We start from the raw sequence: 55,866 nt of genomic DNA, 5'->3' as shown, positions 1-55,866 counted from the left end.
GCTCCCTGCCGGAAATCTATCGGTTCCTGTATCGCGACCCACCTTCGCCTGAAGTGATGAGAGAGCGTTTCGATCTCAATCTGAACTCTCCTTTCGCCGAGGACGGAGATACGCTGCTATGTGCTGCCATTCGGCGGGAGGATGGTGCTTTGGTCGGTGATGTCAGCCTGACATTCGCAAACAAGGCGGCGCTTCAAGCCGAGCTTGGCTATACCTCCAACCCCGCCTATGCCAGGAAGGGATATGCCACCGAGGCGGCACAAGCCATGATTACCCTCGGCTTCGAAAAATTCGGCTTTCACCGGATCTTTGCACGGCTGGATGCGAAAAATGCCGGATCCATTGGCGTCGTCGAACGGCTGGGTCTTCGCCGTGAGGCACTCCTAATCGAAAACGATCGTTTCAACGGCATATGGGGCGATGAATGTGTCTATGCCGTACTGCGCCGGGAATGGGCCGCAAGGGTGTCGAATTGGACGCGTTAACCTCCATTCGACAAGATTTTACGAAAATTTTAGGTTAATTCTATCTTGCCGGGGATGGCTCGTTACGGCTGGCGGGAATTCCGATACAAGGCAGGCAATCAACAGTATCTCCTGCATGTCCATCGGTATTCACCAGCCATTTACGGGAACCCCAGCCGTGAACACCATAACTGTTGCCAGCTCCAAGCTGCTAGATCCGCTGGGCGAGGCGGTACCGCTCGAATCCGCCGCCACTCCAAGGACATTGGGGCCGGATCTGTTGCGGGCGCTTGCCATCCTCCTCGTCATGCTGGTGCATCTGCCGGTGGAGGCGACGCCGCTGCCGCTCGCCGGCATTAGGCCCTATGGCTGGATCGGCGTCGACATCTTCTTCGTGCTCAGCGGCTATCTCATTGGAACTCAGTTGATGACGGAAGCCGCGCGGCGCCGCGCCGTCGACTTCAAGGCTTTCTATCTGCGCCGGGCGTTCCGCATATTGCCGGCCTTTCTGCTCGTGCTTGCCGTCTATACGTTCTTCCCCTCCCTGCGCGATGCGCCGGCGATGCAATCCGCCTGGCGGTTCCTGACCTTCACGGTCAATTTCGGCCTTGATCCTCGCCTGGGCAGCGCATTCACCGAGGCCTGGTCGCTGAGTGTCGAGGAGCATTTCTATCTCGTTCTTCCGGTTCTTGTGGTCCTGCTCAAGCGGCGAGCGACGGTGGGCTTTGTGACGCTTCTGGTGATGGCGATCGTGATCGCCGGCATAGGCCTGCGGTTTGCGCTCTGGCAGAGCCATGTCGGTCCGATTGTCGAAATGCAGGCCTACAGGGAAGCCTTCGCCGTCTATCTCAGGGATGTCTATTATCCGACATATAACCGGCTTGACGGCTTGACCTTCGGCGTCGTTCTGGCGGCGATCCGGCTGTTCAAGCCGCTGCTATGGGAACGGTACATGCCGCCTCACATCGCGCTCGGCATCGGCGGTATGCTCGTGACGGCGGCGCTCGTGATCTTCTCCGTTCGCGGGCCGCTCGCCGAAGCCAATGTGCCGCTCGTGTTTCAGCCTCTTCCGGGCGCGGCCGTCGGTTTCCCGATGTTTTCGGCGGGGGTGGCAATCATTCTCGGCGCATTGCTGGACCTGCAGCCGAGGATCGGTCGCTGGCATCTTCCAGCCATATCAGGCGTCGCGACGCTCTCCTACAGCCTCTACCTCACCCACAAGGGCGTCTACCATCTCGACCAGATGGTGTTCGGCAAGGACAATCTTCTGGGGCTGTCAGGCTTCGTCATCTATCTCGCCACCTGCTTCATCGTGTCGGCGACGCTCTGGTTTCTCGTCGAAAGGAACTTCCTGATCCTGCGGGATCATCTGATGCCTCGTGCACGTCGTGCCGACGAAGCCTGATCCATGAAAGAAAGGCGGCCCTTGGTCGCCTTCCTCTCTTATTTTTTTGCCCAGAGCACCTTGTAGCGGGCATTGCGGCAGGTCTCGCCGAATTCCCTGAAATTCTCGGCCAGCACCGGCTCGTAGGGCAGGCCGCGATTGGCGACCAGCATCAGCCGGCCGCCGCCACGCAGCGCCGAGGCGGCCGTCTTGATCATCGCCTGGCCAAGCGAAGGCTCGGCGGCATGGCCCTCATGGAAGGGCGGGTTCATGATGATCAGGTCGTATTTGTCCTTGACCGGCTCGCTCGCCAGATCGTGCCAGAAGAAGCGCTGGGCGACCTTCGGGCAGTGCGACAGCAGATTGGCGCGTGCGGCCTCCAGAGCGCCGTAATGGGCCTCGTAGAGGTCGATGCGTTCGATCCGCGGCGATTTCGTTGCGAGCTCTACGGAAAGATAGCCCCAGCCGGCGCCGAAATCGGCGGCATCGCCGGCAAAGTCGGTCGGCAGGCGCGAGGCGAGCAGCTCGGAACCGGCATCGACACGGTCATGGGAGAACATGCCGGGCGCCGTGGTGAAGCTGTCGTCGACGAGAGTCGCCGGCTTTGCGAGCTGCGCTGTCAGTATCTTGATGTCGGCAGGACGCGCAAACCAGAAGGCAACGCCGTGATATTTCGGCATATGCTCGATCGCAAGACCGAAGGCTTCGATGCGCTTGCGTAGCGGCTGGATACCATCTTCCTTGCCGCCGGCAACGAGGATGAGACCGCCTTCCTTTACGCGCGCCAGCGCTTCAGCGATATGGTCCTCGTTCTCGCCCTTGTGCTTGCCGCAAAGCACGAGCGCTCCGTCATAACCTTCGCCTTCGATCTCCGGCGTCACGTTGATGCGCTGCGCCTGCAGCTGGCGATAGAAGGGACGGAAGCCCTGAACGGCCGAAAGCTCGGCAGCAAATCCCTCCGGCAGCGCAAAGCCCGCTTCGGCGCCGAGAAACAGGATCCGCTGCCCCTCGCCGGGCGCGTCGATGGTGCCGGAGGCAAAGGGATGGAACAGGGTCTTCAGGGCATCGCGGCTCATGGGCGTGGTCTCGTTATCGTTTCGTTGGTCGGGCCTGCGGGCGGGTTTCTGTCTGTGTGCTTGTCCCTCACCCTAGCCCTCTCCCCGTTGGGACGGGGAGAGGGGACGACGGAGCAAGACAACATTCCCGACTTGGGAGCGGGCGATCATCGAGCACCGTCAAATCCCCTCTCCCCGCAATGCGGGGAGAGGGCTAGGGCAAGGGGCCGGGCACAGAACTTCGGAAAAACCGAGATCGCCAGCCTCTTCAATATAAAAAGGGCGCGGAAAAGATCCCGCGCCCCGGAACTTGGATGAAGGCGCAGCTTATTCGGCCGCGTCGTCCTTCTTCTTGTCGGCAGCGATTTCCTGGCCGGTCGCCTGGTCGACGACCTTCATGGACAGGCGAACCTTGCCACGCTCGTCGAAGCCGAGCAGCTTGACCCAGACCTTGTCGCCTTCCTTGACGACGTCCTGCGTCTTGGCAACGCGCTCGGAAGCGAGCTGCGAGATGTGGACGAGACCGTCACGGGCGCCGAAGAAGTTGACGAAAGCGCCGAAGTCGGCGGTCTTTACGACCGTGCCTTCGTAGATCTGGCCGACTTCCGGTTCAGCGACGATCGAGTGGATCCACTTGCGGGCCGCTTCGATTTCCTTGCCGGAGGAGGAGGCGATCTTGACGGTGCCGTCGTCCTCGATGTTGATCTTCGCACCGGTCTTTTCGACGATTTCGCGGATGACCTTGCCGCCGGAGCCGATGACTTCGCGGATCTTGTCGACCGGGATGTTCATCACTTCGATGCGCGGTGCGAATTCGCCGAGCTGGCCGCGGCTCTCGGAAATGGCCTTGGCCATTTCGCCGAGGATGTGTAGACGACCGCCCTTCGCCTGATTCAGGGCGACATTCATGATCTCTTCGGTGATGCCTTCGATCTTGATGTCCATCTGCAGTGCGGTGATACCGGATTCGGTGCCGGCGACCTTGAAGTCCATGTCGCCGAGGTGGTCTTCGTCACCCAGGATGTCGGAGAGAACGGCGAAACGCTCTTCTTCCTTGATCAGGCCCATGGCGATACCGGCAACCGGCTTTGCCAGCGGCACGCCGGCATCCATCAGCGCCAGCGAGGTACCGCAAACGGTCGCCATTGAGGACGAGCCGTTGGACTCGGTGATCTCAGAGACGACGCGCAGCGTATAGGGGAACTGTTCCGCCGTCGGCAGCATCGGGTGGACAGCGCGCCAGGCGAGCTTGCCATGGCCAATTTCACGGCGGCCCGGAGAACCCATGCGGCCGGTTTCACCGACCGAGTAGGGCGGGAAGTTGTAGTGCAGCATGAAGTTTTCTTTGTACATGCCGGTCAGGCTGTCGACATACTGCTCGTCTTCGCCGGTGCCGAGCGTGGCAACCACGATCGCCTGCGTCTCGCCGCGGGTGAAGAGGGCGGAGCCGTGCGTGCGCGGCAGCAGGCCGACTTCGGCGAGAATCGGGCGGACCGTCTGCAGGTCACGGCCGTCGATGCGGCTGGAGGTATCGAGGATGTTCCAGCGAACGATCTTCGCCTGCAGGTGCTTGAAGATGGCGCCGACTTCCTCGGCCGTGTACTTGGCTTCGCCTTCTTCGGGCAGGAAGTGTGCCTTGACCTTCGCCTTGACGGCGTCGACGGCGGCATAGCGATCAGCCTTCTGCGTGATCTTGTAGGCGTCGCGCAGTTCGGCTTCGGCAAGGCCGAGCATTTCCTTCTCGAGCTCGGAGTAGTCTTCCGGCTGGAAGTCACGGGGCTCCTTGGCGGCGACTTCGGCGAGCTTGATGATTGCGTCGATGACAGGCTGGAAGCCGCGGTGACCGAACATGACGGCTCCGAGCATGACGTCTTCAGGCAGTTCCTTGGCTTCGGATTCGACCATCAGCACGGCTTCCTGCGTGCCGGCGACGACGAGGTCGAGGCTCGATTCGTCCATCTCGTCGAGATGCGGGTTGAGCACGTATTCGCCGTTGATGTAGCCGACGCGAGCGCCGCCGATCGGGCCCATGAAGGGGACGCCGGAGAGCGTCAGGGCAGCCGAAGTTGCGACCATCGACAGGATATCGGGATTGTTTTCCAAGTCATGCTGGATAACGGTGACGACGACCTGCGTGTCGTTCTTGTAGCCTTCCGGGAAAAGCGGGCGGATCGGGCGATCGATCAGGCGCGAAACGAGCGTTTCGTTTTCGCTCGGACGGCCCTCGCGCTTGAAGTAGCCGCCGGGGATCTTGCCGGCTGCGTAGGTCTTTTCCTGGTAGTTGACGGTGAGCGGGAAGAAGTCCTGACCCGGCTTCGGCGCCTTGGCGGAAACGACGGTCGCAAGCACCACGGTCTCGCCGTAGGTGGCGACGACGGCGCCATCGGCTTGGCGGGCGATCTTGCCGGTTTCGAGCTTCAGCGGGCGGCCTGCCCACTCGATTTCGACGGTATGGATATCGAACATATCTTGTCCTTGCATGATGCGGGAAAAGGCGCCGTGGCCGACGATTTCGGCAGGGCGCATCTTCAACCGCACGAAATGTGACGCATCACGGGCAAGACAACGAGAGGCTTTCGAAGATCGGCCGAAGCGCGAAGCTTCGGCTGAAAGCATCCGGCAATCCTGCCCCATGACAGGTCAACGGTTGTTGTTGGCAGCACCGGCCCATCCGGCCTGCCGGCAGTTTCGCGGCGCGCCATTGCAAGGCGCAAGCGAAACAGTCTTAGGGGTTCATACCCCTCATAAGCAACCGGCGGGCGTTCAGGTGAACGCCCGCCGGAAATTCCGTTAGCGGCGGATACCGAGGCTGGTGATCAGCTTGGTATAACGGCCTTCGTCCTTCTTCTTGAGGTAGTCAAGAAGCGAGCGCCGGCTGGAAACCATCGTCAGGAGACCACGACGGGAGTGGTTGTCCTTTTTGTGGTCCTTGAAGTGTTCCGTGAGGTTGTTGATGCGCTCGGTCAGGATCGCAACCTGGACTTCCGGAGAACCGGTGTCGCCTTCGGCGGTCGCATATTCCTTGATCAGCGCAGCCTTGCGCTCAGCAGTGATCGACATCGGATGGTCCTTTCTATGAGAGGAGATTGAAGTCGCCAAACGCCGGGATGTCGTCCAGCATTGGCCGCGAATGCAATCAGGCATGCCTGATGCTGGCGCTGCCTATAAACCAAATGAGCGGCAATTGAAAGAGGGTTGTCCCCCCGGCGGCTTCAGCGCCCCGCCACGGCGTTCCGGATCATGGCGTCGTAGCCTTCTGGATCCTGCAGCATGGCAAAATGACTGGCGTCCTTCAGGATGACGAGCTTCGCGCCCGGAATCTCTTTCGCCATCATCTCAGTGTGGTCCAGCTTCACCGCTTCGTCATGGTCGCCGATGGCAAGCGTCACCGGCACCGTGATCTTTCCGAGGTCGGCTGCGGTCCATGCCGGCTGCGTCGCCCACATTTGCGAGATCTGGTTGACGAAGGCGTCATATTCGTTCGGGGTCGGCGACAGCTTCCTGTAATAGTCGCCGGCGACGTTGATGTAGTCGTTGAAGGTCTTGTTGCTCATGACATCGGGCTTCACGCCGTCGGTCGTGACATTGGCGGCTTGCGCGATCACGCGGGTCAGCTTTTCGGGATATTTCATCGCCATATCGATGCCGATGATGCCGCCATCGGACCATCCGACCAGCGTCACCTTACCGATCTTCAGGTGGTCGAGCAGCGCAGCATAATCCGAAGTCATCAGGTCGTAGCCGAAGGGCTGTTCGCTGCGCGTCGAGCGGCCATGCCCGCGGCTGTCGGCGACGATGACGAGATGATCTCTCGCGAAATCGGCAACCTGAGCGCCCCAGACATCGGCATTTCCGAGGCCGCCATGAATGAAGAGGATCGGGTCGCCTGCGCCATATTCAGCATAATACATCTTGATGTCGTTAACATCGGCCATGCCGCTCGTCTTCGGTTGCGGCATTGGAGGAAATGGCGGTAGCCCGGCCCATCGCTCGGCGGATTGGGCGTTCGCAACTGCCAGAAACAGAGAAAGGAATGCAACTATTCCGAATGCAATTCTGCGCATGTTTGCCCCCTTTGGACGGGCCATGATGGCCCGTCGGGGAGCATATCGCATAGCCATTGCGCTGCAATAGCGCTATTTCTGGCTGAGTTTGGCTAGCCGAATACACGCTTCGGACGAAATTCGCCCTGGCCGATTTCGCCGATGGCGATCAGCTTGCCGCGTGCCGTGGCATAGGCCTCGGTTTCGGCGACCGGAGCATCGCGGCCGCGCACGAGGATAGGGTTGCCCATCTTCAGACGGTGCGCCTGGTCGTCGCTGATGACGAGGTGCGGCAGCGAAGAAAGAGCTTCCGCCGTGTCGATCAGCAGCGCATCGAGGGCTGCGAGCCGCTCATCCGCGTCCTCGATCTCTTCGAGCGCCACGAGATCGGCAAGCGGCACCATCGCCTCTTCGGCGAAGGGTGCGACGAAGCTGCGGCGCAGGCCGGAAATATGGCCGTAGCAGCCGAGATCGCGGCCGAAATCGCGGGCAAGTGCGCGTACATAGGTGCCTTTACCGCACTCGACTTCGAAATGCGCCGTATTGGCATCCGGGCAGGCAAGCAGCGTCAGGCGGAAAATCTCGACTTCACGCGAGGGGATCTCGACCGTCTCGCCTTCGCGGGCAAGGTCATAGGCACGCTCGCCTGATATTTTGATGGCGGAGAACTGCGGCGGGATCTGGTTGATGACACCCGTATAGTTCGGCAGCAGCGCGCGAATATCCTCTTCGCTCGGACGCTTGTCGGAGGTGGCGGTGACTGCGCCCTCGAGGTCGTCGGAAGCGCGTTCCTCACCCCAGGTCACGGTGAATTCATAGATCTTGCGGCCGTCCATGACATAGGGGACCGTCTTGGTGGCGTCGCCGAGCGCGATTGGCAGCATGCCGGACGCGAGCGGATCGAGCGTCCCGGCATGACCGGCCTTCTGGGCCTTGAACAGCCACTTGATCTTGGAAACGGCTTCGGTCGAGCCGAAATCCACCGGCTTGTCGAGGATGAGCCAGCCCGAAATCGGGCGGCCCTTGGGCTTGCGTGGTTTGGACATTCTCTGTCTCTGTTATTGATCTTTGTCGTTATCGTCTTCGAGATCGCGGCTGACCTCGGGTGAGCGCAGCAGTTCGTCGATCTTCTTGTAATTGTCGAAGCTCGTATCGTCGCGGAAGCGGACTTCCGGCATGTACTTCATCTGGCGGAGCTGCGGGCCGAGGCGGCCGCGGATATATTTCGCATGGCGGTTCAGCGCCTCGATGACGGCGCCATGATCGGCAACGCCAAGGGGGGTCACGAAGGCGGTGGCGATCTTCAGATCCGGCGACATGCGTACTTCGGAAATGGAGATCACGGTGCGCTCGATCAGGTCGTCGCGCACTTCGCCGCGCTGCAGGACCTGCGTAATCGCTGAGCGCACCTGCTCGCCGACGCGAAGCATGCGCTGCGAAGGCGCGGAAGAAGTTGGTCTGGTCATGGTTGTTCCGTTAGCAGCGTCCCTTGGACGCGATAAAGCGGGTCAAATGACTCGATCCGGCGCAAAGGTCAAGGCTGGACAGGATTCCCGGCCCGCCAGAAGCCGAGAATCCTTGCGAATGCGGCATCCTGCGCGGCCTGATCGGCAAAAGCGGATGTCGGAATATAGGTGACGAAGGACTCCGTATCGAATTCAATCCGCCCGTTGCGGCGACCGATGCCCCGGATCTCGCGCCAGCCAAGCCAAATCGATGTCTGCTCCGATTTCCAGGAACCGCCCTCGGATGTGATCGTTACCGTGATGATAACATCAGGACGTATGCGCGATCGCATCGTCGCCATGCGCCGCCGCGTCGCCCACCGGGAATAGATCAGGATGAGCACACAGATGATCAGAGTCGGCACGAGCCAGATGATTGCCATGTCGCCCAAATCCAGGGATGGCGACAATCCGAATACGGGAACGAAGACGTAAGCGCGCAACAAGTAGAACAGCACCGGGAAGCCCGCGCCGACACCGATTGCGGAGACGAACTGCCAGGCTGCCCGGTTATGCGCGCTCGGAGGGTGGCGAAGGGCAAGGCGTTGCCCTGCCTGCCACATGACAGCGACATGTTCGCTTGGCTGGCGAACGAAGGAGACGACGATCCTCTTGTCATCTTCGGGCATTGCAGTCATGTCGATGCTTCCTCATGTTCGTCGGGATCCAAGAAAAACGGGATCCAAGAAAAAAACCGCCGGTTTCGCCGGCGGTTTTGATGTCTTGCAAATCGAAAGATCGCTTACAGCGTGCGGGTGATGTGCTCGACGCGGAAGCACTCGATGGTATCGCCGGCGCGGATGTCTTCGTAGTTCTCGAAGGCCATGCCGCATTCCTGGCCGACATTGACTTCCGACACTTCATCCTTGAAGCGCTTGAGCGTCTTGAGCTTGCCTTCGTGGATGACGACGTTGTCGCGAACCAGGCGGACGCCGACGCCACGCTCGACCTTGCCTTCGGTGACGCGGCAACCCGCGACCTTGCCGACCTTCGTGATGTTGAACACCTCGAGGATCTCGGCATTGCCGAGGAAGGTTTCGCGACGCTCCGGAGAGAGCAGGCCCGACATTGCCGCCTTCACATCATCCACCAGGTCGTAGATGATGTTGTAGTAGCGGATCTCGATGCCCTGACGCTCGGCGAACTGACGTGCCTGCGCGTTGGCGCGGACGTTGAAACCGATGATCGCCGCATTGGAAGCTTCCGCCAGCGAGACGTCCGACTCGGTGATGCCGCCTGCGCCCGAATGGACGATGCGGGCACGAACTTCGTCGGTGCCGAGCTTTTCGAGAGCGCCGGCAATGGCTTCGATCGAGCCCTGCACGTCGCCCTTGATAACAAGCGGGAATTCCTTCACGCCGACAGCCTGCAGCTGGGTCATCATCTGTTCGAGCGAGCCGCGCTGACCCGACAGGCGGGCAGCCGCCTTGTCGCGGGTGAGGCGCTGGCGATATTCCGAGATCTCGCGGGCACGGCTCTCGCTTTCGACGACGGCGAACTTGTCGCCGGCCTGCGGTGCGCCGGAAAGGCCGAGCAGTTCGACCGGCATGGCCGGGCCTGCTTCCTTCACATGCTCACCCTTGTCGTTGACGAGTGCACGGACACGGCCCCACTGATCGCCGGCAACGACGATCTGGCCAGGACGCAGCGTACCCTTCTGCACGAGCACGGTGGCGACGGAACCGCGGCCGCGGTCGAGCTGGGCTTCGATGACGGTGCCTTCGGCCGTACGGTTCGGATTGGCCTTGAGGTCAAGGATTTCCGCCTGCAGCAGGATGGCTTCCAGCAGCTTGTCGAGGTTGGTGCGGTTCTTCGCGGAGACTTCCACGTCGAGAACTTCACCGCCCATGGATTCGACGAAGACTTCGTGCTGCAGCAGTTCCGTGCGGACCTTCTGCGGATTGGCTTCGTGCTTGTCGATCTTGTTGATCGCGACGATGATCGGAACACCCGCCGCTTTGGCGTGGTTGATCGATTCGATCGTCTGCGGCATCACGCTGTCGTCGGCCGCAACCACCAGGATCGCAATGTCGGTCGCCTGGGCGCCGCGGGCACGCATTGCCGTGAAGGCGGCGTGACCGGGGGTGTCGATGAAGGTGATCTTCTGACCGTTCTGCTCGACCTGATAGGCGCCGATATGCTGGGTGATGCCACCGGCTTCGCCGGCGACCACGTTCGCATGACGGATGGCATCGAGCAGCGAGGTCTTACCGTGGTCGACGTGACCCATGATGGTAACGACGGGCGGACGGGAAACCAGTTCGCCTTCCTCGTCGGCAACGTTGAAGATGCCCTGTTCGACGTCGGATTCCGAAACGCGCTTGACCGTGTGGCCGAATTCGCCGGCGATGAGCTCGGCCAGATCGGCGTCGATGACGTCGCCCGGCTTCATCATCTGGCCTTCCTTCATCAGGAACTTGATGACATCGACGGCCCGTTCGGACATGCGCTGCGACAGTTCCTGAATGGTGATGGTCTCCGGCAGCACGACTTCACGCGAGATCTTTTCGCGCGTTTCCTGCATCTGGCTGCGGCGGAATTTTTCCTGGCGACGGCGCATGGCCGAAAGCGAGCGACCACGGGCGTTGCCGTCTTCGTCGACATCGGCGGTCGTGACCGTCAGCTTGCCGCGGCGGCGCTCGTCCTCGGTCTTCGGACGTGTGGTAACCGGCTTTGCCGGTTCCGGACGCACGATCTTGCCGCGGGCAGGCACGCCACCACGCGATGGACCGCGATCTTCTTCTTCCTGGTTTAGCCGCCGACGGTTGGCCGGCGCTTCCATCGAGGGGGCACCGGGGCGGGCCGGCTGGGGAGCCGTGTCCGGGCGACGCGCAACAACGGGCGCTGCAGCCGGCTGTGCCAAGGGCTTCGGCGCTTCCGCCTGAGGTTCAGCCGCCGCCGGTGCCGCTGCCTTGACTTCGGCAGCGCGGGCAGCCTCTTCGGCGGCGCGGCGTGCGGCTTCGGCCTGCTCGGCGATGCGGCGTGCTTCCTCTTCTTGGCGGCGACGCGCCTCTTCCTCGGCGCGACGGATGGCATCCGCGGCATCGCGAGCTTGCGCGTCGGCGAGCGCGCGGCGGCGGGCGTCCATCTCATCGGCGGACAGGTGGTTCAGAACCACCGGACGCGACGAGCGTTCCTGCTGCGGGCGCTGCTGATAGCCCTGGTTGGATTGTGCGGGCCGCTGCTGCTGGCCGCCCGGCTGATGAATGCGCGGAGCCGGCTGCGGCGGGCGCGGCGGCTGCGGCGTCGGTTCGGCAACGCGCGTCACCGAGGGCGCTGATGTCGCTACCGGCGTGATTGGCTTTTCGTCTTCAGGACGTAGCGGGCGGCGCTTACGGGTCTCAACCACGACCGCCTTGGTGCGACCGCGGCCCATGTCCTGGCGCACGGTGCCCTGGTTTACGCCTGAAGGCTTCAAGGTGAGGGTCTTCTTACCCGAAACACTCAGCGTCTTGTCGTCTTGATTGTCGGTCATTCCGTTCCTGTTCCTTCGGACAGGGCACGGAAACGTCCGTCAAACCCTGTCGTTCAATGCATGTACCTTAATGAGGCGTCCGGCAAAGGCCGGTGACCGCGTCATTGTTTTCGCCGGCCAGCGCCGCCCGTTGCCCGGGACTGACCGCCGTTGCGGTACCGTTCGAGCAGGTTTGCGCGCTTCACTACACCCTCACCCGCCTGCCCTGCAAGCGCTGCGGCATGGATAAAAGCATTCTGGCCCATCAGTTCGTCCATTTCGGCCTCCGTAAAGACACGGAAGGACGGTATTTCCGCTTCGGTCTCCATGCCGAGATGCCAGGCCTTCCTTGCCTGATCGATCTTGCGCACGCCATCGGCGGCGGCGTTCATCGCATGGAACACGGCAAGTGCCGAGCCGTTGCGAACGGCGCCATCCACCTTCGACGAGCCGGATACGAACTGGCCCGCCTTGCGTGCCATGTTCATCATCCCGGCCAGTTGCGCCGCAAGAAGGCGGTCGACGGTGGCGCCAAGATCGCTCGGCGCGGTCACCTCCGCCTTCAGGGCGCGGGAGAACAACTTCTTTGCTACTGCCTTGTCCACGAGTGCACGGTCGATCTTGACCCAGCATCCGCGTCCCGGCAGCTGCCGCTTCAGATCCGGAACGACTGTTCCGTCTGGAGCGGCGACGAAGCGGATCAGCTCATCCGGCGATCCGCTTTCGCGTGTTACGATGCACATACGGCCATTTGCGCCGTCACCCGAAAGATCGTCGTCTTCGGGTGCGGCCTTCGGCCCCTCTGCGCTCATCATGCTTCCTGCTCGGCCTCGCCCTCATCTTCCGACGCCTCTTCGGCTTCGGCGGCGAGATCGGCTTCGGTAATCCAGCCGGCCAGCAGGCGAGCCTGCACGACCATCTGTTCGGCTTCGACGCGCGAGACCTCGAGCTTGGAGAACAGGCCCTCGAACTTCTTCGTTTCGCCGTTCTTGCGTTCGCTCCAGCCGACGAGGTCGTCAGCGGCGCAGCCGGCGAAGTCCTCGATCGTCTTGATGCCGTCCTCGCCGAGGGCGACCATCATCTGTGCGGTCATGCCATTGATCTGACGCAGCTCGTCGGAGACGCCGAGCGCCTTGCGCTTCTCGTCCATCTCCGCCTCGAGCTTTTCGAGATATTCGCGCGCACGGGTCTGGATTTCCTGGGCGGTGTCTTCGTCGAAGCCGTCGATCGAGGAGATTTCGTCGAGATCGACGTAAGCCAATTCCTCGACGGCGGCAAAACCTTCCGAGGCCAGAACCTGGCCGACCATCTCATCGACGTCGAGCGCGTCCATGAACAGATTGGTGCGTTCGTTGAATTCCTTCTGACGGCGTTCCGATTCCTCGGCTTCCGTCATGATGTCGATATCCCAGCCGGTCAGCTGCGAAGCAAGGCGGACGTTCTGGCCGCGGCGGCCGATGGCGAGCGAAAGCTGCTCGTCCGGAACCACGACTTCGATGCGCTCAGCATCTTCGTCGAGAACAACCTTGGCGACTTCGGCCGGCTGCAGCGCGTTGACGACGAAGTTCGCCGGCTCGCTGGACCAGGGAATGATGTCGATCTTTTCGCCCTGCAGCTCGCCGACGACGGCCTGAACGCGCGAACCGCGCATACCGACGCAGGCGCCGACCGGATCGATCGACGAGTCGTTCGAGATGACGGCGATCTTGGCGCGCGAGCCCGGATCGCGGGCAACCGACTTCACCTGGATGATGCCGTCGTAGATTTCGGGCACTTCCATGGTGAAGAGCTTGACCATGAACTGCGGATGCGTGCGCGAGAGGAAGATCTGCGGGCCGCGCTGCTCGCGACGGACGTCGTAGACATAGGCGCGGACGCGATCGCCGTAGCGGAAGTTTTCGCGCGGGATCATTTCGTCGCGGCGGATGATGCCTTCGCCACGGCCGAGGTCGACGATGACGTTGCCGTATTCGACACGCTTGACCGTGCCGTTGACGATTTCGCCGACGCGATCCTTGAATTCGTCGAACTGGCGGTCACGCTCGGCTTCGCGCACCTTCTGCACGATGACCTGCTTGGCCGACTGGGCTGCGATGCGGCCGAAATCCATCGGCGGCAGCGGATCGGCGATGAAATCGCCAAGGGCTGCGTCAGGGTTGCGGTCGCGAGCGAGTTCCAGCGGGATCTGCGTGGAATAGTCCTCGGCCTTCTCGACCACTTCGAGCAGGCGCTGCAGGCGGATTTCACCCGTCTTCGGGTTGATGTCGGCGCGGATGTTCGATTCCGTACCGTAACGCGAACGCGCGGCCTTCTGGATCGCGTCCGCCATTGCGGCAAGCACGATCTCGCGGTCGATGACCTTTTCGCGCGCCACTGCATCTGCGATCTGCAGAAGTTCTAGCCGGTTCGCACTGACTGCCATTGTCTTTAGTCTCCGTCTTCCTGCCCTTGGGTTCCCGTTCCGTCAGGCGGTTCGTTGATCGGTTATTCCTGGTCGTCCGCTTCGTTCTGGTTCGCAGCCTCGGCTTTGGCCAGCTTGTCGGCGCGCAGCGCGTCGCGGATGAGATCGTCCGTCAGGATCAGCTTGGCTTCGGCCAGCGTGCTGAACGGAATGGTCACCCTGGGCTCCTCGCCATAGGCAACCTGGTCGCGTTCGATCGTGAAGCCATCGGCATCGACGGCGGCGATCTTGCCGCGGAAACGCTTACGGTTATCGACGAGGATCGACGTTTCGCACTTGACGAGATGGCCGATCCAGCGCTGAAAATCCGATTTCCGCACCATCGGGCGATCGATACCCGGCGAAGACACTTCGAGATGATACGCCTTATCGATCGGATCTTCCACATCAAGAACCGGCGAAATGGCCGTGGAGACCTCTTCGCAGTCCTCGACGGTCATGGTGCCGTCGTTGCGCTCGGTCATGATCTGCAGCGTTAGGCCGTTCTGGTTCAGGAGACGCACGCGCACAAGGCGAAAGCCCATGCCCACAAGGACGGGCTCGATGATGGCGGCAACGCGCTGATCAAGGCCGGTTTCGACGATCAGCCTGGGTTCATTGGTATTGTCTGCGTTTGTCACGTCCGACAAGCATTCACTCCTGCATTGTTCATGCATTGGGAGATCGCGCTAATAAAAAAGAGCGGGTCCTTGCGGCCCACTCTTCATCACACGATCAAGAATTTGATGCGGATATAAGCCTCTTTCCGGCAAATTGCAAGGCATTCGCGTCGAAGGCGGTTTTCGCCGCTATTTCAGCACGCCGAGCATGGAGCTGTCGGGATAGCAGGTAGGCTTCATGCCGCTCTTTTCCTGCCATTGGCCGATCGAGCGCCGCGTCTTGTAGCCCGGCAAGCCGTCGGTGCCGCCAACATCGTATCCCTTGCGCTCCAAAGTCTTCTGCATATTGGCGACGTCAGAGCGCAGCATCTTGCCGACATCGCCCCATTTTTCCCGGAAGGCGCCGCTGCCATAGGCGATGCGGTCGGCGAGATTGCCGATATAGAGGCCGTAAAGGTCGGAATTGTTGTATTCCTTGATGACGTAAAAATTCGGCGTCACGATGAATTCCGGCCCGTCGCGGCCAGCCGGTACCAGCATCATCCCGCTCGCCCGCAATTCGTCTGCCGGGAGGGTCTTGCCGGAAACCGGCTTGATCCCTAGCGAAGCCCATTGCGAAATCGGCTTGGCGAGATCAGGCCCTTCCTGCGCGCAGGACACGTTCTGCGGGATGGCGACTTCATAGCCCCAGCCACGGCCGCGCTGCCAGCCCTTCTGAACCATATAGTTAGCTATGGATGCCAGCGTGTCCGGCACCGAGGTCCAGATGTTGCGATGGCCGTCGCCATCGAAGTCGACGGCGAATTTAAGGTAGTTTGTCGGCATGAACTGCGGCTGGCCGAGTGCACCGGCCCAGGAGCCCTTGAACTGATCCGGCGTGACATCGCCATGTTCGAGGATGCGCAGCCCAGCGATCAGCTCATTGCGGAACATGTCCTTGCGCGTCGACATGAAGGCTTTGGTCGCCAGCACCTGGACCGCCGAATTCGGCAGCTTGGCGATGCCAAAGCCGGTCTCGCGGCCCCAAATCGCAAGCAGGATCGACCCCGGCACGCCGTAGGTCTTTTCGATCCGCCTCAGCACTGGCCCATATTGCGAGGCGAGGCTTCGCCCCGTTACGGCCAGTTTCTGCAGCCGTGCCTCATTGAAATAGGGGGCGGGGGAGGAGAATTCGGCCTGGCTCTGCGCCTGTTGCTCCGGCTTCGGGAAGCCCGGCGGCTCAAGATCCGGCAGATTCCAGTTCAGCGTCACGCCAGTGAAGGCAGCCTGGAAAGTTTTTTCGGATATTCCTGCCTTTCGCGCTTCAGGCCACAGATCCTTTTGAATCCAGGCCTGAAACTGCGCTTCGACATCAGCTTTCGAGGCGGCGAGCGCGGGGAGGGGGAGAAGGGCGAGGAGGAGGACGCAGAGTAGGGAAAGCAGCCTTTGCGCATGTCGAGCCGCTGATACCCCCCTCTGTCGCTGCCGCGACATCTCCCCCACAAGAGGGGAGATTGTTGGGAGTTCGCTGCGACCCTTATTCGTAAAATTTCTCTCGGCATCTGCAGGCAGGATATTGGTTTGAGGCCGATCTCCGCTGCGGGCGACCAATCTCTCCCCTTGTGGGGGAGATGTCAGCGAAAGCTGACAGAGGGGGGTAAAAACTCTCCTCATACTCTTTCCTCTGTTGCAGCTCTCAAATCAAATCGCCGTCCGCGCCCTCAGCGCCGCCGCAAGCGTACCTTCGTCGAGATAGTCGAGCTCGCCGCCGACGGGCACGCCATGGGCAAGGCGGGTGATCTTGACCTCGAGGCCATCAAGCTGGTCGGTTATATAGTGTGCTGTGGTTTGCCCTTCGACCGTTGCGTTGACGGCGATGATGACTTCGCGGACGCCGCCCTCGCTGACGCGGGCGATCAATCCGCGAATGTTGAGATCGTCAGGTCCGACGCCGTCAAGCGGCGACAGCACGCCGCCGAGAACGTGATAGGCGGCGTTCATCGCACCTGATCGTTCCAGCGCCCAGAGATCGGAGACGTCCTCGACGACGATGATGACGGATTGGTCGCGCCGATCGTCGGTGCAGACGGTGCAGGGATCGACGGTATCGACATTGCCGCAACGCGAGCAGATCTTCACCTTGTCATAGGCATCGCCCATGGCATGGGATAGCGGGCCGAGCAGCTGGTCCTTCTTCTTGATCAGATGCAGCGCCGCGCGCCGGGCCGAGCGCGGCCCGAGGCCCGGTACTTTCGCCAGGAGCTGGATGAGTTTTTCGATTTCGGGGCCGGTGACTCGCTTTGCCATGGGAGGCTTTTAGCTCATAAGCTTCAAGAACGGAATCTCGGAAGGAACGGTTGAGTGATGAAAATTCTGGCCGTGTGCCGCGGTGCCCCTGAAACGCTGCCGGGCAAGAAGGCGAAGACCGGGATCAATAAGCACGCAGTCAGCGGTGCCGTCATGATCGACGAGCTGGGGCTGCTCGGCGATGCCATCTGCAATCGCAGGCATCATGGCGGCCGTGATCAGGCCGTTTATGTCGAGGGTTCCCTGACGCTGGACTGGTGGGCAAGCGAGCTTGGACGATCGCTGGAGCCCGGCGCCTTTGGCGAAAACCTCGTCATCGAAGGCCTGGACAATTGCCAGATCGCCGTCGGCGACCAATTCATAGCCAGCGATCTTGTTTTGGAAGTCACCTCGGCGCGCATTCCCTGCTCCACCTTCGCGGCGAAGATAGGCGATCGACAATTCGTTAAGCGATACGTCCAGGCCGGGCGGCCCGGCATCTATTGCCGCGTTCTTGCGAGCGGCACGGTGAGCGCTGATATGCCGGTCACCTATCTGCCTTATGCTGGCGAGAGGGTGACAATGCCGGAAATGATGGCGACATTCGGCAGGCGATTGTAACCGGAGGATCGGGCGCGCTATCTGGCGGCGCCCGTCCATCACAAGCTGCGTGCACTCATCGAAAGCGACGCAGCGGTCTGAACTCACCGCATGGCAATCGCAACGGCCGCGCCTGCCATGGTGCCGGCGCTGGCGCGATTGGCGATGCGCACGGCGCGGCGGCTCCTGAGGAAGGTTCTGGCTTTGGCCGCCAGCATCGCCCAGGAGAGGTCGATGACGACAAGCACCGCAAACATCGTCGCCACCAGCTCGGCCCAGCCGGAGATCGTGACGGCATGCAGATCAATGATTGAGGGCAACAGCGCCACGTAAAACACCATGATCTTGGGATTGCCCATGGTGACTGTGAAGCCCGCGAGGAAGAGCCGTATGGCTGATTGTTCGTCCGGTAGTTCCTCTCTCGCACTATCGGAGGAGGCAAACCACATCTTCCAGGCAAGATAGAGCAAATAGGCGACGCCAAGCCACTTGATCACCACGAAGGCGAGGTGGAAGGTTTCGGCAATGGTCGCAAGGCCGGCAACGGCGCAGGTCAACCAGATCGCCTCGCCGAGCCACATGCCGGAGAGGAAGGGCAGCACGTTGCGCGCGCCCTTCGTCAGCACGCGCGCCACGAGTGCCGCGATGTTCGGTCCCGGCGATCCCGCCGCAATGAACAAGGCACCGGCAAAAACAAGCAGCGTCGATAGGCTCATCGCATTCCCTCCAACAGGGGCAGGCTGGACGATATCTGGAAGAAGAGCGCCAGAGATAGCATTCCGGCGCGGCTTTTCCAAATGCAGGATTTGCGTTCAGCTAAGCTCGGCGCGAAAACGCCCGAAGATTGCCTTGCCTTCCGGCCAGTCACCCAGTCCGGATGCCGCATTGATATGCCCGCGTGACCCGACATCGACGAAGGCGCTGCCCCAGCTTTCGGCACTGCGGCGCGCATGGTCGAAGGAGCTGAAAGGATCGTCGGCGCTGGCGACGAGCAGGGATGGAAAAGGCAACCGCTGCCGTGGCGGATCGGCAAAGCTGCCGGCCTCGGCAAGATAGATTTCGCCCGTGGGATCAGGCGCGGCCACCATGAACGCGCCGAGGATCGCCGCCTTCTTGATAGGCGCCCAATGGGCGATCAGCTGGCAGGCAAGGCTATGCGCGATCAGGATCGGCGGCGTTTTGGAGCGCGAGATTTCGCGCTCGAGCGCGGCAATCCAATCCGTGAGTATTGGCCTGTCCCAGCTGGAAGGCTGGAAGCGGCGCATGCTGGAATCCTGCCGTTCCCACCATGTCTGCCAGTGACCTTCGCCCGAACCCCCCAGGCCCGGTAGCGTGATGATATCGCTCATCTCTATCCTTTCTCCATGGTCTTTCCCGGAGAAAAGCTGGCATGCCGGGATGCCGATTGACATTGCAATCCATCGGATAAAACTTTCACCAACCGATGAATTGAAGGTGAGCCATGGATACTATCGAAAGAGGACTGGATCCGACGGATCTATCGATCATCGAAATCCTGCAGCAGGACGGGCGAATCTCGGTATCGGAGCTCGGCCGCCGTGTCGGCCTGTCGCAGCCGGCGGCATCGGAGCGGCTGAAGCGGCTGGAGGAGCGCGGCGTCATCGCTGGTTATCGAGCGGTCGTCGATCCCGCTGCCGTCGGGCTCGGCATGATGGCGGTCATCCGGCTGCGGACCACGCATGAGCATATCCGGCCCTATCTCAAGCAGTTTTCGGAAATGCCCGAGATTATCGAGGTGCTGAGGCTGACGGGCGAAGATTGCTTTTTGCTCAAGGTTCTCGTGCCGACACCGGCTGACCTTGAAACCATCGTCGATTCCATTGCCCGCCATGGCGCGGTGACGACATCGCTGGTGCTGCGAAACGAACCTGTAAAGGCGATTGGCCGCGATCTGATCCGCAAGGCGGCCGCCCGCTAGAGCTGTATGATTTTAGGTCGAGTCGACCTAGAATCTGAATCCGCCCTAGCATCAAAGAATAGAGCGTGATGTCGTCCGAAAACCGCCCACACTTTTCGGCATCACGCTCTGATGGGGGAGCGTGCCCGCCTCAGAACGGCAGCTTGAAACCGGGCGGGATCGGCAGGCCGGCAGTCAGCTCGCGCGTCTTTTCGGCGGCGATCGCCTCGGCCTTTTCCTGGGCATCCTTATTGGCGGCGACGATCAGGTCTTCGAGGATTTCGACATCGTCTTCCTTGAAGAGCGAGGGATCGATCTTGAGGCCGACCATCAGGCCCTTGCCGTTGACGGTGACGGTGACGAGGCCGCCGCCGGCCTTGCCTTCGACGCGAATGTCGGCGATCTCCGACTGCATCTTCTCCATCTTGGCCTGCATTTCCTTCACTTTGCCCATCATGCCCATGATGTCGCGCATCGTTATTGGTCCTTCTTCTAAATGCTTCTATTTCCCATCGGCTCAGATGGGCCGTCGGCCGCCACGAGCGTCGAGCCACGCGGTTCCGCTGCCCGCTATCCTACCCTTAGAATTCTATATCGTCGCCCGGCAGGATATCGCCATCGACGGATTCGGCGACCGCCGGCGGGGCGGCTGCTTCCTCTTCGTCGTCCGTCTCGGGTGCCCGCACGCGCACGTCGATGATCTTTGCGCCCGGAAATTGCGCCAGGATCGCCGCGACATCGGGGTCTTGCCGTGCATCGGCGACTCGCTGCTTCTGGGCGTTCGCTTCTGCCTCGACAAGTGTCGGCTGGCCCTCTTCGCGGCTCAGGCTGACGATCCAGTGGATGCCGGTCCATTCCTTCAGCTTGACGGCAAGCTCATTCAGCAGCGTGCCGGGAGCACCGGGGGCCAGGCTCACATCGAGCCTTCCCGGCTCCAGCTTGACCGGGCGCACGAAGGTGCGCACCAGCGCCTTCATCTTCGGATCCCGCTTCTGGCTCGCAAGTTCGGCGATATCAGCCATCGAATTGACCGGCACGAGCGACTTCGGCGCTTCGGCTGGTTTCGTCTCGATGCGGCCGACGGGCTGCGAATCCGGCTGTGTATTCGGCACGGCGCGCAACATGGCGACCGGGGCGGAAGGTGCAGGCCGTGGCGCCGGCGTTTCGACCGCGCGGGCCATGGCGCTGCCCTGATAGGACACTGCTCCGCCGCCATTGCCGCCGCTCGGAGACGGTGAGGGGCGGGAACCGCCATTGCCGTCGGAAAATTCGGCAAGCCTGCGTGCCGCATCTTCGGGTGCGGGAAGGTGGGCGGCATGCGCAAGACGGATCAGCACCATTTCGGCAGCGCCGGCGGTGCGCGAGGCATTCTCAGTCTCGGTAATGCCCTTGAGCAGCATCTGCCAGATGCGGGAAAGTGCCGTTACCGCGACCCCTTGCGCGAATTCCGCCGCTTTCGTGCGCTCGATTTCGCTGAGCGACGGATCGTCGGCGGCATCGGGCATATATTTGAGGCGGGTCACGAGATGGGTGAAATCGGCAAGGTCGGTCAGCACGACGACAGGGTTGGCGCCGGCCTCGTACTGGCCGTTGAATTCGGCCAGTGCCGCGGCGACGTCGCCTTTGACGATGTGGCCGAAGAGATCGACAATGCGGGCGCGGTCGGCAAGTCCAAGCATCGCGCGTACCGCATCGGCAGCAACATAGCCGCTGCCATGGGCGATCGCCTGGTCGAGCAGCGACAGGCCGTCGCGCGCCGAACCTTCGGCGGCGCGGGCGATCATGGCGAGCGCTTCCGGCTCGGCCTCGATGCCTTCCTTGCCGGTGATGGTGGTGAACAGGCCGACGAGATCGGAGGCGCTGATGCGGCGCAGGTCGAAGCGCTGGCAGCGCGACAGCACCGTGATCGGAACCTTGCGGATTTCGGTGGTGGCGAAAATGAACTTCACATGCTCGGGCGGCTCTTCCAGCGTCTTCAGCAGCCCGTTGAAGGCCGCCGTCGACAGCATGTGCACTTCGTCGATGATGTAGACCTTGTAGCGGGCCGAAACCGGCCGGTAGCGCACCTGCTCGATGATTTCCCGGATATCGTCGATACCGGTGTGGGAGGCGGCGTCCATCTCGATGACATCGACATGCCGGCCTTCCATGATCGCCTGACAATGCTCGCCGGGTTCGCGCAGGTCGATCGTGGGCCGATCGACGGCAGCGGTCTTGTAGTTGAGGGCGCGGGCCAGGATGCGGGCGGTGGTGGTCTTGCCGACACCGCGAACACCGGTCAGCATATAGGCCTGGGCGATGCGGCCGGTCTCGAACGCGTTGGTCAGCGTGCGAACCATCGGCTCCTGGCCGACCATCAGGTCCGTGAAGTCCTTGGGTCTGTATTTGCGGGCCAGCACCCGGTAACCGGTGCCGGTCGAGGCGGCATCTTTTGCTTGTCGCTCGCTGTCGCTCATCGCCCTGCTTTTTGCCCGGTGCCCTGCTTGTCGCCCGGAAAGCCGGGTCCTGCTTTCGGAAAGGGTGGGAGGCTGGCACGATGACCCGTGCCGGGCTCGTTAGGGCTGCTTCCTTCCGGACCTGACCCGGTTGGCGAGTGGCTCGTCCACCACCAACCTCCCGGATGCACATATCGGCAATATCGTCATCAAAAGCAAGCCAAGGTCAAAAAAAACTGCTAAACATTTGATAAAACAATGGAGGATGCCCCCTTGAAGGAGTTTACGCTCGACGACCGTCTGGCGAATGACAGCGTTTCCGTCGCCATCACCGGCCTGTGCGACGTGCGGCTGATGAAGGATAGCCGCTGGCCGTGGCTGGTGCTGATCCCCCGCAGGCCCGGCAAATCGGAGGTTTTCGAGCTGACCCCGCTCGACCGGATCCTGCTGACCTTCGAAACGGATAAGGTCGCAAGCGCCCTGAAGACGGTGACGGGGGCGACAAAAATCAATGTCGGGGCACTTGGAAATATCGTCCGTCAGCTTCATGTTCATGTGATTGCGCGGTTCGAAGGTGATGCCAACTGGCCAGGCCCCGTCTGGGGCTACGGCAAGGCCGAACCCTATTCGGACGAAGACATGAACAACCTCATAGCCAAGTTGCGGGAAACGCTTTCACAATGAGCCATTCCATCTTTTCCTCGGATGCGCCGCATCCCGAAGCCAGCAGTCTCACCGCCTTTGCGGAAAACCAGCTCAACCGGGATGCCGAGCATCGCGACGAGGAATCGATCAAGCAGGCCCTCGCCAAGGACGGCACGCATATCCTGGCATTCGCACAGGATCGGCTTGTCCTGAAGCATGACGGGCAGGTACTCGACCCGCTGTTTGCCCGCTACGAGCTGCAGGAACTCGATCCGAATTGGGAGGAAGCCGTGTTGCTCGGCTATCGCAAGACCGGCGAGCCCAGGCTTGCCGTGCCGGTGCGGGTCAATGCCGACGAGCTTGCCAGCCAGTATAAGCCCGCCGACATGCGCTCCCTCTGGCGCGACCTGCTGCTCGAAGGCGAAATCCTGGGCGAGGCCGCTCAGGGCATGAGCCTCCTCCGCTGGAATGGTGACAACCGCTTCTGCGGCCGCTGCGGCTCGGTCATGGACAGCCGGATCGGCGGCTACAAGCGGGTCTGCACGGCCTGCGAACATACGATCTTCCCGCGCACGGACCCTGTGGTCATCATGCTTTGCATCGACGAGGAGAGGAATCGCTGCCTGCTCGGCCGCAGCCATCATTTCGCGCCGGGCATGTATTCCTGTCTCGCCGGTTTCGTCGAACCGGGTGAAACCATCGAGAATGCGGTGCGTCGAGAGACGCATGAGGAATCCGGCATTCATATCGGCCGCGTGCGCTACCATGCTTCCCAGCCCTGGCCCATGCCGCATTCCCTTATGATTGGCTGCTATGCCGAGGCCAAGTCGACGGACATTCATATGGATGAGGCCGAGCTCGAGGATTGCCGCTGGTTTACCCCGGAGGAGACGCTCGCCATGCTCGACCGCGTCTCGGCTTCCGGCAACACATCTCCGCCCAAGGGCGCCATCGCCCATCGCTTGATGCGCGACTGGGTGGAATGGAAGCGCTAGGACTATCCTGCCATGGCCCGCTCCGAACGCTTGCTGACGCTGTTGCAGACGCTGCGGCGCTATCGTCGTCCGGTGAGCGGTGCCGTTCTGGCGGAGGAAACCGGCGTCAGCCTGCGCACGCTCTATCGCGATATCGCCAGTCTGCAGTCGCAAGGCGCTATGATCGAGGGCGAGCCCGGCATCGGTTATGTTCTGAAGCCCGGATTCATGCTGCCGCCGATGATGTTTTCGCAAGACGAGATCGAGGCGCTGGTGCTGGGGTCGAGATGGGTAGCGCGAGCAACCGATGCCCGCTTGGCGGCAGCCGGAACCGATGCTCTCGCCAAGATCGCTGCCGTTCTGCCTCCAGAGATGCGCGAGGCGATCGATCAGGCCGCCGTGGTCGTCGGCACGCGCCGCATCACGGAAGACAAGGCCGATCTCTCCCTGATGCGCAAGGCGATCCGCACCGAACGCATGGTGCAATTGACCTATGGCGATGTGAACGGCGCCATTTCCACCCGCCGTATCTGGCCCTTCGCGCTCGGCTATTTCGACAATTCCCGCATCATCATGGCATGGTGCGAGCTGCGCCAGGATTTCCGCCATTTCCGCGCCGACCGCATCGTCGATTTCGCGGTGCTCGAGGCGCGCTACCCGCGCCGTCGCGTCGCGCTTGCAAGAGAATGGCAAGCCAAAGAGGGCATTGCCCATAATTGACTGGCTGGCGCGATGCTACTGCCAGAAACTGTCAGCAGGGATAGTTATAATCGGCTCCATCCAGACAGGAAGGAGGACCGATCATGGCAAGCAGCGTTTTCATCACGATGAAAGGAATGCATCGCGGCGACGTCGAGGCGCACAGAGGCAAGCATCGGTCATGGCTGGATCGTCTTTCTGAGATCGCGCTTGGCTATTTCACCCGCCGGTGGAATCGCCTCGATATCGAAGAAGTACCGGATTCCGTGAAACGGGATCTGGGCTTCCTGGACGGCTGTGCTCCGTATCGAGAGGAAGATCGGATGCACTGAGGCCGGTCGCGGGAGCTCGTCGCGGCCTTCGCGATAACGACATACGCATAATCAAACATCCGAGCGCAAGGCGCTGATCTCAACAGTGCAATGCTCTTTGGAAGCGCATCTTCGCAAGCACCCAACCAGGCAATGACACGGTCATCTCCGGCGAACTTTGTTCCGTTCGCCGGCCCTATCCGCATGCCCTTAATTCCACCAAAACAAGAGGAATATCCAAATGACAAGCCCCAACCTCATCATCTTCTACGTCAAGGACCCCGGCGAAAGCACGCCGTTCTATCGCGATCTCTTCGGCCGTGAGCCGGCCTTCGCCTCGCCGAATTTCGTAGCCTTTGCACTCGACAACGGCCTCAGTCTCGGCCTCTGGCGCCGCAGCAGCGTTGAGCCGCAGCCTTCCGCCATCGGCAATCGCGGCGAACTGGGCTTCATGGTCGAAGGCGCCGGTGCCGTCGAGCAGCACTACAGGGATTGGAAGGCACGCGGCCTACCGATCGCGCAGGAACTGACGACGATGGATTTCGGCCCGACCTTCGTCGTTCTCGATCCCGACGGCCATCGCCTGCGCGTTTGTGAGCCGGATAAGTGAATTCATGCCCTGCCTGCCCCTCACCTTAGCCCTCTCTCCCCGCTTGCGGGGAGAAGATGGCCGCCCTTCGGCAAGCTCAGGAGGTCGGATGAGGGGCTTGAGATGATAGGCAAAGGCTATTTCATAACATCAGCTTGCGGAACCTCGCGTCCTCCGTTTGTGTTGACTTCCAGCATTTGCAAAGACACTGATCGATGCACCCAAAACCACGCGAGGAACAGTTGCTCCATCATATTTCATTCGGTGTATCCGATATCGAGAAAGCCGCCGCCTTCTATGACGCAGCATTTGCGCCGCTCGGTTATGTCAGGGTTTGGGAAGACTTGACCCCCGGCGATCCCGACCAGGCGATCGGATATGGCCCGCCGGGTGGCGGCGATAAGTTCGCCATCAAACTGCGCGGCAAAGAGGCTCATGCACCAGGCCCAGGCTTTCATCTCGCCTTTACTGCACAGGGCCGCGAGGCTGTCGTCCTGTTCCATCAGGGCGCATTGGCTCATGGCGGCAAGGATAATGGCGCACCTGGTGTTCGACCACATTACGGGCCGGCTTATTTCGCCGCCTTCGTCATCGATCCGGACGGGCATCGCATCGAGGTCGTGACCAACGCCGAAGGATAGCTAGCCGTGGAATTGTAGCGGTTTAACCACTCGCCCTCGGGGTTCAAGGCTTTGCTCTTCGAGCTCCGCACCTCACCACGAGGACTGATCTTTTGTGCCTCGCCACAGGGCGTTATCCGCCTCGTGGTGGGGAGCGGCGCCGTCAAGCGCGGCGAAAACGGTGCTGCCTCGAACCACGAGGTGGCCCGGGTTCGCGTCGAATGTTAGAGATCGCCCCGCGTCGGATGACCCTTGTAGACGCCCAGGATCCGGACCTTTTCGGAGAAGAAACGCAGTTCCTCCAGCGCGCGGCGCACATGCGGATCCGAAGGGTGGCCCTCGATGTCCGCATAGAACTGCGTTGCGACAAAACGGCCGCCGAGCTGATAGCTTTCCAGCTTCGTCATGTTGATGCCGTTGGTGGCGAAGCCGCCGAGCGCCTTGTAGAGGGCGGCTGGAATGTTGCGGACGTTGAAGACGAAAGTCGTGACGATCTTTTCGTCCGCCGAACTGCGTTCCGTCCAGTCCTCGTCGCGCGACAGGATGACGAAGCGCGTCATGTTGTTTTCGGTGTCTTCGACATTCTCGGCAATGATTTCCAGCCCATAGAGATCGGCCGCAAGCCGCGGCGCCAGCGCCGCCATGCTGCGGTCGCCGGTTTCCTTGATCAGCTTGGCAGCCCCCGCCGTATCGCCGGCAATGACAGGCTTCCAGCCGTTGGCGCGGACGATGTTGCGGCATTGGCCGAGCGCATGGATATGGCTATGCACCGTGCGGATTTCTTCCTTCTTTACGCCTGGCAGCACCATCAGCTGGAAGCGGATCGGCATGAAATATTCGCCGACGATATGCAGGCGCGATTCCGGCAGCAGATGATGGATGTCGGCGACGCGGCCGGCGATCGTGTTTTCGATCGGGATCATGCCGAGATCGGCATCGCCGTTCTCGATGGCGGTAAGGGCATCCTCGAAGGTTTGGCAGGGCAGCGGCTCCATGGTCGGGAACATGTCGCGGCTGGCCATATCGGAATTGGCGCCGTACTCGCCCTGGAAGGAGATCTTGTTGGTCTTGGTAATCATGGGACTGCCCTTGGGGGAATGCCGTCAGAGAGAAGCGGCGGAGAGGATGCGTCTGGCCTTTTCGAGGTCGGCGGGAGTATCGACACCGAGCGGGACCGTGTCAACGATCTCGACATCGATGCGCATGCCGGCCTCCAGCGCCCTCAGCTGCTCCAGTGATTCGCGCAATTCCAGCGTCGATGGGCCGAGGCTCACGAATTTCGCGAGTGCAGCGCGGCGGTAAGCGTAGAGGCCGATATGGTGATAGAGCGGTCCCTTGCCGTAGGGGGCGGTCGTGCGGGTAAAATAGAGCGCGCGCAGGCGGCTCTCCGAGATCGGCGAGCCGATGACCTTGACGACGCTCGGCGCAGTCTTTTCTTCTTCGTCTTTGATCTCGACGGTCAGCGTCGCGATGTCGACGGCCGGATCTTCCAGCGGGCGCAGCGAGGCGCGGATGGTTGCTGGATCGATGGTCGGCAGGTCGCCTTGCACATTGACGACAATCTCCGCGCGACCTTCAGGATCGACCGCCTGCAGCGCCTCGTAAATGCGGTCCGAGCCGGATTGATGGTCGGTGCGCGTCATGACGACCTCGAAGCCGGCATTGGCGACGGCGGCATAGGTATCCTCATGGTCGACGGCGACGACGATGCGACCGATCGCCGCCTCGCGCGCGCGCTTGGCAACCTGTACGATCATGGGCAGACCGCAAATGTCAGCCAGCGGCTTGCCCGGCAGGCGCGTGGAGGCCATGCGGGCGGGAATGAGGACCAGCGTCTTGTCTAAATTCGGATCAGTCATTGTTGGGCCTTCTATTCCCGAGGGAAAAGTGTCAAAACGTCTCACGGTGGAGACCGTTTACAGAGTTGCAAGAAACAGCCAAAAGACATAGGTTTCGCGCGAATTCAAGATGGGCCGGCGGAGGATGCCGGCGGCGAGGGGAGCATAGCAGATGAATTCATCCTACGTGAACATGGGTGTCGGGGCGCTTCTGGCCACGCTGTTCGTGTTGAAGTCCGTGTCGCTCGCGTCAGGATTTATTTTCCATTCAGAGACACCGGAAAAACCCGGTTTCGCGATTGTTGCGACCGAGGAGCCGGCTGCAGGCGGTGACAAGGGTGCGGCCGCCAAGGCGGAAACGCCGATCGCCCAGCTGCTGCAGAAGGCTGACGCCAAAGCCGGCGAAGCCATCTTCAAGAAGTGTCAGGCCTGTCATTCCGGAGAGAAGGGAGGACCGAACAAGGTCGGCCCCGATCTCTGGGGCATTGTCGACCGTCCGGTCGCCGAACACGAGGGCTTTGCCTATTCCGCCGGCATGAAGGAATTTTCCAAGGGCGGTTCGGAAAAGTGGACCTATGATCATCTCTATCACTTCCTCGCAGCTCCGAAGAAGTTCGTCGCCGGTACGGCGATGGGCTTTGCCGGTCTGCCGAAGGAAGAGGACCGCGCCAACGTGATCGCCTATCTGCGTACGCTGGCCGATACGCAGGTGCCGTTGCCGGATCCGAACGCACCGGCCGCTACGAACTGAGATAATCTGAATGATGGATTGAAACCCGGCTGCCAGGAGCCGGGTTTTTCATGCTGCTGTTCAGACCGAATGGCGGCGTGATTTCGTTCTCTGATCGAGGTCGAAGACCTTGAGACCATCCACGGCGCTCGGAGGCGTGCGCCAGTCTTCCGCGGCCAGCGCCTTGCGGGCATCGCGCAAGCCGGCCTCCCAATGCTCGTGCATCGATAGCGCCGAAAACTCGTAGTCCTTCGAATGCGAGCGGAACTGCTTGTTGCGATAGATCATGTGAATAATGGTGACGCCATAGTCGGAGCAATGCTGCTCCAGCTTACTGATTTCCGGATCGGCTTTGGCCTCTTCTGGAAGGCGCGCATAAAGCTCGGATATTGCTCGCCGCAGGCGATGGCGTTCGAGAAAGAGATCGGTGTTGAGCCGGGTGCGGCTCGAATAGGTGATGTCCTTGCGCCGCTCTTCCACCTCTTCCAGGTCCTGCGGCAGCGGGCCGATGGCGCTGAAGAGATCGACCTGGAAGACGACCGTATCGATTGCGGCGCCGTTGCGTAGCACATAGGTCAGAGGCGTGTTCGAGACGAGACCGCCATCCCAATAATATTCACCGCCGATCTTGATCGCTGGAAAGCCGGGCGGCAGCGCGCCGCTCGCCATGACGTGCTCGGGCGCGATCTTGATGTCCCGGTTGTCGAAGAATGCGAAATTGCCGGTGCGCACATTGACCGCGCCGAGGCTGAGGCGCACCGGACCATGGTTGATCCGGTCGAAATCGACATGATCGAGCAGCGTCTGGCGCAATTGTTCGGTATCGTAGACACTGGTGGCACCCGCCGAGCCGCGCGCTTGAAACCAGGCCGGGAGCTGCCAGGGCGAGAAGAAGCCAGGCACGCCGAAGGTCGATACCCACCAGCTGCTGACGGTGCGATAGAAAGGGTTCGTTTCTCGCTGCCGCTCCATCAGGAGGTCGACCGGAAGCTGAATGGTGACCTTGTTCCAGAAGGAGCGCAGCTTCTCGAGCCGCTCGCCCGGCACGTTACCGGCCATGATGGAGGCGTTGATGGCGCCGATCGAGATGCCGGCGATCCAGTCTGGTTCGATATTCTGTTCTCTGAGCGCCTGAAAGGCGCCGGCCTGGTAGGAGCCGAGCGCGCCGCCGCCCTGCAGCACGAAAACCTTCTGTGAATAGGCGGCCGCTGGATTGGTAACTGGAGCTGCAATATTCATGTGCCATCCTTTGCTGCGCTCCGGGTGGGAAGGCCGGGATGCGCAAATATATGACCATTTTCCTGCCTGCTTCTCCGAATGTGGAGATATGCCATTGCAAGTCGGCGGATCCGGACCGGCGCTAGGCGAGCAGATAGGCCCAGAGCGACACCGAGAATGCCCCGAGCGCCGTCGTCAAGGTAATCGTCGAGGCAGCGAGACTGTGACCGACGCCGAAGCGATTGGCAATCAGCCATGCGTTCACACCTGTGGGAACGGCGGCGGTGAGCACGAGTGCCGCCCGCCATTCCGGGCTGAGGCCGAGCAGAAGACCCGCCGCCAGTACGCAGGCCGGCAGCAGAAGCAGCTTGAAGCCGGCAATCACGCTGGTGATGCCGAGATTGCCCGACAATCCGTATTGGCGCAGCGCCATGCCGAGCGAGATCAGCGCCGCCGGGCCGGCGATGTTGGCGATGCTGTCGACCACGGTGCCGAGCGTCGCGGGGATGGGAACGCCTGTGAGGTGAACGACAAGGCCGCAAAAGAGCCCGATGACAAGCGGATTGCGCACCAGGTTCCTGCCGACCTGCCGCAGCAATTCGCTGGTGCTGCGGCCGGCGCCGGCATTCTCCTTGCGCTCGGCCTGCTCCATCAGCAGCGTGCCGGCGATCATCATGGTCGGCAGGTGCACGGCAATCAGAATCGACATCGCCATGACGCCGTCCGGCCCGACGGTGCGTCCCACCAGCGGCAGGCCGATGAAGATCGTATTGGCGAAGGCGGATGAGACGCCGGCCAGCACGCCGATCCGTGCGTCCCGCCCGAACATCCGCGTCGCAACGATGTGGCCGGCAGCCCAGGTGACGGCGACACCGGAGAAATAGGCGAGCCATAGCCGAAAGGGCGAAGCACCGCGAAAATTCGCCTCGGCAATGGTCTGGAACAGCAGGAGCGGCACGGCGACCTTGAAGACGAACTCGCTCATTGCTTCGCCGACATCGGCTTTCAGCAGGCCGGTGCGCACGATGACCCAGCCGACGAGAATGAGCAGAAAGACGGGGAGGACGTCGATGAGAATTTCGGACATGCCGGGCGGGGGCCGTGAAAATCGGGGCTTAGGAAGAGCGATCAAGGAGTTGTAGCAGCTTGCTCAAAGCATGTCGCGCAAAAGTGCGGAGCGGTTTTGCGAAGACGACATGCACAAAATCAAAAGCTTAAAATACCAGGAACGGATCTGACGGATCGCGGCGCCTTGTAGGTGTGAGGACCTGTAAAAACAAAAAAGCGGGCAATGCCCGCTTGTGTATCCGGCCTCGCCGGAAAGTCCCCCCGGTGCACATGCCGCCAGTTCATCCGTGGTCGGCCCGCGTACCGGTGAGGCGGAAGGCATCATTCCTTCCCAGACTGGCTCGGAAGTCTTTCGAGCTTCCCATCCCAGCCGCTTGATAAGCATTTAAAGATAGAAAGTGACAGGCAAATGACTGATTGAGCTCAAGTTGGCCGTGCCGGCGCTGATTTTTCTTCCAAACTTCGGAAAAACCGATAATACCGGATACCGGCTATCACCAACACCGGGATCCTCCAATAGATGACTCGCTTCGATGTACTGACCGTTGGCAATGCCATCGTCGACATTATCGCCCGTTGCGACGATCAGTTCCTGATCGACAACAACATCACCAAAGCCGCGATGAACCTCATCGACGCCGAGCGCGCCGAACTGCTTTATTCGCGCATGGGACCGGCTCTCGAAGCCTCGGGCGGCAGTGCCGGCAACACGGCGGCAGGTGTCGCGAGTTTCGGCGGCAAGGCGGCTTATTTCGGCAAGGTCGCCGAAGACCAGCTCGGCCAGATCTTCGCGCATGACATCCGCGCCCAGGGCGTACACTACGAAACCAAGGCGCAGGGCACCTTCCCGCCGACCGCTCGTTCGATGATCTTTGTCACGGAAGATGGCGAGCGCTCCATGAACACCTATCTTGGCGCCTGCGTCGAACTCGGTCCGGAAGATGTCGAGGCGGACGTCGTAGCCGATGCCAAGGTAACCTATTTCGAAGGCTATCTCTGGGATCCGCCGCGCGCCAAGGAAGCTATCCGCGAATGCGCCCGCATCGCCCACGACAATGGCCGTGAAATGTCGATGACGCTGTCCGACAGCTTCTGCGTCGGCCGCTACCGCGACGAATTTCTCGATCTCATGCGCTCCGGCACCGTCGATATCGTCTTCGCCAATCGCGACGAAGCCCTCTCGCTCTACGAGACCGATGACTTCGAGAAGGCGCTGAAGCTCATTGCGGCCGATTGCAAGATCGCCGCCGTGACGACGGGCAAGGACGGCGCCGTCATCGTGCGCGGCAGCGAACGCTATGTCGTCGATGCCCACCCCATTGAGGAGCGTGTCGACACGACCGGCGCCGGCGATCTTTTCGCCGCCGGTTTCCTGTTCGGCTATACGCAGGGCCGTAGCCTGGAAGATTGCGCCAAGCTCGGCAATCTCGCGGCGGCCATCGTCATCGAGCAGATCGGCCCCCGGCCGATGCGGTCGCTCTCGGAGGCCGCGAAGGAATTCCAGCTGCTCTGACCGTCTTCAGATTCGCCATCAACAGCTCATGGAAGCCGCCTCCAGCAGTTCGCTGGGCGGCTTTTACTATAAATTCGCCGGGCAAGGCTCATTGCCCGAAGAGCCTCGCGGTTCCCGCCTCATACAGGATGAGGATGCCGAGCGCGATCAGCACGAATGGCACGACCCTGTGTCCGTGTCGCCTGATCGGTGCTCCGAACTTCGGATGATTGACGAGGGAATGGGCCGCGCCCAGCCACGCCGCCGTCAGCACAGCAAAAATGCAGCCTATGATCAGGGTCTCATAAGCCGAGCGGGTGGCGAAAAGCGGCGTGTAGATGCTGATATTGTCGCCGCCATTGGCGATCGTCACAAGGGCGACGGCCGCTATGTTGCCGTGCCCAGCCGAGGCCTTCCGGTGATCTTCCGCATCATCCCCTGTCTCGATACCATTCCAGATCTCCCACAACCGCTTCAGGCCGAAATAGATCGGAGCAAGGCCGAGCAGGCCGATATAGGCGGCGGGAATGACGAGGACGAGCAGCGAGGCGACGGCACTGAAGCCATAGAGCGCGCCGATGCCGAGATATTGGCCGATGACAATCTGGTTCAAGCGGAATTTAGGATCGGCAAAGAAACCGAGAAGAACGAAGATGTCGTCTATATTAGTCGAAACGAACGTGGCGATAGCAACGCCGAAGACGCCAAGCACATAACCCAAGATCGCCGCTCTCCCTTTGCGATACCGGATATATCACCGCGCCGGAAAATCGCGCGGCTATATTCACCGAGGAACGATGCGGGCTTGGTTACTTGAAGGCTTCGCCGGGGTAAGCGCCCCAGATCTCGGATTGCGCCACCCAGCCCTCGGTGCCGTCGGCGCTGACGAGGCACCAGTCGCCGGTGCATTCCTTGACGGTCATCATCACGCCGGGCTGAAGCTTGGCGATGACGGCGGCGGACGGTTGGGACTCACGGCGCATATTGACGAAGACGGCCTTGCCCTTGCCCTTCATCCAGGGCGCGGCAATCGCCGAACGCTGGCCCGACAGCAGCGACTGGTTGACCCAGCCTTCCGTGCCGTCGGCATCGCGCACGCGCCGCCAATTATCATATTCCTGGATAATTTCGACCGGAAGTCCCTGTTTGAGGTAGAGCCACGACACCGCATAATCGGCGCTCGGACCGATGCGCAGATTGACCCGCTTCGACTTCAGCGTGACGAAGCGCGGCAGCGGCAAGCCGCTCGGCCCCTTGGCCGCCTGGGCGGCGGCAAGATCCGCTGAGGCAGCGGCCATCATCAGGCCGATTGCGAAAATGGCGCAGGACTTCAATACTTTGCCACGCATGGGATTTCCGTTCGTTCGTCATAACAAAGGCGCCGTTCCGGCAACCTTTCGCTCCGGTGAGCGGCAAATCTCCGGATCGCGTCAGCGAGTTTTGTTTGTCTTCGCCTGCGGGTCTGGTAGAAATGCCCGGAACGGGAAAATTATCCTGCTTCTTGGTTAAGAACATCTGAACAAGGCATCGCCGCTCGCCATGACGACGAAGAAAAAACCGAAGATCTACGTCACGCGCAAACTGCCGGATGCGGTGGAGACGCGGATGCGCGAACTCTTCGATGCCGAACTCAATATCGACGATCGCCCGCGCAGCAAGGCCGAGCTGATCCAGGCTGTCCGCTCCGTCGATGTGCTGGTGCCGACGGTCACCGACCGCATCGATGCCGAGGTGATCGAAGAGGCCGGCCCGCAGATGAAGCTCATTGCCAGCTTCTCCAACGGCACGGATCATATCGATGTCGAAGCCGCCGCGCGCCGCGGCATCACCGTGACAAATACGCCCAATGTGCTGACGGAAGATACCGCAGATATGACCATGGCGCTCATCCTTGCCGTGCCGCGGCGTCTGGCGGAAGGTGCGCGCGTGTTGACCGACAAACCCGGCGAATGGGCTGGATGGTCGCCTACCTGGATGCTCGGCCGCCGCATTCACGGCAAGCGCATCGGCATCGTCGGCATGGGGCGGATCGGCACGGCCGTCGCCCGCCGCGCCAAGGCTTTTGGCCTGTCGATCCACTATCACAATCGCAAGCGCGTCAATCCGGCAACTGAGGACGAGCTGGAGGCGACCTATTGGGACAGCCTCGACCAGATGCTCGCCCGCGTCGATATCGTTTCGGTCAATTGCCCGTCGACGCCGGCCACCTATCACCTGATCTCGGCCCGCCGCCTGGCGCTGCTGCAGCCGACGAGCTACATCGTCAACACGGCGCGCGGCGACGTTATCGACGAGACGGCGCTGATCAAGATCCTGCGCGAGGGCAAGATCGCCGGTGCCGGTCTCGACGTCTTCGAGAATGAACCTGCCGTCAATCCGAAGCTGGTGAAGCTCGCCAACGAGGGCAAGGTGGTCATCCTGCCGCATATGAGTTCGGCGACGCTCGAGGGCCGCATCGACATGGGCGACAAGGTGATCATCAATATCCGCACCTTCATCGATGGCCATCGTCCGCCCAATCGCGTGCTGCCGTTTCGATGACCGAAGCGTTCTGATTCTCCGGCCGAAATGGGGCTGAATACCCAGCTGCAAATTTGATCTCACTTCCCTCTCGCCGGTCATGTGCATGTCATAAAGCCGGCCCAGAGGTGACCACGAATACAAATCAGGAAAAGGCGGAAACGATGGCGCGGGCGCTGCCGCATGAGCGGATTCAATATGTAGTCGAGGGCGGTTTCAAGCTGTCGGGCGAGATCGAGCCGAGCGGCAACAAGAACGCCGCATTGCCGATCATCGCCGCGTCGCTTTTGACCGACCAGCGTGTCGAGCTCAGCAACGTGCCGCGCATCCGCGATGTCGAAGCGCTGGTGGAGCTGATCCAGTCGGTCGGCGCAAACGTGCGTTGGCTCGGCCGCAACGAGCTCGAAATCGAAGCGCGGGAGCTTCGCCCCGCCAATCTCGATCCCGATCTTTGTGCCCGCATACGCGCCTCCATCCTGCTTGCCGGCCCGATGCTGGCGCGCTGTGGCGAGATCACGCTGCCGCCACCCGGCGGCGACGTCATCGGCCGCCGGCGCGTCGACACGCATTTCCTGGCACTGGAACAGCTCGGCGCCAGGATCGCGGTCAACAGCGTCTACAGCTTTCGCACGGAGGGCTTACGCGGCGCCGATGTCTTTCTCGACGAGCCCTCGGTGACGGCGACGGAAAATGCACTTTGCGCCGCCGTTTTCGCCGAGGGGACGACGATCCTGCGCAATTGCGCCTCCGAGCCGCATGTGCAGGATCTCGCGCGGTTCCTGATTGCCATGGGCGCCCGAATTGAGGGGGTCGGCACCAATATGATGACCATCCACGGCGGTCAGCGGCTCGGCGGCGCGGTGCATCGCATCGGCCCCGACCACAACGAGGTGGGCTCGCTGATCGGCCTTGCCGCCGTCACCGGCTCGGAAATCGCCATCCGCCGCGCAGGCGTCGAGCATCTGCGCTCCACGCTGATGACCTTCGAGCGCCTGGGTATCCGTTGCCAGATCGACGGCGATGATCTCATCATCCGTTCCGGCCAGGAGATGAAGATCCAGCCCGATTTCGGCGGCCATATTCCGAAGATCGAAGACCAGCCCTGGCCGGCCTTTCCGGCCGACACCATGTCGATCGCCATCGTCACCGCCTCGCAATGCGATGGCGTCGTGCTGATGTTCGAGAAAATGTTCGAAAGCCGCATGTTCTTCGTCGACAAGCTGATCGCCATGGGCGCCCGTATCGTGTTGTGCGACCCGCATCGTGCCATCGTTGCCGGCCCCTCCAAGCTGCGCGCTGCCCAGCTCGAAAGCCCTGATATTCGCGCCGGCATGGCCATGTTGATCGCGGCCATGTGCGCCGAGGGCACGAGCGTCATCAACAATGCCCAGCAGATCGAGCGCGGCTATGAGCGCATCGAGGAGCGGCTGAATGCCCTGGGTGCCCGCATCACCCGCATCCCGCCCCGCGAAGCGTGACGGCTCCATCCACCGGCTGAGGATGCGCTAGGCAATCGTCTTGCTCATCTCGATCGATGTTGTGCGATCGAAGCTAGGGTGGCGATTTTCGGCTGTCCTCTGAAAGCCCCATGCGGCGAAGGTAGCATGGTTGTCGACCAGCTCAATCCGCGTTTCTAGCCGCAACGCCTTGAGGCCGAGCTCTCGCGCCGTTGTCTCGGCCAGGCCCAGCAGTCGCTTGCCGATACCTTTACCCTGTGCCGTCGGAAGCACGGCGAGCTTGCCGACATAAAGGCTTTCCGCCTCCGGCCGGCAGAAAATGCAGCCGACCAACTGCTCGCCATCGAGTGCCGCATAAGCGATCTCGCTAAGTGCCTTCGCTTTCAGCGTTTCGGATGTCAGCGCGAGTGCGGAGGAGGGCGGATCGATGCGTCCGTTCATATAGGCGAAGGACGCCAGGATCAGATCCAGCAACGCATCCCAGCGATCGAAGCCGTCATCGAGGCGACGAAGCGTCATATCGCTCATTCGGCAGCAACCCGGGCACGTTTGCGGCGATAGCGCACGGTTTCGAAGCGCGAGGAAAGCCCGTCATAGAGCAGCAGGCGGCCGATCAACGGTTCGCCGATGCCCGTGATGAGCTTGATCGCCTCCATCGCCATCAGCGTGCCGATGACACCCGTCAGTGCGCCGATGATGCCAGCTTCCGCGCAACTCGGAATGAGACCTTCCGGCGGGGGTGCGGGAAACAGATCGCGATAGCGCGGATTGAGGTTGCCATCCGCGTCGATTTCGTAAGGCTTCAGCGTCGTCACCGACCCATCGAATCGGCCGACTGCACCGGTCACCAGCGGCAGGCGCGCTGCTTCGGTCGCATCGGCAGCCGCATAGCGCGTATCGAAATTGTCGGAGCCGTCAATGACGAGATCGAAGCCCGCAAGATGCCGGGTGGCGCTGTCGGCACTGAACCGCTCCTCGAAGCGGATGGTGCGCACATGCGGGTTCAGCCGCGCGATGGCGTCTGCCGCACTCTGCGTTTTCATCTCGCCGATCGTGCCCGTGTCGTGAATCACCTGTCGCTGCAGGTTGGACAGCGAAACGCGGTCGTTATCGGCGATACCGAGTGTCCCGACACCGGCAGCAGCGAGATATTGCAGCACCGGCGCACCAAGACCGCCGGCACCGATGACAAGCACGCGGGCCGCCTTCAATTTTTGCTGGCCGGCGCCGCCGACCTCCGGCAGGAGGATATGGCGGTGATAGCGGGCGATTTCGTCTGAGGTCAAAGGATCCATGTATAGGAGTTTAGCACAATCGCGAAGAAGGAGGCGCTAGGATTCCGTAATGCCGCCATGCGCCACGGTAAAGAATTGCGCTCGCTCGCCGAGAGCCGAGAACATGGATTTGTCGGTGCCGGTCATGAAGGCCTGGCCGCGGAGCCCGTCGATGAGATCGAAGAGGGCTGCACGCCGTCCTTCGTCGAGATGCGCCGCGATCTCGTCGAGCAGCAGGATCGGCGCATAGCCCGTCAGATTGCCGACAAGGCGCGCATGGGCAAGGATGAGGCCGACGAGCAAGGCTTTTTGCTCGCCCGTCGAGCAGCGCTCCGCCTCCATGTCTTTCTCGCAATGCCGTACCAGAAGGTCGGCCCGATGCGGCCCGTCCAGCGTGCGGCCGGCGGCTGCATCGCGGTAACGCCCCTCACGCAGCATATCGGCATAGGCGTCCTCCAGATCGACGGCCGGCCGGTCGAACTGTCCGTCCAGGAAGCCGGAAAGCTCCAGCGCTGCCGAGGGGAACGGCGTCGTCTCGCGCGTTTCGGCGATCAGCCGCGAGAGAAGACCCAGCATTTCTTGCCGCGCGATCGCCATGGCAATGCCGAGGCTTGCCATCTGCTCCTCAATGCCGGCGAGCCAGGATGGATCGAATCGGTTTTCGGACAGCAGCTTGTTGCGGCTGCGCATGGCGCGCTCGAAATCGCTGGCGCGGCGGCCATGGGCGGGATCGAGCGACAGCACCAGCCGGTCGAGGAAGCGGCGGCGCTCCGAGGAGCCGCCGGTAAACAGGCCGTCCATGGCCGGCGTCAACCAGAGAACGCGCAAATGGTCTGTCAGCTCGTCGACGGTCTTGGCCGGCGTGCCGTTGATTCGGAGCCGACGGGCGGTCGATTCGTCCATCGTGTCGATGCCGGTACCGATTTCGACGCTGCCGTCCATGCCTTCGAGCTCCGCGAAGATGGAAAAGCCACCCGGCGCATTGACTCGAGTGACATCGGCATAGGCAGCGCGGCGCAGGCCGCGGCCGGGCGACAGCAGCGAGACCGCCTCCATGAGATTGGTCTTACCCGCGCCATTGTCGCCGGTCAGCACCACATGCCGCCCGTCAAGCGTCAGCGCCGCTGCCGCATAATTGCGGAAGTCGGTGAGCTTCAGGCGCGAAATGGAAACCTTGTTCGGCATGGGTCTTTCGGATTCCGGGTCGATGGGCGAGGCGTATGCCGAACCCCGCAGGAGTGCAAGGAATATTGATGGCGATGGGATGGCACCGTCCATGGCCACCCTCGTCCTTCGACGGGGTCAGGATGAGGGTGGAGCGGATCTAGCACCCGGCCGCAAAGGAGCAATCCGGTGGATGTCCGAAGGAGCCCTCAAACTGGAAGGAGGAATATCGCGACTGGGCGCAAAAGATCAGCCTCATGGTGAGGCGGGAACGAAACGACCCTCGAACCACGAGGACGGGTGATTCGCGCGCCCAAATAAAAAATCCGGCCGAATCATCGGCCGGATTCATGTGAAACATCTTGGTTCGCGAATCAGTCGCTGAACGTATCGAAGAAGTCCTTCATGCGGGCGAAGAAGCCCGTCGATTCGGGATTGTTGTCCTTCGAGGAGATCTGCTCGAACTCCTGCAGCAGCTCGCGCTGGCGCTTTGTCAGCTTCTGCGGCGTCTCGATCTGGATCTGGATATAGAGATCGCCGACCTGGCTGGAGCGCAGCACCGGCATCCCCTTGCCCTTCAGGCGGAACTGCTTGCCGACCTGCGTGCCTTCGGGAACGGTGACGCGCGATTTCGTGCCGTCGAGGGTCGCGACATCGAAAGTGCCGCCGAGCGCCGCCGTCGTCATCGAGATCGGCACGGCGCAGTAGAGATCGGCGCCGTCCCGCTGGAAGAATTCATGCGGCTTGACGGAGAGGAAGATGTAGAGATCGCCCGCCGGTCCGCCGCGCAGGCCAGCTTCACCTTCGCCCTGCAGGCGGATGCGCGTGCCGTCTTCGATGCCGGAGGGAATATTGACCGAGAGCGAACGCTCCTCGGTCACGCGGCCCTGGCCATGACACTTGGTGCAGGGATCGGGAATGATCTGGCCGCGGCCGTGGCAAGTCGGGCAGGTGCGCTCGACGGAAAAGAAGCCCTGGGCAGCGCGTACACGCCCGGAGCCCTGGCAGGTGCCGCAGGTCTTCGGCTGTGTGCCGGGCTTGGCGCCCGAGCCGGAACAGACATCGCAAGTGATCGAGGTCGGAACCCGGATCTGTGCGGTCTTGCCGGTAAAGGCCTCCTCGAGAGAGATTTCCATATTGTATCGAAGATCGGCGCCACGTTCGCGGCCGCCGGAGGAACGTCCGCGCGAGCGGCCGCCACCCATCATCTCGCCGAAAATATCCTCGAAAATATCGGAGAAGCCACCGCCGCCGAAACCGGCCCCGAAGCCGCCACCGCCGCCCATGCCACCATGTTCGAAGGCTGCATGGCCATAGCGGTCATAGGCTGCGCGCTTCTGCGGATCCTTGAGCGTTTCGTAGGCTTCGTTGATTTCCTTGAACTTCCGCTCGGCATTGCTGTCGTCCGGGTTCTTGTCCGGATGATATTGCATTGCCAGCTTCCGAAAGGCGCTCTTCAGCTCTTTCTCGTCCGCTGTTTTTGAGACGCCCAATGTCTCGTAAAAATCCGCTTTTGCCATTAAGGATTAGACCCCGGAAATGGATTTCCGGCTGCCGAAGGCAGCCGGATTCAAGTCTCCTCAAGAACCTTTCGGTTCGCGCTTATGCAGACCGCTTGCGGTCGTCTTCGTCCTTGATTTCCTCGTAGTCGGCGTCAACGACATCGTCCTTGCCGGCTGCGGAGGCATCGGCCGAAGGAGCTTCCGCCTGCTGGGCCTCATAGATTGCCTGGCCGAGCTTCATGGAAACTTCCATGAGCGTCTGGGTCTTGGCCTTGATGTCTTCGGCGTCCGGCTCGGAAGCTTCGGTTGCCGTCTTGAGCGCAGCGATCGCGTCGGAGATCGCGGTGCGATCGGCTTCCGTGACCTTGTCGCCGTAATCCTTCAGCGACTTCTCGCTAGAGTGGATCAGGCTTTCAGCCTGGTTCTTGGCTTCGACGCCTTCGCGGCGCTTCTTGTCTTCGGCAGCATGCGCTTCCGCATCCTTGACCATCTTCTCGATGTCGGCGTCGGAAAGGCCGCCGGAAGCCTGGATGCGGATTTGCTGTTCCTTGCCGGTACCCTTGTCCTTGGCCGAAACCTGGACGATGCCGTTGGCGTCGATATCGAAGGTGACTTCGATCTGCGGTACGCCGCGCGGTGCAGGCGGCAGGCCGACGAGGTCGAACTGGCCGAGCAGCTTGTTGTCTGCAGCCATTTCGCGCTCGCCCTGCGAAACGCGGATGGTCACGGCCGACTGGTTGTCGTCGGCGGTCGAGAAGGTCTGCGACTTCTTCGTCGGGATCGTCGTGTTGCGTTCGATCAGACGGGTGAAGACGCCGCCCAGCGTTTCGATGCCGAGAGACAGCGGGGTCACATCGAGGAGCAGAACGTCCTTGACGTCGCCCTGCAGAACGCCGGCCTGGATGGCGGCGCCGAGTGCGACGACTTCATCCGGGTTGACGCCCTTATGCGGCTCCTTACCGAACAGCTGCTTGACGACTTCCTGTACCTTCGGCATGCGGCTCATGCCGCCGACGAGAACGACTTCATCGATTTCAGCAGCGGTGACGCCGGCATCCTTGAGCGCTGCCTTGCACGGAGCGATGGTGCGCTGAACGAGATCGTCGACCAGGCTTTCCAGCTTGGCGCGGGTCAGCTTCAGCGTCAGGTGCTTCGGGCCGGTGGCGTCTGCCGTGATGAAGGGCAGGTTGATTTCGGTCTGCTGCGAAGACGACAGCTCGATCTTGGCCTTTTCGGCAGCTTCCTTAAGGCGCTGCAGGGCAAGCTTGTCACCCTTGAGGTCGATGCCGTTGTCCTTCTTGAACTCGGCAACGAGGTATTCGACGAGACGCATGTCGAAGTCTTCACCGCCGAGGAAGGTGTCGCCGTTGGTCGACTTCACTTCGAAGACGCCGTCGCCGATTTCCAGGATGGAGATATCGAAGGTGCCGCCGCCAAGGTCGTATACGGCGATGGTCTTGCCGTCCTTCTTGTCGAGGCCATAGGCGAGCGCGGCAGCGGTCGGCTCGTTGATGATGCGCAGGACTTCGAGACCGGCGATCTTGCCGGCGTCCTTGGTTGCCTGGCGCTGAGCGTCGTTAAAGTATGCGGGAACGGTGATAACGGCCTTATCGACCTTTTCGCCGAGGTAGGATTCGGCGGTTTCCTTCATCTTCTGAAGGATCATTGCGGAAATCTGTGCGGGCGAATAGCCCTTGCCGTTGGCTTCGACCCAGGCGTCGCCATTGTCGCCCCGAACGATGTTGAAGGGAACAAGGTGCTTGTCCTTCTCGACGGTCGGATCTTCATAGCGGCGGCCGATGAGGCGCTTGACAGCGAAGAGGGTATTCGTGGGGTTGGTGACAGCCTGGCGCTTGGCCGGCTGGCCGACGAGACGTTCACCATCGTCGGTGAAGGCAACCATGGAGGGGGTGGTCCGGGCGCCTTCGGCATTTTCGATCACTTTCGCGTCCTTACCGTCCATGACGGCGACGCAGGAATTTGTCGTTCCAAGGTCGATACCAATTACTTTTGCCATGTCATTCTCTCCTTGAAGCAAGCTGTCGGAACCCCTGCCAGGCATTCCATTGACAGCCCCTTACGGGATGGTCTTGAGGATTGCGCAGCCATGACTGCGGTGATGCCGCGTATATAAGTAGCGGTTTTACTGACTGCAAGGCAGGAAATTGCCCGAAATCCAGCAAAACAAATGGTTTGTCGCGCAAATTCCACCTGACCCCATGTGCGCCGAGGACACGTGGATTTGACGCGACCGCGCATCAGAGCAGCCTTGCCGCGGCCATGCAAGCGTCTACTGAGTAATTCCTTAAATCGGGATCGATTTAGGCGTAAAATCATGGAGCGGCTCTAAATCAAAAAGTTAGGGCGGGATGTCGTCCGCAAACTGCTCACACTTTTCGACATCCCGCTCTACCGCGCCATATATGACGCGCAGCGCTGTGGGCACAAAAATTGCGATTTTATCGGCCCAGGATGACGTCGAGCAGCGAGGAGCGATGCGGCCGCGCCGTTGCGACCGGAGCGCCGCTGTCGCCAATGTCCGCCGGCGGGATATCGCCGCTGTCATAAGAGTAGGAGCTGTAGGGATTGGTGTCGTCGGCAAGGTTCGCCGGCGGCAGGTCCTGCGGGTCGTCATTGATCGCGGTCTGGTTGACGATCTGGGGCTGGATCGGTCTCTGCCGCAGTGTCGGTTGCTGCACGACCTGGCCGTCATCGGCGGCGCCCGAGATGATATTGCCGATCGTCATCGGCTGGTCGCCATTCGGCGCCTGCGCCATCGGCGGGCCGTTGTCGATGATCTGGCCGCCGCCGAAGATCGGCGTCGGCGTAATGCCCTTGTGGGCGGCGACCATGAACTCCTTCCATGCCTTGGCCGGCAGCCCACCGCCGGTGACCTTGCGCATCGACTTGCCGTCGTCATTGCCGAACCAGACGCCTGTCGTCAGATGGCTGGTGAAGCCGACGAAAAGCGCGTCGCGGAAGGACTGCGTCGTTCCCGACTTGCCTGCCGCCTGCCAGCCGGGAATGCGGGCCGCCTTGCCGGTGCCGTAGGCGATGACGCCGGCCATCATAGCGTTCATGTTGGCAACGATATCCGGGTTCAGCACCCGCTCAGGATTGTCGGTATTGGCCTGGTAGAGCACCTTGCCGGAAGCGGTTGTCACCTTGGTGATGACATGCGGCGCCACCTTGAAGCCGCCGTTCATGAACGTGGCATAGGCGGAAGTCAGTTCCAGCAGCGACACTTCGGACGTACCAAGCGCAATCGAAGCATTGGCCTGCAGGTCTGATTCTATGCCGAGCCTGCGGGCGACCTTGATGACCTGATCCGGCCCGATCTCGGCGACGAGCTGGGCCGCAACCGTGTTCAGCGATTGGGCCACTGCGGTGGCGAGTGTCACGGGACCGTTATAGCGCTGTTCGTAGTTCTCGGGCGCCCAATTGCCGATTTTCACCGGCATATCGTTGCGGATCGAATTGGGCGTCAGCCCTGCTTCCAGTGCGGCGGTATAGACGAACGGCTTGAAGGCGGAACCCGGCTGGCGCTTGGCGGTGACGGCGCGGTTGAATTGGCTCTGCGCATAGTCGCGGCCGCCGACGAGCGCGCGGATGGCGCCCGTCGCATCGACGGAGACGAGCGAGGCCTGCGAGGCACTCAGCTTCTTGCCGTCCTTGGCAAGCACGTCTTCCAGCGCCTTCTCGGCCTTCTCCTCAAGCGACATATCGAGCGTGGTGTCGACGATCAGGTCTTCCTTGATGTCGCCGCCGATCAGCTTTGGAAGCTGGTCCATGACCATGTCTGCGACATAGTTCTCGGCACCTGTCCAATAGCTTTTCGAACGGGTCGGCGGCTGCGACATGGCGGTCTTGATGTCGGCCTCGGAGATGAAGCCCTGATCATGCATCGCCTGTAGCACCAGCTGCGCGCGAGCCTCGGCGGCAGCCGGATCGCGGGCCGGCGACAGCCGAGAGGGCGCCTTGACCAGGCCGGCGAGCATGGCTGCCTCGCCGAGGTTTACGTCCTTGGCCGACTTGTTGAAGTAGCGCCGCGAAGCCGCCTCGACGCCATAGGCGTTGGAGCCGAAATAGACGCGGTTCAGGTACATCGTCAGGATCTGGTCCTTGGTGTATTTGTGCTCCAGCCACAGCGCCAGCAGCACTTCCTGCACCTTGCGCTCCAGCGTGCGGTCCGGCGAGAGGAACAGGTTCTTGGCGAGCTGCTGCGTGAGCGTCGAGCCACCCTGGACGGCGTGTCCGGTCAGGACGTTCGTCACGACGGCGCGGCCAAGGCCGATCGGGTCAAAGCCGAAATGGGAATAGAAGCGGCGGTCCTCGATGGCAACGATCGCCTCCGGTATGTAGGGCGACATGTCGCCAAGCGCCACGGCTTCGCCGCCTGTCGTACCGCGATTGGCGAGCAAGGTGCCGTCGAGATCGTTGATCTTTACGTTCGGCGGGCGCTCGGGGATCGACCAGGTGCTGGCGCTTGGCATGCGCGAGCCGTAATAGGCAACAAGGCCTGCAAGGCCGATGCCGGCCCAGAGGCAGAGCACCAGGCCCCAATAGATCGTGGAGCGGATGAAGCCGAAAAAGCCGCGCCGCGGGCGGGCGCGCCGCGCCGGTTTGCGCCGGCTGCGGGCGCGGGTGCGGCGAGGTTTTTCGACCACGGGCTCATCCTCGTCGTCTTCATCCTCGTCGTCGTCGAGTTCCGGCTCGTCGTAGTATGTTTTGGAAGAAGACGAATATGTCTTGGCCGAGCGCCTGCTGCCGACGATGCGCTCGCCGGCATTGAATCCGTCATCGATGCGTTCCCGACCGCTGGAAAAGGATGGTTCTATCCTCTGGCGTGATTTCTTCTTATCTGCCATTGCGGGCCGGTTGTACCTCGGTGTCCAGTATTCCCCAGTGTTCCTATGTCTTCTATCAGGCTGATCACAGCGGCGGTAGAAATCTTTGCGACCGTTCGGCCGTCTTCAAGCGGGCCGGTCGCCCGAGAGCCGATATGGCTGCCAAGGCGGCTACCCGCCATTTGTTCACGAACCCTCGTGAAGACATCAAGTCCCGCCTGAACTGTAAATGCGGCGATTTAAGGAGGAATTAAGAACAATTCCGACCCGTACCGCCAGATCGCTCCAGCTCCCTGCTGGCGGGCTGCAGAGGGAACTTTTCGCCCCTTCGGACATTAACAGAGCACAACAACAAAGAGGGCGAGCCCATGAGTTCATTGATCAAGGTGGAGGAAGTCGACAGGAGCAGATTGCGGGAGGTCTGGAGCGTCGAGGATTTTGCCCGCCGCCACCGGCTTTGCAAAGAGGAGGAAGCCCGGCTGAAGAAGCTGTTTGGCGACTTTGCGACAAAGCAGGAGCTGCTCTCAAACGCGCAGAGGCCGCCGCAATTTCGCTGAAAGGAAATTTGGCAGGCCAAGCGCGATACAGAGCGCGCGATGGAAATGACGCGATAGACATCGTGGGCCGCTACGACCGAAGGTCGGCAGTGGAGGAGGCTGCGTCAATGTGGAAACGTTTCGAACTATGGCTGGTCGATCAGATCGACCGGATATTCGGCTTGGAACGCCTTGCCCGCCGGGCAGGTTTCTCGCCGGACGAGGCAAGGCGCATCGCCCGTGAGAAGTAAATCGCATGCGATGCACACCAACCCTTCTCAAAGTCGAGGTTTGGAAGTTCACCGCATTCACGTCGCCCCGGCATCATCCGGGCCGTATTTGCCCGATCAGATCTACCCGACATGTCGCGGGAAGCTCGAAATCTTTCATATTTTCGAAAGTTCTGATCGGGGTTATAGTACGGTGTGGCCGTCGTGGAGGACGGTTCCAAGCAATTGGTAGCGCGTGAGGAGGAGTATTCATGCGGCACGTCAAATGGAGCAATCCCATTGAAGTCGGTTTTGCTCATGGTAGTTTCCAGGTAGTGACCGGTCCTTCCGATGCATTGAATTGCATGGCCAACCTGTGGCCCGATCGGCGCGGTCCTTTGTATGTTGCAGCAAGAAGCCTTTGCCGGGCAGCCATCGACGGTCGTAAGTCTGCCGAAGAGGCGCGGGAAATGTTCATCTCGGCGACGCGTGAAGCGCACCTGAAGATGCACTGAACCGCTCGGCATTTTCAAGCCGTTCGCTCAATCCCTGCGGGCCGCTGGAGGCGCGCAAGAGATTTCGTTCAAGATATTTCCGCTTGAGTGCCGCTTCTCGATAAATAGCGCATCAAAAAGCCAGCGATCTCCAAGATCGCTGGCTTTGATTTTGCGGACTCCGGAAGGCGCCGCTAGAACGGTTCAGCTTCAGGGGATCTCCGAACCGCTCCATCTCTTTGTTATCGCGCAGTTCCGGCTGGATGCCGCTCATTTCCGGGAATTGCTTAGCGATTTGAACCCCTTACGGACATCCGGCAATTCGGTTCCGAGGCCGGGCAGTCCTTGTGATCCGGGCTATAGGGGCCTGGCGTACGCGTCTCCTGTCGTGGATTGTTCTGCGGCTGCGGCTGCGGCTGCGGCTGCGGCTGCGGCTGCGGCTGAGGTTGTGGCTGAGCCTGAGGCGGCTGACGCTGGGGTTCCGGGCGGGGGCGGTTGTTGTCGCGCGGGCGGTCCGACCGGTTATCCCAGTCCTGGTTGTTGTCCGGCCGCTGACGGCCCCAGTTACGATTGTCGTCGCGCTGCCGATCCCAGTCGCGATCGGGGCGACGGTCCCAGTTGCGATCCGAATCATCGTCCCAATCGCGATTGCGGTAGGGACGGCGGTCCCAATTGCGGTCCGGGCCGTTATCCCAGTCCGATCCGCGATCCCAGCCGCGGTCGGGCCGACGATCGACCCAGCCGGGGCCACGCCGCCAGCGGTCACGGTCACGATAGAAGTCGCGGCCGCGATAGTAGCGACCCCAGTAATCATCGAAGTTGAAAACCACCGTCGGAATGCCGAGCGGCCGATAATATTGCGGGCCGACATAGATGCGGCGTGATTGATAGGTGGCCTGGATGTAGCGGCCAGCCACCCATCCGCGACCGCCGTAGAACGAGACATCGCACCAAGGCGTCTCGTTGAGGCAGCCGTTGATCTGCAGCGGCGCTCCGACGGGAATCATCGTCACGGCCGGATAGGCCGTGCTCGGACCTGACCGCATGTTGACGTTTGCGGTGGCAAAGCCCTCCGCGGCTTCCGCAACGGCCGGCAACGCAATGAATGCGGCCAGCAAGCTTGCGGCAAGAACCTTGAACCTCATGAATAATCTCCCTTTGCGCACCGTTGTCGCGAAACCGCCAACGAATGTCTTCCGCATCTCATGCGCCTACCCCGGCGCCGGTAAGATAAAAGTCGCTCATGCACGGAATCGGATAGGATTCCATGGTGATCCTTCAATCTTTACATGTGTTTTAGAGGCATTCGCATGAATGCAGCTTGAACGATGGCTTGCGGTGGCCGGAAAATCTGCTGGATTCGTTGCGATGGCCCGGTTGTGGCTGAAGCGTGTGGTGTCACTGGCGGCAGTCAGTGGAGAGATCGGTCGGAGAATTTCGGATGACGGCCTTGAAATTGCCGCCTTGCCCGCCGATATAGACATCAGTCATGCAGCCGAGGGCGGCTGGCGCGCTTCAAAGCGAGCCGTTTTCGTTCATCATGGTTTTGGAAGCGAAGTTGACCTTTGGTTAACCTTTCATGATCAATCTGGCTGCAGTTCCGCATTGCCTTTGACCACGGATGTACTGGCACTGATGCGATAGCGGATGGCGAAAGGCCGGGTTATTCCGGCCTTTTTGTTTTTGCGATGGCGTGCTCTTGCGCAAGCGGAGCGCGCCATTTTCAGTTTCAGCACGGAAGCTCCATCATCTCTTCGGCATCAAAAGAAAAACCGCCGCGGAGAACGCGGCGGTTTTCGCTTTAGGCTTTCAGTTCAAGCAAAGTGCCCGGCGGGCCGGGCGACCTTGTCAGTTCGCCTTCTTGGCAGCGACCTTGACGACCTTGGCCGGAGCCGCGGCCACGGTTGTTTTGCCAGCTGGCACGTAGCCGGCACCGATCGCGACGTTCAGCGAGATATAGTCGATGGCGCTCTGCTGAACCGCCTGAGCAAGGCTCTGCTGAGCGCTGGTCACGTTGCGCTGGGCGTCCAGAACGTCGAGCAGCGAAGACGCGCCATCCTTATAGCTGGCGGTCGAGAGCTGCAGGGCTTCCTGGTAGGACTTGACCTGAGCGTGCAGGGCCGCAACCGTCTGCGCATCGCGGGTCACCGCCGATAGGGCGTTTTCAACGTCCTGGATCGCGGTTCTCACCGTCTGCTGCCAGACAATGTATTGTTCGCGGCTGGACGATTCCGCGCTCTTGACACCGGCGCGCAGCGTGCCGCCGTCGAAGATCGGCAGGTTCAGCGCCGGGCCGAACGACCAGCTGGTGAGGCTGCCGCTTGCGGACGGGCTATGGATATAGGACGGCGAGATCGCACCGCTGAGCGTGATCGACGGGAAGAGCTTCGCTTCAGCAACGCCAATCTGGGCGGTCGCGGCGGCAAGGTTCCGCTCTGCGGCGCGAATGTCAGGACGGTTGCGGATGAGATCGGCCGGGACGCCGGTGCGGACGCTGCCGCGGAATACCGGCTGGCTGCCGCCGCCCTGCATCTGCGCGATGATCGTGGACGAAGGCACGTTGAGCAGGGTTGCGATGTGATGCACCGCCTGGCGGTAGCTGATCTCGAAGCCGGGAATCGTCGACAGCGTCGAGTTGACGAGGCCTTCGGCCTGGACGACGTCGAGGCGCGAGGCAGCGCCGGCTTCGAGCTGGAACTTGGTCAGCGAAAGCGTGTCGCGCCGGGACTTCAGGTTTTCGCGGGCGATTGCCACCAGCGCCTGATAGTAGCGGGCATTGACATAGCTGGTGGCCAGGTCCTGCAGATAGGTCAGGCGCGCGGTATCGACGTTGGAATAGGCGGCATCGAGCGAGGCGTTGGCGCTTTCCGTTGCGCGGCGATACTGGCCCCAGAGGTCGAGCAGCCATGAAACAGAGGCGCCGCCGCTGGTGCTGTTTCGCGTTTCGGTCTGCGTGCGCAGCGAGCCCTTCTGGCCGCTGGTCGTGTGGTCGCCGGTAACCGTCAGGCTCGGCAGGCCGCCAGCGCCTGCGGTCACGACCGCCGCTTCAGCCTGGTTGATGCGTTCTAGCGACTGCTGGATGTTGAGGTTCTGGGCAAGTCCCTGTGCGGCGAAGGCATTCAGCTTGGAATCGCCGAAAGCGGTCCACCATTGCGAGCCGGCGATATCGCCGTTCGCCTTCGTACCGCCCTCCGAGAATTTGGCCGGGAGAGGCATTTCCGGTGGCTTATGGTCTGGGCCGCTGACGCAGCCTGCCAAAACAAGCAGCAGGGCGGGGGCGGCAGTACGAATGGAAACCATCACATTGTCCCACAATTCAATTTACATGATCAGTGTCTTTAACGGAGTCAACATGACTCCAGGTACCGGTGCTCCAGTCTTACGCAGTACAAACAATGACCCGAAGCGGTCGGCGTCAATCTAGCAACGAGTTTTGCAATAGCACAGTGGCTTTTACGAATTCTCGGCAGCGAACATATGGGTGATCGGGCGAAATATCAGCTTATCGGTAAAAAAAATCTGAAGTGTTGCAAAAAACATACCCCTTCCTACGCAATCAAGAGATGCAAGAGGCGCAAAAACTCCCACACACCACAACTTCCGCGAAGTTTCGGCGTACCGATTCAGCTGAGCGATGGTCCAGACCATCGCTTTAAGGGAAATAGCGGGCGAGGCTTGCGCGAACCCGGTCACGCGGTGTTGCACCGCGATCGTCAGGCACGAAAGGGGTGCCTGTAATCGCTTCGAAGGCGCGGATATAGACCTTGGACGTCTCTTCGATGAGCTCGCCCGGGATTTCGGGAATCTCATCCTTGTAGGGATCGCAACGCTCTGTGACCCAGGCGCGGACGAAATCCTTGTCGAAGCTTTCCGGGCGCATGCCCTTTTCGAAACGCTCCTGATAGCTGCCGGCCAGCCAATAGCGGCTGCTGTCGGGCGTATGGATTTCATCGGCGAGGATGATGGTTCCGTTTTCGTCGGTCCCGAATTCATATTTCGTATCGACGAGGATCAGTCCGCGCTTGCGGGCGATTTCCTGCCCTCGTGCGAACAGGGCAAGGGCATAGTCAGACAACGTCTGCCATTGCTTTTGCGTCAGAAGCCCGTGTTCGACGATTTCAGTCGGCGTGAGGGGCTCGTCGTGACCGCCGTCGAATTCCTTGCTGGTCGGCGTGATGATCGGCTCCGGCAGGATCTGGTTGTCGCGCATGCCGTCAGGCAGCGTGATTCCGTACATTTCCCGCTGGCCTTTCTTGTAGAGCGTCAAGATGGACGTACCGGTCGTGCCGGCGAGATAGCCGCGGACGACGATTTCGACCGGAAGGATATTCAGCCGCTTGCCGACGACGACATTCGGGTCCGGATAGTCGATCACATGGTTCGGGCAGATGTCGCGTGTCTGTTCGAACCAGTAGCGCGCGGTTTGCGTCAGGACCTGGCCCTTGTAGGGAATGCACGTGAGGATGCGGTCGAAGGCACTGAGCCGATCGGTGCTGATAATGATGCGGCTGCCGTCGGGCAGGTCGTAATTCTCGCGCACCTTGCCGCGATAGTAGTTGGGCAATTCCGGAAAATGGGCTTCGGAGAGAATTCGCAACGTGTCCACCAACAAGCTCGTGCATCCGCCTGACGGACGCTTCTTGAGCGGACCCTTAGCGCATCACGGCCGGAATCGGAACGGTCTTCCTATATTATAATATGTAATCCGTTGCTGGTCGCCTCGTCGCGCCGGCCAAAAGCCGTCAGTTCGGCTGGCGCCAGCAGCCGTTTTCGCTTCGTTCGAGGATCGGCGTGGAAAAGACGCCGACGATCCGCTCGCTCCATTGCTTGCCGTCGATATCGACACGATCGCGCCAGCGCTCGGATTGCAGCATGGCCGCCCCGATCACCGCAGGCTCGATGCCGCAGGACGTCAGGAGAGAAAGCCCGGAGACGATCGAGGCGCCGCTGGAAATGACATCGTCGATCAGCGCGACGCGCTTTCCTTCCAGCAGCGGCAGCATTCGTGGGTCTATATAGAGACGCTTCTCCTGGTTCGGCGTGGTGATCGAGGAAAGCGGGACCGACAACTCCTCGCGATACCAGAACTTGCGCGATGTTCCGAGCGGCACATAGCGCGCATGACCGAGCGCGCGCGCCACCGCTGCCGCCAGCGTCAGCCCGAGCGTCGGCAATCCTGCGACGACCTCGATATCGTGAGCCGCGATCCGCGCTGCCAATGCTGCCGCCAGCGCCTCCAGCACGGTAAAGCTCGACTGATTAATGATGAGCGATGCCAGCGCGTGTTCGCCGTCCCCGAGTACGCGGATCGGCAGGCGTAATTGACGTCCGTCCGGCAGTTCGGCCACATGGAAATCCGCTCGCTCCTCCATCAGGTCGAAGCTGCCGGGTGCATGCAGCTCCTGCCAGAAATCGTGGGGTTGCATTGCATTCCGCCTTCTATCTGTTGACTTTCATTCCGGCGCGCCGGCGCAGGCCAAGGATTTCGGCCTCGGTCAAGGCCCGCACGCCGCCCTTCGGCAGATCGCCGAGCGCGATATCGCCAAAGGCGACACGCACCAGCCGCAGGCATTCGATGCCAAGCGCCTCCAGCATGCGCCGGATCTGTCGGTTGCGGCCCTCCTTGAGTTCCACTTCGATCCAGCTGTTGCGATCGCCGCTGCGCAGCAGGCGGGCTGAGCTTGCCGTCAGAAGCTCGCCGTCGTCGACGATGCCGCGCTCCATGCGCGCAAGCTGTTCCTGATCCATGATGCGGTCGACCTGCACGTGATAGGCCTTGCCGACATGGCTGACGGGATCGAGCAGGGACTGGGCCAGCACCGTATCATTGGTGAAGAGCAGCAGCCCTTCGCTCGCCTTGTCCAGCCGTCCAACTGGCGCGAGGTGCCGGGCATCGATCTCCTTGAGGCAATCATAGACCGTCGGCCGCCCTTCGGGGTCATCGCGGGTGGTCACCAGCCCGCGTGGCTTGTTCAGCATGAAATAGAGCTTCTTTTCCGCTGATATCTCTCTGCCATCGACCGCGAATTTCGAATGCTCCAGATCGACCCAGGTAGTGGGATCCGCGATCTTCCGGCCATCCACGCTGACACGGCCGGCGGTAATCAGCGCCTCCGCCTGGGTGCGGGAGCAGTAGCCGAGCTTGGAAAGCGCTCGCGGCAAGGTCACGCGCTTGCCTTCGGGCTCCTGGGCGCGCTTCGCCGCCCTGCCGGATCTTTGCGGTGATTGCCGCTGGCTCACCCGTTCTGCCTCATGATCATCGTTGCTGTCTTCATCGCGTGGCCGGGCGTTGCGCCCGGGAAGGACATCCTTTCGCATGGCGGCGGCGGGGACGCAAACCGCATTGTGCGGGAAGAGACTATTGAAACGCAAACAGGGCTCGCACTTCGTGGATGCGAGCCCTGTCGTGGGCCGGAGCGGGCGATGGGGTCGGGTAGACGGCAGGGCTGCCGCCATTCGCTCCGGAGGGATAGCCCTTGCCCGAAAACCTGCACTGCTTCTTTTGCTGGTGTTTTTCAAAAGAGGAGAAATTTGTTACAGTTTGTAACGCTGGCCGTTTCCCTGTTGCCAAAACGACCTCTCGCCCCGCATGGAAGGGCCATGGTTTCCGCATCGCTTCTTCTGGTCGAGGACGACCGCGAGATTAGGGCGCTCCTGGAGGAGTTCCTGAGCCGTGAGGGTTTTTCCGTGCAGACGGCCGATAGCGCCGCCGTCATGGATCGCGTTCTGTCCAAGGGTTTTCCCGATCTGATCATTCTCGACCTGATGCTGCCCGGAGAGGACGGGTTGTCGGTATGCCGCCGCATCCGCGCGCGCAGCAAAGTGCCGATCCTTATATTGACGGCGAAGACGGAAGATATCGATCGCATCGTCGGTCTCGAAATGGGCGCGGATGATTATCTCGGCAAGCCCTTCAATCCGCGCGAGCTTCTGGCGCGCATCCGCGCCATCCTTCGGCGATCCGGGCCGGAACGGCCGGAAGACGCCAGTATCCCGTCACGCCGTAAGTGTTTCGCCGGCTTGACCGTCGATCTCGACGGCCGCGTCATCGAAATGGACGGCGAACGCGTCGTGCATCTGACGACGGCGGAGTTCGATCTGCTTGTCTGCTTCCTCGAGCGGCCACGGCGCGTCCTGTCGCGCGAACAATTGCTCGACTGGACACGCGGCCGCGGCGCCGACCCCTTCGATCGCACCATCGACGTCACGGTCTCCCGCCTGCGCACCAAGCTCGGGCACTGCCTGCCCGATGGCGCCCATATCATCACCACCGTGCGCAATGCCGGCTATCTTCTCACCACGGACGTGAAGGATGTCTGAGCCATGCTGAAACTCGGTCTCGTCGCCCGCATCATCATGATCGTCGCCGTGGCATTGTTCGTCATACAGCTCGCGGCTTTCGCCGCCGCCCAGCTGAAGCCGGATACGTCGTTCAATCCGGAGCTGTCGCCAGCCATGCGAGTCAAGACGGCGGTCCGTCTTCTCGATGCCGTCCCGCCGGAGACGCAGCCGATGGCCGTGCGGGCGCTGAATGCCAATGGTCTGGCGATCCGGCTCGCCGATGCGCCGGCAGCCGGTCAGAAGAGCGAGACTTCGCATCTGACGCTCACCGGCAAGCTGGCGCGTGAATTCGCCAACATCGCCTTCGGCAATCGTTACTTCAACATGCGCTCGCTGTCGGAAGAGCCGCAGGGCTGGTTCTCGGTCGGTGCGCCGGACCGGATCATGGAAGTGTCGATCGGCGTCGCGGGCGGCAAGATTGCGGTCTTCGATCTTCCCGAGACCCCGACCGTTCGATTGCACGGAATTCCTATCGGCCTTATCTCGGGCATCCTCGGCATGCTGGTTGCGGTCATCGCCATTGTCGCGGTGGCGCGCGAAACCCGGCCCTTGACGCGCTTGTCCCGCACCGTCAACTCGATCGGCAACGGATTGCAGCCGGTTCATATTCCGGAAAGGGGAGCCTGCGAGCTGCGCATGCTGATCAAGGCGATCAACGCCATGCAGCTGCGCATTTCCGCCTTGGTCAATAATCGTACCCTAATCCTCGGAGCAATCTCGCATGATCTGAGGACCTATCTCACCCGCTTCCGCCTGCGCATGGAAATGATGCCCGACACGCCGCATCGTGATCGGGCGATTGCCGATGTCGAAGCCATGCAGCGGCTGGTGGAGGATGCTCTGGGCTTTGCCCGCAGCACCGTCGTTTCGGACGGCAAGACCATTGCCGATCTCGACGCAGCCATTTTCGACCACCTGGCGGAGCGGCACGACGGACAGGGTCTTGTCGTCTTCACGCCGATCGGGCAGCCGGTCGCGGTGACCATGACGGAGACCGCTCTGGTGCGCGTATTGGACAATCTCATAGACAATGCCTTGCGCTACGGCTGTAGGGCCGATCTCGCCGTCGAACGTCGCGGAGATCAGGCCGCCATCATCGTCGGAGATCGTGGGCCGGGCATTCCGGCAGACCGGCGCAAAGAAGTGCTCGAGCCCTTCGTGCGGCTCGAAGAATCGCGCAATCGCGATCTCGGCGGCAGCGGTCTGGGCCTTGCGATCGTTCGCCAGATTGTCGATGCACATGGCGGCATGTTCTGCCTGGAGGATCGCGAGGGAGGTGGGCTGAATGCCGTTGTTCTATTGCCGCTGGCGGTGATGCAAAGGAAAGCAGCCTGAAATAGGCGCGATTATTTTACAATCGAGCAGATGCGCGATCGACGTGTTGTGCGAACAGTGCCTGCTCAGTGGCAGGTCAGGAATTTCCTGAGCTCTTCCTGGCTCAGCACGATACCGGCTGCCGCTTTCAGCGGGTCCGGATGGGTATAGGTAAAGCTCGGCAGGTCGGGCAGATCCAATGCCTGGCGCATGCTCATGATGCCGAGCGCGCGTCGGCCATTGGCGCTGACGAAACTGACTTCGATGATGCTTTCTGGTCTTGTTGTATGCATTGTTTCCTCCCTTCTCTAATATATAGCAGAAAGCTTATGTAAAATCTCGGTTTTTCTGAGGCTTGTGCGGGAGTTGCGTATCGGCGGGTTCGTATCGCTACCCGAAGGTCGCAATGAGCGGGTTGATTGGATTTGAAAGGGCTAGATCATCAGAAGCTCGCGATAAGGCACCCGCATGGAAATTTTGACCACTTGGACAAACTTTTTCGAGGTCTGTGAGGAAAACCTTCCGCCATTTCCCGTCTCCAGCACAAATCCTCTTTTCCATTCAATCACTTACAAAAATGTCAGAATTTTTACAGCTGGAGTGTTGACTTGGTTCGGAGGTAGGGTCTATAAGCCCGATCACTGACGAGGGCGGCGGCGCTGCTGGCGACGAAGTCTCTCGCTCTGGTGTTTCCTGGATTGGCTGCGATGCTGATTGGTGGTTCTGGGCTGAGGCTTGGGATTGGTGGGAATGCTATTTTTGACTGGGTTTACTGGTCGGTTATTTGACAATTGAAGATGAGAAGAAAGAGAAACGTGGGCGGCGAAGCTTGCGGGACCGG

The 55,866-nt window shown here is 61.3% G+C and carries 54 protein-coding genes, 1 other RNA gene and 1 pseudogene (1 of these 56 only partly in view); 20 read left to right on the top strand and 36 right to left on the bottom strand.

Annotation, left to right across the window (positions count from 1 at the left end; translation table 11 throughout):
* A protein-coding gene (locus PH552_RS28900) for a GNAT family N-acetyltransferase (RefSeq protein ID WP_285166473.1) crosses the window boundary here: on the top strand, positions 1 to 485 show its 3' portion. The gene continues 94 nt to the left of window position 1, outside the view; 485 of the gene's 579 nt are visible here — the last part of the coding sequence; its start codon lies beyond the left edge, outside the window; the stop codon is at positions 483 to 485.
* Positions 486 to 642: 157 nt separating this feature from the next.
* On the top strand, positions 643 to 1,869 hold the full coding sequence (locus PH552_RS28895) for an acyltransferase family protein (protein WP_285166472.1): 1,227 nt from the start codon (positions 643 to 645) through the stop codon (positions 1,867 to 1,869).
* Positions 1,870 to 1,907: 38 nt separating this feature from the next.
* Here PH552_RS28895 and PH552_RS28890 read toward each other — a convergent pair whose 3' ends face one another.
* The 13 genes from PH552_RS28890 to recR all read right to left on the bottom strand — a co-directional run bounded on the left by PH552_RS28890 (position 1,908) and on the right by recR (position 17,251).
* The gene (locus PH552_RS28890; RefSeq protein WP_112340070.1) at positions 1,908 to 2,924 is read right to left on the bottom strand and encodes a class I SAM-dependent methyltransferase; all 1,017 of its coding nucleotides are present in this window, start codon (positions 2,922 to 2,924) and stop codon (positions 1,908 to 1,910) included.
* Positions 2,925 to 3,230: 306 nt separating this feature from the next.
* Positions 3,231 to 5,369, bottom strand: a complete 2,139-nt coding sequence (gene pnp, locus PH552_RS28885) for a polyribonucleotide nucleotidyltransferase (RefSeq protein WP_112340119.1) — start codon at positions 5,367 to 5,369, stop codon at positions 3,231 to 3,233.
* Between the two features lie 324 nt (positions 5,370 to 5,693).
* Entirely contained in the window at positions 5,694 to 5,963 is a 270-nt protein-coding gene (gene rpsO, locus PH552_RS28880; RefSeq protein WP_069613589.1) for a 30S ribosomal protein S15, read from the bottom strand.
* Between the two features lie 152 nt (positions 5,964 to 6,115).
* On the bottom strand, positions 6,116 to 6,967 hold the full coding sequence (locus PH552_RS28875) for an alpha/beta fold hydrolase (RefSeq protein WP_113251476.1): 852 nt from the start codon (positions 6,965 to 6,967) through the stop codon (positions 6,116 to 6,118).
* A gap of 92 nt (positions 6,968 to 7,059) precedes the next feature.
* Positions 7,060 to 7,992, bottom strand: coding sequence for a tRNA pseudouridine(55) synthase TruB (gene truB, locus PH552_RS28870; protein WP_112340073.1), 933 nt, complete (start codon positions 7,990 to 7,992; stop codon positions 7,060 to 7,062).
* 12 nt (positions 7,993 to 8,004) lie between these two features.
* Positions 8,005 to 8,412, bottom strand: coding sequence for a 30S ribosome-binding factor RbfA (gene rbfA, locus PH552_RS28865; protein WP_113251477.1), 408 nt, complete (start codon positions 8,410 to 8,412; stop codon positions 8,005 to 8,007).
* Between the two features lie 68 nt (positions 8,413 to 8,480).
* Complete coding sequence (locus PH552_RS28860) at positions 8,481 to 9,089, bottom strand: hypothetical protein (protein WP_285166471.1); 609 nt, start codon at positions 9,087 to 9,089, stop codon at positions 8,481 to 8,483.
* 104 nt (positions 9,090 to 9,193) lie between these two features.
* Entirely contained in the window at positions 9,194 to 11,926 is a 2,733-nt protein-coding gene (gene infB / locus PH552_RS28855; RefSeq protein ID WP_285166470.1) for a translation initiation factor IF-2, read from the bottom strand.
* A gap of 101 nt (positions 11,927 to 12,027) precedes the next feature.
* Positions 12,028 to 12,720, bottom strand: a complete 693-nt coding sequence (locus PH552_RS28850; protein ID WP_069613594.1) for an RNA-binding protein — start codon at positions 12,718 to 12,720, stop codon at positions 12,028 to 12,030.
* Positions 12,717 to 14,327 carry a transcription termination factor NusA gene (gene nusA, locus PH552_RS28845; protein WP_112340077.1) on the bottom strand — a complete coding sequence of 537 codons (1,611 nt, stop codon included), beginning with the start codon at positions 14,325 to 14,327 and terminating at the stop codon, positions 12,717 to 12,719. Before nusA ends, PH552_RS28850 begins: the two co-directional genes overlap by 4 nt.
* Before the next feature lie 62 nt (positions 14,328 to 14,389).
* On the bottom strand, positions 14,390 to 14,995 hold the full coding sequence (rimP, locus tag PH552_RS28840) for a ribosome maturation factor RimP (protein ID WP_145646378.1): 606 nt from the start codon (positions 14,993 to 14,995) through the stop codon (positions 14,390 to 14,392).
* Positions 14,996 to 15,154: 159 nt separating this feature from the next.
* Entirely contained in the window at positions 15,155 to 16,438 is a 1,284-nt protein-coding gene (locus PH552_RS28835; protein ID WP_113250101.1) for a lytic murein transglycosylase, read from the bottom strand.
* Between the two features lie 207 nt (positions 16,439 to 16,645).
* Positions 16,646 to 17,251, bottom strand: a complete 606-nt coding sequence (gene recR, locus PH552_RS28830; RefSeq protein WP_112340080.1) for a recombination mediator RecR — start codon at positions 17,249 to 17,251, stop codon at positions 16,646 to 16,648.
* Between the two features lie 57 nt (positions 17,252 to 17,308).
* Here recR and PH552_RS28825 point away from each other — a divergent pair.
* Positions 17,309 to 17,932, top strand: a pseudogene (locus tag PH552_RS28825) (MOSC domain-containing protein).
* 2 nt (positions 17,933 to 17,934) lie between these two features.
* Here the strand turns inward: PH552_RS28825 and PH552_RS28820 are convergent.
* Entirely contained in the window at positions 17,935 to 18,546 is a 612-nt protein-coding gene (locus tag PH552_RS28820; protein WP_285166469.1) for a LysE family translocator, read from the bottom strand.
* A 96-nt stretch (positions 18,547 to 18,642) separates the two neighbouring features.
* On the bottom strand, positions 18,643 to 19,179 hold the full coding sequence (locus PH552_RS28815; RefSeq protein WP_285166468.1) for an RBBP9/YdeN family alpha/beta hydrolase: 537 nt from the start codon (positions 19,177 to 19,179) through the stop codon (positions 18,643 to 18,645).
* A gap of 113 nt (positions 19,180 to 19,292) precedes the next feature.
* On the opposite strand from PH552_RS28815, the gene PH552_RS28810 reads away from it, so the two are divergent.
* Positions 19,293 to 19,769 carry an Lrp/AsnC family transcriptional regulator gene (locus PH552_RS28810; RefSeq protein ID WP_183765379.1) on the top strand — a complete coding sequence of 159 codons (477 nt, stop codon included), beginning with the start codon at positions 19,293 to 19,295 and terminating at the stop codon, positions 19,767 to 19,769.
* Positions 19,770 to 19,899: 130 nt separating this feature from the next.
* Here the strand turns inward: PH552_RS28810 and PH552_RS28805 are convergent, their stop codons facing one another.
* The 3 genes from PH552_RS28805 to ffs form a co-directional block, all read right to left on the bottom strand.
* Positions 19,900 to 20,223 carry a YbaB/EbfC family nucleoid-associated protein gene (locus tag PH552_RS28805; RefSeq protein WP_037155519.1) on the bottom strand — a complete coding sequence of 108 codons (324 nt, stop codon included), beginning with the start codon at positions 20,221 to 20,223 and terminating at the stop codon, positions 19,900 to 19,902.
* A 106-nt stretch (positions 20,224 to 20,329) separates the two neighbouring features.
* Complete coding sequence (locus PH552_RS28800; RefSeq protein WP_285166467.1) at positions 20,330 to 22,204, bottom strand: DNA polymerase III subunit gamma/tau; 1,875 nt, start codon at positions 22,202 to 22,204, stop codon at positions 20,330 to 20,332.
* 64 nt (positions 22,205 to 22,268) lie between these two features.
* Positions 22,269 to 22,365: signal recognition particle sRNA small type (gene ffs, locus PH552_RS28795), an RNA gene on the bottom strand.
* A 91-nt stretch (positions 22,366 to 22,456) separates the two neighbouring features.
* Between ffs and PH552_RS28790 the strand changes: the two genes are divergently transcribed.
* The 6 genes from PH552_RS28790 (at position 22,457) to PH552_RS28765 (ending at position 26,042) form a co-directional block, all read left to right on the top strand.
* The gene (locus tag PH552_RS28790) at positions 22,457 to 22,867 is read left to right on the top strand and encodes an HIT family protein (RefSeq protein ID WP_113250105.1); all 411 of its coding nucleotides are present in this window, start codon (positions 22,457 to 22,459) and stop codon (positions 22,865 to 22,867) included.
* Positions 22,864 to 23,823, top strand: coding sequence for an NAD(+) diphosphatase (gene nudC / locus PH552_RS28785; RefSeq protein ID WP_112340087.1), 960 nt, complete (start codon positions 22,864 to 22,866; stop codon positions 23,821 to 23,823). Before PH552_RS28790 ends, nudC begins: the two co-directional genes overlap by 4 nt.
* A gap of 12 nt (positions 23,824 to 23,835) precedes the next feature.
* The gene (locus PH552_RS28780; protein WP_112340088.1) at positions 23,836 to 24,522 is read left to right on the top strand and encodes a helix-turn-helix transcriptional regulator; all 687 of its coding nucleotides are present in this window, start codon (positions 23,836 to 23,838) and stop codon (positions 24,520 to 24,522) included.
* A gap of 83 nt (positions 24,523 to 24,605) precedes the next feature.
* Entirely contained in the window at positions 24,606 to 24,833 is a 228-nt protein-coding gene (locus tag PH552_RS28775; protein WP_285166466.1) for a hypothetical protein, read from the top strand.
* A 220-nt stretch (positions 24,834 to 25,053) separates the two neighbouring features.
* Entirely contained in the window at positions 25,054 to 25,422 is a 369-nt protein-coding gene (locus PH552_RS28770) for a VOC family protein (protein ID WP_183765383.1), read from the top strand.
* 221 nt (positions 25,423 to 25,643) lie between these two features.
* Complete coding sequence (locus PH552_RS28765; protein WP_183765410.1) at positions 25,644 to 26,042, top strand: VOC family protein; 399 nt, start codon at positions 25,644 to 25,646, stop codon at positions 26,040 to 26,042.
* A gap of 203 nt (positions 26,043 to 26,245) precedes the next feature.
* Here the strand turns inward: PH552_RS28765 and PH552_RS28760 are convergent, their stop codons facing one another.
* Both PH552_RS28760 and PH552_RS28755 read right to left on the bottom strand, forming a co-directional pair.
* Entirely contained in the window at positions 26,246 to 27,100 is an 855-nt protein-coding gene (locus tag PH552_RS28760; protein ID WP_112340092.1) for a prephenate dehydratase, read from the bottom strand.
* A 24-nt stretch (positions 27,101 to 27,124) separates the two neighbouring features.
* Complete coding sequence (locus PH552_RS28755) at positions 27,125 to 27,880, bottom strand: 3-deoxy-manno-octulosonate cytidylyltransferase (protein WP_113250094.1); 756 nt, start codon at positions 27,878 to 27,880, stop codon at positions 27,125 to 27,127.
* Between the two features lie 151 nt (positions 27,881 to 28,031).
* On the opposite strand from PH552_RS28755, the gene PH552_RS28750 reads away from it, so the two are divergent.
* Positions 28,032 to 28,610 (top strand): c-type cytochrome, encoded by a 579-nt coding sequence (locus PH552_RS28750; RefSeq protein WP_112340094.1) that lies wholly within the window; start codon positions 28,032 to 28,034, stop codon positions 28,608 to 28,610.
* Positions 28,611 to 28,670: 60 nt separating this feature from the next.
* On the opposite strand, the gene PH552_RS28745 is transcribed toward PH552_RS28750, so the two are convergent.
* A complete protein-coding gene (locus tag PH552_RS28745) occupies positions 28,671 to 29,828 on the bottom strand; it encodes a patatin-like phospholipase family protein (protein ID WP_285166465.1) in 1,158 nt (385 codons plus the stop codon).
* A 121-nt stretch (positions 29,829 to 29,949) separates the two neighbouring features.
* A complete protein-coding gene (locus tag PH552_RS28740; protein ID WP_183765388.1) occupies positions 29,950 to 30,894 on the bottom strand; it encodes an AEC family transporter in 945 nt (314 codons plus the stop codon).
* Positions 30,895 to 31,395: 501 nt separating this feature from the next.
* On the opposite strand from PH552_RS28740, the gene PH552_RS28735 reads away from it, so the two are divergent.
* Positions 31,396 to 32,388, top strand: a complete 993-nt coding sequence (locus PH552_RS28735) for an adenosine kinase (protein WP_285166463.1) — start codon at positions 31,396 to 31,398, stop codon at positions 32,386 to 32,388.
* A gap of 88 nt (positions 32,389 to 32,476) precedes the next feature.
* On the opposite strand, the gene PH552_RS28730 is transcribed toward PH552_RS28735, so the two are convergent.
* Together PH552_RS28730 and PH552_RS28725 are read right to left on the bottom strand one after the other, a co-directional pair.
* Complete coding sequence (locus PH552_RS28730) at positions 32,477 to 33,079, bottom strand: cadmium resistance transporter (RefSeq protein WP_285166490.1); 603 nt, start codon at positions 33,077 to 33,079, stop codon at positions 32,477 to 32,479.
* Between the two features lie 97 nt (positions 33,080 to 33,176).
* Complete coding sequence (locus tag PH552_RS28725) at positions 33,177 to 33,716, bottom strand: SH3 domain-containing protein (RefSeq protein ID WP_113250090.1); 540 nt, start codon at positions 33,714 to 33,716, stop codon at positions 33,177 to 33,179.
* A gap of 190 nt (positions 33,717 to 33,906) precedes the next feature.
* Here PH552_RS28725 and PH552_RS28720 point away from each other — a divergent pair, with 190 nt between their 5' ends.
* Entirely contained in the window at positions 33,907 to 34,908 is a 1,002-nt protein-coding gene (locus PH552_RS28720; RefSeq protein WP_285166462.1) for a 2-hydroxyacid dehydrogenase, read from the top strand.
* Between the two features lie 143 nt (positions 34,909 to 35,051).
* The gene (gene murA / locus PH552_RS28715; RefSeq protein WP_113250089.1) at positions 35,052 to 36,365 is read left to right on the top strand and encodes a UDP-N-acetylglucosamine 1-carboxyvinyltransferase; all 1,314 of its coding nucleotides are present in this window, start codon (positions 35,052 to 35,054) and stop codon (positions 36,363 to 36,365) included.
* Positions 36,366 to 36,392: 27 nt separating this feature from the next.
* On the opposite strand, the gene PH552_RS28710 is transcribed toward murA, so the two are convergent.
* The 6 genes from PH552_RS28710 to PH552_RS28685 form a co-directional block, all read right to left on the bottom strand.
* Complete coding sequence (locus PH552_RS28710; RefSeq protein WP_285166489.1) at positions 36,393 to 36,863, bottom strand: GNAT family N-acetyltransferase; 471 nt, start codon at positions 36,861 to 36,863, stop codon at positions 36,393 to 36,395.
* 5 nt (positions 36,864 to 36,868) lie between these two features.
* Positions 36,869 to 37,639 (bottom strand): molybdopterin-synthase adenylyltransferase MoeB, encoded by a 771-nt coding sequence (locus PH552_RS28705; protein ID WP_285166461.1) that lies wholly within the window; start codon positions 37,637 to 37,639, stop codon positions 36,869 to 36,871.
* Between the two features lie 36 nt (positions 37,640 to 37,675).
* Positions 37,676 to 38,803: a DNA replication/repair protein RecF gene (recF, locus tag PH552_RS28700; protein WP_285166460.1), complete on the bottom strand. Its 1,128-nt coding sequence runs from the start codon at positions 38,801 to 38,803 to the stop codon at positions 37,676 to 37,678.
* Positions 38,804 to 39,156: 353 nt separating this feature from the next.
* Positions 39,157 to 40,302 (bottom strand): molecular chaperone DnaJ, encoded by a 1,146-nt coding sequence (gene dnaJ / locus PH552_RS28695; protein WP_112340105.1) that lies wholly within the window; start codon positions 40,300 to 40,302, stop codon positions 39,157 to 39,159.
* A gap of 82 nt (positions 40,303 to 40,384) precedes the next feature.
* Positions 40,385 to 42,301 carry a molecular chaperone DnaK gene (dnaK, locus tag PH552_RS28690; RefSeq protein WP_112340106.1) on the bottom strand — a complete coding sequence of 639 codons (1,917 nt, stop codon included), beginning with the start codon at positions 42,299 to 42,301 and terminating at the stop codon, positions 40,385 to 40,387.
* Between the two features lie 442 nt (positions 42,302 to 42,743).
* Entirely contained in the window at positions 42,744 to 45,152 is a 2,409-nt protein-coding gene (locus PH552_RS28685) for a transglycosylase domain-containing protein (RefSeq protein WP_285166459.1), read from the bottom strand.
* A 347-nt stretch (positions 45,153 to 45,499) separates the two neighbouring features.
* Between PH552_RS28685 and PH552_RS28680 the strand changes: the two genes are divergently transcribed.
* The 3 genes from PH552_RS28680 (at position 45,500) to PH552_RS28670 (ending at position 46,391) form a co-directional block, all read left to right on the top strand.
* A complete protein-coding gene (locus PH552_RS28680) occupies positions 45,500 to 45,688 on the top strand; it encodes a hypothetical protein (RefSeq protein ID WP_112340108.1) in 189 nt (62 codons plus the stop codon).
* Positions 45,689 to 45,795: 107 nt separating this feature from the next.
* Complete coding sequence (locus tag PH552_RS28675; RefSeq protein ID WP_257714005.1) at positions 45,796 to 45,918, top strand: hypothetical protein; 123 nt, start codon at positions 45,796 to 45,798, stop codon at positions 45,916 to 45,918.
* A 230-nt stretch (positions 45,919 to 46,148) separates the two neighbouring features.
* On the top strand, positions 46,149 to 46,391 hold the full coding sequence (locus PH552_RS28670; RefSeq protein ID WP_113250083.1) for a DUF982 domain-containing protein: 243 nt from the start codon (positions 46,149 to 46,151) through the stop codon (positions 46,389 to 46,391).
* 266 nt (positions 46,392 to 46,657) lie between these two features.
* On the opposite strand, the gene PH552_RS28665 is transcribed toward PH552_RS28670, so the two are convergent.
* Complete coding sequence (locus PH552_RS28665) at positions 46,658 to 47,515, bottom strand: SH3 domain-containing protein (protein ID WP_113250082.1); 858 nt, start codon at positions 47,513 to 47,515, stop codon at positions 46,658 to 46,660.
* 169 nt (positions 47,516 to 47,684) lie between these two features.
* On the opposite strand from PH552_RS28665, the gene PH552_RS28660 reads away from it, so the two are divergent.
* The gene (locus PH552_RS28660) at positions 47,685 to 48,014 is read left to right on the top strand and encodes a hypothetical protein (RefSeq protein WP_162736974.1); all 330 of its coding nucleotides are present in this window, start codon (positions 47,685 to 47,687) and stop codon (positions 48,012 to 48,014) included.
* A 204-nt stretch (positions 48,015 to 48,218) separates the two neighbouring features.
* Here the strand turns inward: PH552_RS28660 and PH552_RS28655 are convergent, their stop codons facing one another.
* The 4 genes from PH552_RS28655 to PH552_RS28640 all read right to left on the bottom strand — a co-directional run bounded on the left by PH552_RS28655 (position 48,219) and on the right by PH552_RS28640 (position 52,610).
* Entirely contained in the window at positions 48,219 to 49,670 is a 1,452-nt protein-coding gene (locus tag PH552_RS28655; protein ID WP_113250081.1) for an efflux transporter outer membrane subunit, read from the bottom strand.
* Between the two features lie 352 nt (positions 49,671 to 50,022).
* Positions 50,023 to 50,967, bottom strand: a complete 945-nt coding sequence (locus PH552_RS28650; protein ID WP_113250104.1) for a phosphoribosylaminoimidazolesuccinocarboxamide synthase — start codon at positions 50,965 to 50,967, stop codon at positions 50,023 to 50,025.
* A gap of 145 nt (positions 50,968 to 51,112) precedes the next feature.
* A complete protein-coding gene (locus PH552_RS28645) occupies positions 51,113 to 51,796 on the bottom strand; it encodes a phosphoribosyltransferase (protein WP_113250080.1) in 684 nt (227 codons plus the stop codon).
* Positions 51,797 to 51,809: 13 nt separating this feature from the next.
* Positions 51,810 to 52,610 (bottom strand): pseudouridine synthase, encoded by an 801-nt coding sequence (locus PH552_RS28640; protein WP_113250103.1) that lies wholly within the window; start codon positions 52,608 to 52,610, stop codon positions 51,810 to 51,812.
* Between the two features lie 360 nt (positions 52,611 to 52,970).
* Here PH552_RS28640 and PH552_RS28635 point away from each other — a divergent pair, with 360 nt between their 5' ends.
* A complete protein-coding gene (locus PH552_RS28635; RefSeq protein WP_113250079.1) occupies positions 52,971 to 53,690 on the top strand; it encodes a response regulator in 720 nt (239 codons plus the stop codon).
* A 3-nt stretch (positions 53,691 to 53,693) separates the two neighbouring features.
* Positions 53,694 to 55,046 (top strand): ATP-binding protein, encoded by a 1,353-nt coding sequence (locus PH552_RS28630; protein WP_113250078.1) that lies wholly within the window; start codon positions 53,694 to 53,696, stop codon positions 55,044 to 55,046.
* A 65-nt stretch (positions 55,047 to 55,111) separates the two neighbouring features.
* Here PH552_RS28630 and PH552_RS28625 read toward each other — a convergent pair whose 3' ends face one another.
* Complete coding sequence (locus PH552_RS28625; RefSeq protein WP_113250077.1) at positions 55,112 to 55,318, bottom strand: hypothetical protein; 207 nt, start codon at positions 55,316 to 55,318, stop codon at positions 55,112 to 55,114.
* Between the last annotated feature and the right edge of the window lie 548 nt (positions 55,319 to 55,866).

Origin of the sequence: Rhizobium aureum, from assembly GCF_030182495.1 — a bacterium.
GTDB lineage: Bacteria > Pseudomonadota > Alphaproteobacteria > Rhizobiales > Rhizobiaceae > Rhizobium > Rhizobium tropici_C.
This window is presented reverse-complemented; position numbering and strand designations above follow the sequence as displayed.

What these genes read in the sequence shown, in the direction of transcription:
- PH552_RS28755 (WP_113250094.1), bottom strand. Translation starts at nt 27,880, where the DNA reads ATGACTGATCCGAATTTAGACAAGACGCTGGTCCTCATTCCCGCCCGC.
- PH552_RS28805 (WP_037155519.1), bottom strand. Translation starts at nt 20,223, where the DNA reads ATGCGCGACATCATGGGCATGATGGGCAAAGTGAAGGAAATGCAGGCC.
- dnaJ (WP_112340105.1), bottom strand. Translation starts at nt 40,302, where the DNA reads ATGGCAAAAGCGGATTTTTACGAGACATTGGGCGTCTCAAAAACAGCG.
- recR (WP_112340080.1), bottom strand. Translation starts at nt 17,251, where the DNA reads ATGGCAAAGCGAGTCACCGGCCCCGAAATCGAAAAACTCATCCAGCTC.
- PH552_RS28875 (WP_113251476.1), bottom strand. Translation starts at nt 6,967, where the DNA reads ATGCGCAGAATTGCATTCGGAATAGTTGCATTCCTTTCTCTGTTTCTG.
- PH552_RS28675 (WP_257714005.1), top strand. Translation starts at nt 45,796, where the DNA reads ATGTGGAAACGTTTCGAACTATGGCTGGTCGATCAGATCGACCGGATA.
- PH552_RS28800 (WP_285166467.1), bottom strand. Translation starts at nt 22,204, where the DNA reads ATGAGCGACAGCGAGCGACAAGCAAAAGATGCCGCCTCGACCGGCACC.
- PH552_RS28820 (WP_285166469.1), bottom strand. Translation starts at nt 18,546, where the DNA reads ATGAGCCTATCGACGCTGCTTGTTTTTGCCGGTGCCTTGTTCATTGCG.
- nudC (WP_112340087.1), top strand. Translation starts at nt 22,864, where the DNA reads ATGAGCCATTCCATCTTTTCCTCGGATGCGCCGCATCCCGAAGCCAGC.
- PH552_RS28770 (WP_183765383.1), top strand. Translation starts at nt 25,054, where the DNA reads ATGACAAGCCCCAACCTCATCATCTTCTACGTCAAGGACCCCGGCGAA.
- PH552_RS28815 (WP_285166468.1), bottom strand. Translation starts at nt 19,179, where the DNA reads ATGAGCGATATCATCACGCTACCGGGCCTGGGGGGTTCGGGCGAAGGT.
- PH552_RS28775 (WP_285166466.1), top strand. Translation starts at nt 24,606, where the DNA reads ATGGCAAGCAGCGTTTTCATCACGATGAAAGGAATGCATCGCGGCGAC.
- PH552_RS28630 (WP_113250078.1), top strand. Translation starts at nt 53,694, where the DNA reads ATGCTGAAACTCGGTCTCGTCGCCCGCATCATCATGATCGTCGCCGTG.
- PH552_RS28635 (WP_113250079.1), top strand. Translation starts at nt 52,971, where the DNA reads ATGGTTTCCGCATCGCTTCTTCTGGTCGAGGACGACCGCGAGATTAGG.
- PH552_RS28850 (WP_069613594.1), bottom strand. Translation starts at nt 12,720, where the DNA reads ATGATGAGCGCAGAGGGGCCGAAGGCCGCACCCGAAGACGACGATCTT.
- PH552_RS28685 (WP_285166459.1), bottom strand. Translation starts at nt 45,152, where the DNA reads ATGGCAGATAAGAAGAAATCACGCCAGAGGATAGAACCATCCTTTTCC.
- PH552_RS28625 (WP_113250077.1), bottom strand. Translation starts at nt 55,318, where the DNA reads ATGCATACAACAAGACCAGAAAGCATCATCGAAGTCAGTTTCGTCAGC.
- dnaK (WP_112340106.1), bottom strand. Translation starts at nt 42,301, where the DNA reads ATGGCAAAAGTAATTGGTATCGACCTTGGAACGACAAATTCCTGCGTC.
- pnp (WP_112340119.1), bottom strand. Translation starts at nt 5,369, where the DNA reads ATGTTCGATATCCATACCGTCGAAATCGAGTGGGCAGGCCGCCCGCTG.
- recF (WP_285166460.1), bottom strand. Translation starts at nt 38,803, where the DNA reads ATGCCGAACAAGGTTTCCATTTCGCGCCTGAAGCTCACCGACTTCCGC.
- PH552_RS28720 (WP_285166462.1), top strand. Translation starts at nt 33,907, where the DNA reads ATGACGACGAAGAAAAAACCGAAGATCTACGTCACGCGCAAACTGCCG.
- PH552_RS28710 (WP_285166489.1), bottom strand. Translation starts at nt 36,863, where the DNA reads ATGACGCTTCGTCGCCTCGATGACGGCTTCGATCGCTGGGATGCGTTG.
- PH552_RS28735 (WP_285166463.1), top strand. Translation starts at nt 31,396, where the DNA reads ATGACTCGCTTCGATGTACTGACCGTTGGCAATGCCATCGTCGACATT.
- PH552_RS28745 (WP_285166465.1), bottom strand. Translation starts at nt 29,828, where the DNA reads ATGAATATTGCAGCTCCAGTTACCAATCCAGCGGCCGCCTATTCACAG.
- rpsO (WP_069613589.1), bottom strand. Translation starts at nt 5,963, where the DNA reads ATGTCGATCACTGCTGAGCGCAAGGCTGCGCTGATCAAGGAATATGCG.
- PH552_RS28670 (WP_113250083.1), top strand. Translation starts at nt 46,149, where the DNA reads ATGCGGCACGTCAAATGGAGCAATCCCATTGAAGTCGGTTTTGCTCAT.
- PH552_RS28750 (WP_112340094.1), top strand. Translation starts at nt 28,032, where the DNA reads ATGAATTCATCCTACGTGAACATGGGTGTCGGGGCGCTTCTGGCCACG.
- murA (WP_113250089.1), top strand. Translation starts at nt 35,052, where the DNA reads ATGGCGCGGGCGCTGCCGCATGAGCGGATTCAATATGTAGTCGAGGGC.
- PH552_RS28860 (WP_285166471.1), bottom strand. Translation starts at nt 9,089, where the DNA reads ATGACTGCAATGCCCGAAGATGACAAGAGGATCGTCGTCTCCTTCGTT.
- PH552_RS28810 (WP_183765379.1), top strand. Translation starts at nt 19,293, where the DNA reads ATGGATACTATCGAAAGAGGACTGGATCCGACGGATCTATCGATCATC.
- PH552_RS28740 (WP_183765388.1), bottom strand. Translation starts at nt 30,894, where the DNA reads ATGTCCGAAATTCTCATCGACGTCCTCCCCGTCTTTCTGCTCATTCTC.
- truB (WP_112340073.1), bottom strand. Translation starts at nt 7,992, where the DNA reads ATGTCCAAACCACGCAAGCCCAAGGGCCGCCCGATTTCGGGCTGGCTC.
- PH552_RS28890 (WP_112340070.1), bottom strand. Translation starts at nt 2,924, where the DNA reads ATGAGCCGCGATGCCCTGAAGACCCTGTTCCATCCCTTTGCCTCCGGC.
- PH552_RS28725 (WP_113250090.1), bottom strand. Translation starts at nt 33,716, where the DNA reads ATGCGTGGCAAAGTATTGAAGTCCTGCGCCATTTTCGCAATCGGCCTG.
- PH552_RS28680 (WP_112340108.1), top strand. Translation starts at nt 45,500, where the DNA reads ATGAGTTCATTGATCAAGGTGGAGGAAGTCGACAGGAGCAGATTGCGG.
- nusA (WP_112340077.1), bottom strand. Translation starts at nt 14,327, where the DNA reads ATGGCAGTCAGTGCGAACCGGCTAGAACTTCTGCAGATCGCAGATGCA.
- PH552_RS28705 (WP_285166461.1), bottom strand. Translation starts at nt 37,639, where the DNA reads ATGGATCCTTTGACCTCAGACGAAATCGCCCGCTATCACCGCCATATC.
- rbfA (WP_113251477.1), bottom strand. Translation starts at nt 8,412, where the DNA reads ATGACCAGACCAACTTCTTCCGCGCCTTCGCAGCGCATGCTTCGCGTC.
- PH552_RS28835 (WP_113250101.1), bottom strand. Translation starts at nt 16,438, where the DNA reads ATGTCGCGGCAGCGACAGAGGGGGGTATCAGCGGCTCGACATGCGCAA.
- PH552_RS28660 (WP_162736974.1), top strand. Translation starts at nt 47,685, where the DNA reads ATGCAGCTTGAACGATGGCTTGCGGTGGCCGGAAAATCTGCTGGATTC.
- infB (WP_285166470.1), bottom strand. Translation starts at nt 11,926, where the DNA reads ATGACCGACAATCAAGACGACAAGACGCTGAGTGTTTCGGGTAAGAAG.
- PH552_RS28655 (WP_113250081.1), bottom strand. Translation starts at nt 49,670, where the DNA reads ATGGTTTCCATTCGTACTGCCGCCCCCGCCCTGCTGCTTGTTTTGGCA.
- PH552_RS28760 (WP_112340092.1), bottom strand. Translation starts at nt 27,100, where the DNA reads ATGATTACCAAGACCAACAAGATCTCCTTCCAGGGCGAGTACGGCGCC.
- PH552_RS28645 (WP_113250080.1), bottom strand. Translation starts at nt 51,796, where the DNA reads ATGCAACCCCACGATTTCTGGCAGGAGCTGCATGCACCCGGCAGCTTC.
- PH552_RS28665 (WP_113250082.1), bottom strand. Translation starts at nt 47,515, where the DNA reads ATGAGGTTCAAGGTTCTTGCCGCAAGCTTGCTGGCCGCATTCATTGCG.
- PH552_RS28780 (WP_112340088.1), top strand. Translation starts at nt 23,836, where the DNA reads ATGGCCCGCTCCGAACGCTTGCTGACGCTGTTGCAGACGCTGCGGCGC.